The following is a 57671-nucleotide window of genomic DNA, read 5'->3' on the forward strand; positions in this document are numbered from 1 at the left end:
GAGTGAAGGGGAAGCGGTAGTGACAGAGCTGGGCAGGGACAGGGCGATATTGCATGTCGGCGACATCAGCGACCCGGAGACACCAAAAAAACTGGTGGATGAGGCGTTGACGGCTTTTGGCCGGCTGGATGCCGTTGTGAACAATGCAGCGATGGTTGTTTCATCAAACATACATACTACCGATAGTCAGCTGCTGCACAAGGTATTCGGGGTTAATGCCGCCGGGCCTCTGGCTCTCGTCAAGACGGCCTTGCCCCACCTTGGCAAAACCCGGGGGTGTGTGCTTAATATTGGGTCGGTCAACGCCTATAGCGGGGAGCCGGAGCTGTTGGCTTACAGTATGTCAAAGGGGGCGCTGATGACGATGACCCGTAACCTCGGGGATGTGCTTTTCCGGGAAGAGGGGGTGCGGGTAAATCAAGTCAACCCGGGCTGGGTGCTTACCGAGAATGAAACAATCCGAAAACACAACCACGGGCTGGACGAGGACTGGTACAAGGAACTACCGAAGAGATATGCGCCCGCAGGACGTATTTTATGGCCGAAAGAGATCGCAGCTGCGGCCATCTATTGGCTGAGTGATGAAAGTGGTCCCGTATCCGGGCAGGTTGTTGATCTGGAGCAGTATCCTTATATAGGAAGAAATGCCCCCAAGGATGAGACCACCATCCCGAAAGATGGAGATTAGCCAGGATATCGCCCTATTTTTGCTTCAATGTGTCTCCACCCAGCAAATGATTTGATAAGGAATGAATATTTTACAGCTATTACTCAATTACTGATTACAAGCGTATGCCCAGGTTAGCCGTATTTCCCAAAGCATTTATGCAACAGCTATGTAAAGATGGAACGATGAGCGTATCCGAGTGGATTACGCTTGCCGCAGAACTGGAGGTCGATGGCCTGGAATGGTATTCCGGTTTCCTGGAGATGGCCGATGAATCCAACTGGGCAAAATTTCGCCGTCAGGTGCACAGCCATGATAAAGAGATTCCCATGATGTGCTGCTCACCCGATTTCACGCATCCTGATGCCGGCTTCCGGGAAAAAGAAATTGAAAAACAGAAGTACTGGATCGACATGACAGATGAGCTGGGCGGTTCCTACTGCCGGGTTTTGTCGGGCCAGCGACGCCCTGAATTGTCTATGGGGGAGGGACTGGATTTCGCGGCAGAAAGCATCAAGGCGTGCCTGCCCTATGCTGCTGAACGGGGTATCACCCTTATATTGGAAAATCATTACAAGGACGACTTCTGGGAGTATCCCGAATTTGCACAGAAGATGGAGGTGTTTTGTAAACTTGTAGATCGGATACATCATCCGAATTTTGGCGTCAATTATGATCCCAGTAACACGTATCTTGCCGGAGAGGATCCGCTCGAACTCCTTCGCAGGGTTTCGGATCGTGTTGTAACAATGCACGCCAGTGACCGGTACCTGACGGAAGGAACGCTGGAAGACCTCCGTAAAGAGGAATCAGGGGTGGAGGGATATGCCCGCAGATTGAGCCACGGGGAGATTGGCCAGGGGCTGAACGACTATGATGCGATCTTCAGGGAATTGAAAAAGGCTGGATTTAACGGGTGGGTAAGTATTGAGGATGGAGTGGAAGGTATGGACCAGCTGGAACGGAGCGTAGCCTACCTCAGAAAGAAAATATCCCATTACTGGCCGGAAGAGTAGCTGTTTTCCGGGCTGGGGCTGTTGAATGCGTTACAGGCTTCCGAAAAAAGACCAGGGGGGGTACCAGTCACTGGATTTAAACCGCACTATTGACTATGATGGATGCACAAATACCCATCGGATGGTTCAACAGGGTGTCCGGGTTATCACATGAGATCTATTAACGTAAAAAAGTATTTTTGATGAGGGATTTTGGTTCTGGATCACATCTGAAAGCAATCGGAATTATGGTGCTCTTTCTGGCCGGAGGTATACTGGGGGGACGCCAGGCAGTGGCCCATCCGCCAGAGGATCGGCCTAATATTTTGTTGATCCTGGCCGATGATCTGGGCTATCATGATGTCTCCTACTACGGGACACCGGATATCCGCACCCCTCATCTTGACCGGCTGGTTTCCTCGGGTATGCGCCTGGATCGATTTTATGCCAATTCACCGGTCTGTTCACCCACCCGGGCTGCGTTGATGTCCGGACAGTATCAGGATTACGTAGGAGTACCCGGGCTGATTCGGACGAACCCCGATAACAGCTGGGGATACCTGGACCCGGAAGCCACGCTGCTTCCCGAAGTACTCAGTCAACATGGCTATCACACCGGACTGGTGGGGAAATGGAACCTGGGGCTAAGATCACCCAACAAGCCCAACGAACGCGGTTTCGATCATTTCCACGGCTGGCTTGATGATATGGTCGAGGATTTCTGGGAACACCGCCGCGAGGGGATAAATTATATGCGGCTTAATGAGGGGGAGATTGATCCCGAAGGCCACGCCACGGATCTGCTGACGGGGTGGGCCGTGGAGTATATCGAAGAACAGGCCGGCAGCGAGGCACCGTTTTTCTTGTTCCTGTCGCATCTGGCACCCCATTTCCCCGTGCAACCCCCGCAGGAGTGGCTGCAAAAAGTCAAGGCTCGGGAACCGGATATATCAGAAAAAAGGGCGAAACTTGTAGCTTTTATTGAGCACCTTGACGAAGGGATTGGCAAAGTTGTCGCCGCACTCAAAGAGCACGGGCTGTATGAAAATACAATGATCATTTTTACCAGTGATAACGGTGGACATCTGCCCAGCGAAGCCAACAATGGTCCGCTCCGTGATGGTAAACAAAGTATGTACGAGGGGGGCTTGCGGGTTCCGGCGGGGGTCTCCTGGCCCGGGCATATCAGTCCGGACACACATTCGAAGAAAGTGATGCTTACCATGGATGTCTTTCCAACAGTTCTGGAGGCTGCCGGTATATCCTACGACGGGCCACTCAGCGGCACGAGCTTTTTGCCCACGCTGCTGGGCGAAGAACAGCCCCTGCATGAAGGGGAGCCTCTGTTTTTTACCCGCCGCGAGGGAAATATGCGCTATGGGGGCCTTACCATCCAGGCCGTTCGGCTGGATAACTGGAAGCTCATACACAACAGTCCTTTCGGACCCCGGGAGTTATATAATCTTGCAACCGATCCGCGTGAACAACATAATGTCATTGAGCAGCATCCCCAAAAAGCACGGGAGCTGAATGCATTACTTATGAAACACATCCAGAAGGGTGGGGCGGTTCCGTGGCAGCGCCCGGCTGACTAACTGTTTCCAAAAAATCACCGCAATATTAAAGATATCTTATATTCAGAATCATGATTAGCAATATACGCTTTAACTGTACATTTATTCTGTTATTGGTATTCTCTGCCGGTCTTGCAACAGCTAGCGGACAGGATCCTGGGGAGGGGGAGCAGCCGAATTTTATAATTATTTTTAACGATGATCTTGGCTACGGGGATGTAGGCCTTGAGGGCTCTCCGCTGATCGAGACACCCAATATCGACCAGATGGAAGCCGAGGGCGTAAAGCTGACCAACCATTATTCCAGCGCCAATGTATGCACCCCGGCACGGGCGGGGCTGCTGACCGGTCGGTACCCCATCCGTACGGGGCTCGCCCACAGCGTGCTATTTCCCGAGGATGAGCACGGGCTGCCTGAAGAAGAGGTGACGATTGCCGAGGCACTGAAGGACGAAGGTTACCGAACGGGCATGGTAGGTAAGTGGCACCTGGGCACCCCGGAGGTATCCTGGCCCACCGGCAACGGCTTTGATTCATTTTATGGACTCCCCTACAGCAACGATATGCGTCCGCTGGCCCTCTATCGCAATGAAGAACCCGTCGAAGAGCCGGTCAACCAGACTACACTGACCCGTCGGTATACCGAGCAGGCGGTTGATTTTATTGAAGAACAGCCGCAGGAGCCGTTTTTTTTGTATCTGGCTCACTCCATGCCGCATGTACCGCTGCATGCTTCTGATTCATTCCAGGGCCGATCAAAAGCGGGACTTTACGGGGATGTGATCGAGGAGATTGACTGGAGCGTTGGTCAAATTTTGGCGGCCCTGAAGCGTGCAGGCATTGATGAAAATACGCTGGTGATTGTGACCAGCGACAACGGTCCGTGGTTTGAAGGCAGTTCCGGGGAGTTGCGAGAACGCAAGGGAGCAGCGAGCTGGGAAGGTGGGCAGGGGGTGCCCTTTATCGCCCGATGGCCTGGTCATATTCCCCCCGGGGTAACCTCTGATGCCATAACGATGAATTTTGACCTGTTCCCGACGCTGCTGACCCTGGCCGGTTCGCAGCTGCCGGAAAACCGTCCCATTGACGGGAAAAACATCTGGTCCGTCCTTCAGGGGGGCGAGACTTCTCCTCACGAGTACCTGTATTTCTTTAACAACGAACAGATTACGGCGGTACGCTCCCAGCGCTGGAAATTTGTGGTTCGTTCCTACTACCGGGGCGGTCTCTCGCGATTCGAGGGGAGCATCCAGGGGAGGCCTCATTATTATGATCCGGGCCTGCTGTTTGATCTTGAGCGTAATCCCGCCGAGCAGTTCAGCTATACTCGTGAGCGACCCGAAGTTGTTGAACAGATGGTCAGGTGGCTGGAGAAAGGGCGCAGGGAACTGGAGCCGCTGGGAAAAGAAGAGGAGCGGAATGCACAGTAAACGACAGGAAGTGGAATATTGCCATGAGGGTACCGCAGAAGACGGCTCCTCGTCATTTTTCCCTACATGGCAGGCAAGAAATATGCTGAATTTATTTTAATGATGATGTAATGCGTTCGTACATATTTATCATGAGATACCTATTCATACTGGGAATATTCATCGGTTGGGCGACCCCAGCTGCTGCGCAGGAGCAGCCGCCCAATATCCTGTTTGTCATCAGCGATGACCAGTCGTTCCCGCATGCGTCGGCTTACGGGGCGGATTTTGTCGAAACCCCCGCTTTTGACCGGGTGGCGAGGGAAGGTGTTTTGTTTACCAATGCGTTTGTAGCTTCCCCGGGATGCAGCCCCTCACGGGCCGCCATCCTTACCGGGCGATATCCCTGGCAGAATGAAGAGGCAGGTACGCACGGAAGTTCCTTTCCGAAAAAGTTTCGGGTATTGCCCGACCTCCTTGAGGAAGCAGGCTACGAGGTGGGGTATACGGGCAAGGGGTGGGGCCCCGGCGACTGGGAGGTCAGCGGGAGAGACCGAAATCCAGCCGGCCCCGCCTTCCAGGAAGTGAAGCTTGATCCGCCGCATGCCTATATCCGTAACACAAACTATGCCGGCAATTTTGGCGCATTCCTGGAGCAGCGTTCAAAGCAGGCCCCGTTTTATTTTTGGATGGGTACTTCCGAGCCTCACCGTCCTTTCGAGGAAGGCATTGGAGAAGCCGCTGGAAAAAATCCGGAGGCGGTGAATGTGCCTTCCTATCTTCCGGATACTCCCGAGGTGCGAAGCGATCTGCTTGATTATGCGGTGGAAGTCGAATGGTTTGATCGGCAGCTCGCACAGGCCCTGAATCTGCTGGAGGAGAAGGGGGAGCTTGAGAATACCCTGATTATTGTCACTTCCGACAATGGGATGGCCTTTCCGCGGGCTAAGGCAAACCTCTACGAGGATGGTATCCACGTACCGTTGGCCGTGCGATGGGGCAATCATATTCCGGCCGGGCGTTCTATCTCAGACCTCGTCAGCCTTGTAGATCTTATGCCGACCATGCTGGATGCCGCGAGAGTCGCATACCCGGGGGAGATGGCGATAAGCGGCCGGAGCCTTATGGACATACTTGTCTCCGGCAAAGAAGGGGTGGTAGACTCCTCACGGAAGATGATCTTTGCGGGAAGGGAGCGTCATTCCAGTTCACGCTGGAACAATCTGGGGTACCCTCAGCGTGCCCTCCGTACACATCGGTACCTCTACATCCGCAATTTTGCTCCCCAGCGGTGGCCGGCGGGCAGTCCGAGGCGTATTGAGAAGGGCAGCACGCCCCCCATGCACAGTGGCTATCACGATATCGATTCGGCACCGACGCTGGAGGAAATGACCGAAAATGCCGAGCACCCCTACTTCAACCGTTATCTTCATTTGGCGGTTGGCAGGCGTCCGGCCGAAGAGCTGTATGACATAAAAGATGATCCTGGCTGTATCAACAACCTGGCATTGCATCCTGAGTATGGTCAGCTTACGCGCCATTTTAGAAATAAAATGACTGAACTGCTGGATGAGACCGGAGACCCCCGGATGAGTGGGAAAGGGGATATCTGGGAAAGTTATCCCCGCCTGCGGGGCCCCATGCGGGAATTTCCTGCCCCGGAGTGGGTGCTTCCCATGGATGAATAAGAGTTGTCATTTTACAGCTGTATTTATTTATTTGTTTACTGGCAAAGGGATTAGGGATGTGTCTTTTTTAGGGAATCACCCTCTCAGATAAGGTAACTGGATGTTGAAATTAGAAAAATGAGCAATATGAAATGGACAGGGAATGGGATGTTGGATCGGACCATCTGGATTGGATGCATGGCTTTGATGGGGCTGCTGTTTTATGGCTGTGGAGATTCAGCTGAAGACAGGCCGCCCAATATTCTTTGGATCACCAGCGAGGACAACAGTCCTTTGCTCGGGGCCTACGGTGACGAGTATGCTGATACCCCGCATCTGGACCGTCTGGCTGAGCAGGGAACCATCTATACAAACGCCTATGCCACGTCGCCGGTCTGTGCACCCTCTCGCTTTACGCTGATCACAGGTACCTATGCAAACCGAATGGGGACCGAAAATATGCGCAGTACCTTCCCCATTCCGAAAGAGATTCGCTTTTTTCCCAAGTACCTCCGGGAGGCGGGCTACCATACGACCAATAACCGAAAGAAAGACTATAATACCATTGACCAGCCGGACGCCTGGGACGAGTCCAGCGGAGAGGCCCACTATCGTGATCGTGCCGAGAATCAGCCCTTTTTTCATGTTCGGAATATTACGATCAGCCACGAAAGCAGCCTCCACGATCCTATTGATACGCTCATCCATGACCCGGAAAAGGCCCCCGTGCCTCCCTACCATCCAAAGACACCAACAGTAAAAAGGGATTGGGCACATTATTACGACGAGGTCAGCAGGATGGACGCCCGGGTGGGAAAAATTCTGAACGAGCTTGAAGCATCAGGGGAGGCTGATAACACTATTGTATTTTATTATGGAGATCACGGCGGAGCCATGCCAGGCTCCAAGCGGTTTATGAATCAACGGGGACTGAGCATCCCGCTGATTGTTTATATGCCCCCCCGTTATGAACATCTGGCACCCGATGAAAAACAAAACGATCGGTTGGTATCCTTTGTGGATTTTTCTGCCACGGTACTGAGCCTGGCAGGTATTGACCCACCTGATTTTATGGATGGTAAGCCTTTCCTGGGGGAGCATGCAGTCCCACCGCGGGAATATGTGCACACCTACCGGGCCCGCATGGACGAGCGGTATGACCTGGTTCGCGCCGTGCATGACAAAGAGATGATGTATGTCCGTAATTATATGCCTCAGCGCATCTATGGCCAACATCTTTGGTACCTTTGGAAAGCCCCATCGATGCGAAGCTGGGAGCAAGAGTACAAAGAGGGGACCCTGAATGAGATCCAGCGCCAGTTTTTTGAATCCAAGCCGGTGGAAGAACTCTATGATCTCTCGGAAGATCCCTATACGGTTCATAATCTGGCTTCTGACCCGGAGTATGAAGACGATCTCAAGCGATTGCGCAAGAAAAATGCCCGCTGGGTACGCGAGCAGGGTGACCTGGGCTTTATCCCGGAAGGCATCATTGACAGCCTGCGCGGTGATCAAACACTCTATGAAGCGGTCAGGGAAAAAGGGGTTCCGATCGAGACCATCATTGAAACGGCGGAGATGGCATCCCGGGGCGAAAAGAAGTATATGGATGAACTTGCTGAAAGGCTGAGTCATGAGGATCCCTCGGTACGGTTCTGGGCAGCGATGGGGATGGCCATTGGACATGAACATGCGGGCGGTTATATTGGGCTGCTGAAGGAGCGCAGTGAAGATCCGGTGGGCACGGTCCGGGTAGCGGCAGCCGAGGCCTTGTATGCCTCAGACCGTAAGGAAACGGCTTTTACCATCATGGACGATGCCCTGGATCATCCGGAGGATCATGTCAAGTTGCAGGTACTAAACCTGCTGGAATCCATCCGTCCCGACCCCATACCAGAGGAGCTTATGAATCATCTGCAGCGGCTTGCTGACACTTATGAGGGCCGTGACGGTTCGGGCAATTATGTCTTCAGGGCTTCAAACTGGCTGGTGGAGGGGAATAAGTGACAGCGAAAGGCAGAGGGCTATGCTTGCAGCCGGCACAGGCCTTGAAAGAAGTTCATAACTCAATGGTTGCTCAATACAATATTTAAGCGTGTTACCAACAGGATTGCATGACAACTACTTTCATTAAGGCATACTGCATAAAGGCCCTGGTCATTCTCGTTCTGGCAGCGGCCTGCCGGCATGAAAAGGATGCCTATCAGACATGGCAGGTATATAAGGGGGATGCATCCAGCAGCAGTTACTCATCCCTGGATCAGATAAACCGGGACAATGTGGATCAGCTGGAAGTTGCCTGGACCTATCATTCTGGTGACCAACGGCGTGCCGGTAGTCAATCCAATCCCATTATGGTTGAAGGGGTGGTCTACCTGACGACACCGGGCATCAAGGTTGCAGCGCTGGATGCAGCCTCCGGTCAGGTGCTTTGGACCTTTGATCCCTTTGAAGGGGAAGAGCCGGTATCCGTGAACCGGGGCGTCACGTACTGGGAAGATGGAGGGGATCACCGCATTTTCTTTTCAGCAGGTTCCTTCTTGTATGCGCTGGATGCAGAGACCGGTTCATTGATTGAGGAATTTGGTGACGATGGAGCCGTAGATTTAAGAGAAGGGCTGGGGCGTGATCCCGTTCTACTTTCGGTAGGAAGTACCTCACCGGGTATCATTCATGACGATTTCCTGATTATGGGCTCGATCGTGGGTGAAGGAACGGGATCGGCCCCCGGGCATATTCGGGCATATAATGCTAAAACGGGGGAGATGGAGTGGATCTTTCATACAATCCCGCATCCCGGGGAGTACGGGCACGAAACCTGGGGCGATAATGCCTGGCAGCAGGCGGGAGGAACCAATAACTGGGCGGGGATGAGTTTGGATAAAGAACGAGAAATGGTCTTCGTTCCCACGGGAGCCCCTGCCCCCGATTTTTACAAGCCCGGTACGAGTGGCAAGGGGCGGCACCTGTTCGGAAACTCTGTGCTCGCCCTGGATGCGAATACGGGAGAGCGTATATGGCATTACCAGATCATTCATCATGATTTGTGGGATTATGATTTACCGGCTCCCCCCAATCTTGTTACAGTCGAAAAAGGTGGAAAGAGGGTGGATGCGGTGGCACAGGTCACCAAGCATGGCTTTATTTTTGTGCTGGATCGTGAAACAGGCGTCCCACTCTTTCCTGTGGAGGAACGTCCGGTTCCTCAGTCGGAGATTGAGGGGGAGGAGTCATGGCCCACTCAGCCGTTTCCCCAGAAGCCAAAGCCGTTTGTCCGCCAGCAACTGGGCAGGGAGGATCTGACGAATATTTCTCCGGAAGCCAGGGAATATGCTCTGAAGAGATTTGAAGAATTGAACTACGAAGGTATGTTTACACCGGTAGGCGAAGAAGAGACTCTCTTTTATCCGGGAACACGGGGTGGGGCGGAATGGGGTGGCGCCTCTTACGATCCGGAAACGGGCGTGCTTTATATTAATGCCAACGAATACGGCAATACCTTTGCTCTCAAAAGAGTAAAGGTTCCCTCCAGAAATACCGCGAGTCCGGCAGTGCGGGGACGAGAAATATATCAGATCCATTGTGCAAGCTGTCATAGTAGTCCCGGCGGACCGCTTCCCACACAGTTTCCCTCTCTGCTCAATGTGAAAGATAAGTATACCAGGCATGAGGTCGAGGAGATCATGGAAAAGGGACGCGGTGGAAAGATGCCGGCTTTCCCCCAGCTTTCCGATACGGAGAAAAAAGCAATTATTGAGTATCTTTTCAGTGTGGATGAAAAGGGAAACATGAAGACCGCCGGAGCAGCGGACCCAGGTGCGGAGGAAGCTGATTCCAGTTATACTTATACGACCGATTTTGCCTATCGCTCTTTTTTGGACCAGGAGGGTTATCCTGCGACAAAACCCCCCTGGGGAACTATGAATGCGATTAATCTGAACACGGGAGAACTCGAATGGAGGGTACCTCTCGGAGAGTATGAAGAGCTGACCAAGCGCGGCGTACCGGTCACGGGCACTCCCAATATGGGGGGCTCCATTGTCACAGCCGGCGGCCTCGTTTTTATCGGGGCCGCGGCAGATGAGAAGTTCCGTGCATTTGACAAGGAAACAGGCGACATTCTATGGGAATATCAGCTGCCGGCTGTAGGCTATGCCACCCCTTCAACCTATGAGATTGATGGCAGGCAGTACGTGGTAATTGCCGCTACGGGGGGAGCGAGGGCAGGAGTAAATAAAAGTGATGCTTTTATAGCCTTTTCCTTACCTGTTAACTGAAGGATATGACAACGAACAGTACAAAACTACATTATTTTAAATCATAAAGACAGGCTAGATACCTATACCTATGCTGATCAACACCTATTTGATGAAACAATGGAACATCGCCCCGACCGGGATTATAATGCTCATACTGCTCACTGCCTTTACGCTGAGCAGCTGCAGTGAAAAACCTACCGGTGACCAGCCGCCCAATATTGTTATTTTATTTGCCGATGATATGGGCTACGGGGATTTGAGCAGTTATGGTAACCCGACCATTCGTACGCCTCACATTGATGGGCTGGGTGAACAGGGAATCCGTTTTACCTCTTTTGTTACAGCCTCCTGGTGTGTGCCTTCGCGGACGGAGCTGCTTACCGGTCGCCACATGTCGCGTGTGGAGTTTGGCGGGGGCACTGGATCGGATGGGGAAGGCGGATTGCCTGAGAGTGAAGTGACACTGGCCGAGGGACTCCAGCAGGCTGGCTATGCAACAGGTATGGCCGGCAAATGGCACCTGGGTTATAAAAAGGCTAAATTTCTTCCGACGAACCAGGGATTTGATTCCTGGCTGGGACTACCGTATTCAAACGACTACCGCAAACCCTGGGTACAGACCGAGGAGCCGCTTGGAATGTACAGGGGAACAGAGATGGTAGACCACCCGCTGAACCAGGATTCCCTGACGGTGCGATACACGCAAGAGGCCACAAGCTTCATCGAAAAGAATGCAGATGGCGATGCTCCCTTTTTCTTCTACCTGGCTTATAATATGCCCCATCTTCCCATTCATACCATCAAAGAATTCCAGGAACAGTCGAAAGGGGGATTCTATGGAGATGTCATCGAAACCATCGACTGGAGTGTAGGCCGGGTATTGGAAACGCTTGAAGAGCAGGGGCTTTCAGAAAATACCATTGTATTTTTTGCTTCCGACAACGGTCCCTGGAACAGTCTGCCCGAACGTATGCTTCAGGATGGAAATGAATACTGGCATACGGGCTCGCCGGGGCCGCTTCGGGGATCCAAGGCAACCACCTATGAAGGCGGCACCCGGGTCCCTGCAATGATCAGATGGCCGGGACAGATTTCTTCCGGACAGGTAACCGATGCCCTGGCGGCCATGCCGGACATCTATCGCACGCTGATGGAAACCGGCGGAGCGGAACTGCCTGACCATCCGCTGGATGGGTATAATTTGATGCCCTTCCTGAAGGGGGAGTCCGACGAATCTCCACGGGAACACTATGCCTATATTCGGGGGGGACAGCTGCAGGCCTATCGCGAAGGGCCATGGAAGCTGAGACTGGTGGATCAGAAGCCCCAGCTGTTTAACCTGCAGAACGATCCCGGCGAACGATGGAACCGTGCAGATGAGAAAACAGGACTCGTAGGTGAGTTGCGACAAAAAATGGAGGAGATGGCCCGTGAGGTCGGTGTCAAAATGCCGGGCGAGGAGGAAGAAAAGGGCCAGGATCAGAGTTAGATACGGAACATCTTATGAGTGAAAACAGCAGTATGCCATGTCTTTAAAAAAGCAGTGGTTATTCAATTGGTTCCTTGTTTTGACAATGGTAGTCGGCAGCTTGGCAGCTGCCCTTCCGGTCTTTGGGCAGTCCCAGACTGCCGGCGATGTACCCAACATCCTGATTTTTGTGGCGGATGATGCCGGCTGGCGCGATTTTGGAATCTACGGCAATGAGGTTATCCAGACGCCCAATGTCGACCGGCTCGCAGCGGATGGCCTGCAGTTTGAACAGGCATTCCTGACGACCGCTCAGTGCAGCCCGTCCCGCATTTCAATATTGACGGGATTATATCCTCATGCTACGGGTGCTGAGGATCTGCATATGCCCCTTCCCGAGGGAACTCGTATTCTCCCGGATTATCTCGCTGAACGGGGCTATTTCACCGGGCATATGAAGAAAACACACTACGGACCGCATGCAGATGCGCAGTTTGACTGGTATAGCGAAAAGCTGTCTGATGAATTTCCTTCCTTCCTGGAACAGGCTGGTGAGAAACAGTTTTTCCTGTGGGTGGGATTTTCCGATCCTCACCGTCCGTATGGCAAAGCCCCCGTCCGCCATCGTCCGGGGGAAGTAAAGGTGCCGCCTTATCTGGTGGACAGTCCGGAGACACGAGCGGATATCGCTCAGTATTATGATGAAATAAGTCGTATGGATGATCAAATCGGCTTGTTTATTGAAGAGTTGGAAAGGCGGGATCAGCTCGGAAATACCCTCATCATTTTTCTAAGTGACAACGGCTCCCCTTTCCCGCGTGCCAAGGGGACGGTATACGATGAGGGGGTGCGAACACCGTTGATTTTTCACTGGCCCGAGCAGATTGAGGCGGGCAGCAGGTATGAGGGGTTGACCAGCGTTATTGACCTCACACCCACGCTGCTCGACCTGGTCAACTATCCGGCTCCCGATACCATGCAGGGGCAAAGTATCCTGGATGTTTTATCGGATCAGACTTTGCCCGGACGGGAATATGTGTATAGCGAACGCAACTGGCATGACACGGATGAACACATTCGCAGCCTGCGTACTGAGCGCTTTAAGCTGATTCAGAATGCCTATGTAGAGCTTCCACATGGTACCCCTGCCGATATCGGGGGAAGTCCTTCATTCCGAAGTCTAATAGCGCACAAGAAAGAGGGGACCCTTAACAAGGCACAGTCGCAGCTGTTTGAGGCCCCCCGTCCGCGTATCGAACTATATGACCTGAAGCAAGACCCCTGGGAACTTAATAATGTAGCCGCAGGTTCTGCACACTGGCAGCGGGCCAGGGAGCTTGCCCAGCAGCTTAACGACTGGAGGGAGCGAACAGGAGATTTCCCGCCTTACCTGAGGGTACGGGATGATCATACCGATCGTGCCACAGGAGTCTGGTTCTCGCGGGAGATCCCGCCGATGAGAAACCTCAGGAAGAGCCATCAATATTAAATGCAAAAGCGATAGTACCATGAATTACGTTATAAGATATTATTATTTACCGGTATTGCTTCTCCTTTTGGGTGGAGGAAATACGCAGCTTGCCGGGCAACCGTACACGGATGAAGGGCCTCGGATGAATGAGCAGCGTGTTGATGTGGAAAACCAGCAGCCTCCCAACATTATTGTCATGTACTCCGATGATCACACGGCCCAGTCGATCGGGGCCTACCGCGAAGCCCTCGACTATGGTTTAAAGCTCAACCACAGTCCTACTCCCCATATCGATCGACTTGCCGAGGGCGGGCTGCGTTTTGATAACGCTTTTGTGACAAATTCTATCTGCAAACCGTCTCGTGCGGTGCTGCTCACCGGTCAGCACAGTCATAAAAACGGGGTCCTTACAAACGGGGAATCCATTGATGTGGATTTGGAAACCTTTCCCCAGCTGTTGCAGCAGGCCGACTACCAGACAGCCATGATCGGGAAGTGGCACTTGGGCACCGAACCCCAGGGCTTCGACTACTACGAGGTGTTGCACGGACAGGGTCCGTATTACAACCCCACGATGCGTACCCCGAGTGGAGATATTGACCGGGAGGGGCATACCAGTGAAGTTGTTACCAATAGCGCTCTGCGCTGGCTGAGGGATCAGCGCAGCCGGGAGAAGCCGTTCATGCTTGTCTATAATCACAAGGCGCCCCACCGAAACTGGCTGCCGGGGCCGAAGCATCTGCATGATTACAGCGATCGGGATTTGCCGGAACCCACCACGCTCTTCTATGATTATTCCGGGCTTACAAAGGCGGCCCACGAGCAGGATATGGAGATTGCCACAACCATGAGCTGGGGATGGGACCTGAAGGTGCCGCGCAATCCCGAAACGGGGGAGCCTGCGCCGGGCTGGGAGCGACTTGTCAAACGTAACCGGCTGACGGATGAACAGCGTAAACAGATCAAAAAGGCTTATGCCGAAGAAAACAACTACCTGTACGAGCATTATGAGGAGATGACGGAAAAGGAGAGACTCCAGTGGCGCTACCAGCGGTATGTGAAAGATTACCTGCGGGTTATCCGTGGTCTTGACGACGGGGTGGGGCGCGTCATGACCTATCTGGAGCGCGAAAACCTTCTGGATAATACCGTTGTTATCTATGCCGGCGACCAGGGATTCTTTATGGGAGAAAACGGCTGGTTTGACAAGCGATGGATCTATGAGGAGTCTATGCGCATGCCGCTGATCGTGCACTGGCCCGAGGGCATAGCACCGGGAATGGTTAACAAAGAGCTCGTTCAAAACCTTGATTTGGCTCCAACAATACTGGATTTGGCAGGACTGGCAACGCCGGACCAGATGCAGGGACGATCTCTTATGCCTTTTCTGAAAGGGGAAAGTCTTTCTGATTGGCGGGATGCGGTATACTACCATTACTACGAAGGGCCTCCACGTGTCCATAAGGTAGCACGTCATTACGGTATACGTACAAACCGCTATACCCTGGCTCATTTCTATGAAAATGATGAATGGGAATTATTCGACCTGGAAGAAGATCCCGAACAGTTGAGAAGCGTCTATGATGACGCTGACTATGCGGAAGTACAGGAGGAGCTCAAGCAGAAGCTCAGGGAGCTCCAGGAGAAGTACGAGGTAGAAAATCCTGAGCGATAGACAGTCGACCCGCACTGTAATTTTTAACAATGGTTTGTTATGATTTCTGATAATTTTTGGTGTATCTCCTTTATTATGATCATGATGTCCTTTTTAGGGTCATGCAACACCGAGAATCAGTCGAATGAAGGGGATTCATCCAATCCGAATATTGTCATCCTGTTTGCAGACGATATGGGGTATGGTGATGTGGGGGCATACAACAAGGAATCACGGATATCTACGCCCCATATTGATCGCCTGGCCCGGGGCGGGATGCGGTTTATGGATGCTCATGCGCCGGGAGCAGTCTGTCATCCATCGCGGTACGGACTCCTGACCGGTCGGTATCCCTTCCGCACGGATGTGAGCGTTTGGCCCCATAAACCCGTGATTGATGAAAACCGCATGACGGTGGCTTCTCTTCTGCAGTCGGAAGGCTACCGTACTGCCATGGTCGGTAAATGGCACCTGGGATTTGATGAATCGGGCGGCTACAGCGAACCCCTTCCCGGGGGACCCGTAGACCGTGGATTTGATCGATTTTTCGGGATCCGGGCCTCCACGGATATTCCTCCCTATTTTTATATAGACGGAAACCAGGCGGTTACGCCGCCTACCGATTCCATTGGGTCCAATAGCAGCGAGGGATGGTCGCCGATACAGGGGGCCTTCTGGCGTGCCGGCGGTATTGCACCGGAGCTGCAGCTCAAGGAGGTTCTGCCGCGCTTCACAGAAGAAGCTGTCAACATCATTCACAGTCACGGGGCTCAGCAATCCGGCAGCCCCCTGTTTCTGTATGTAGCGCTGCCCGCTCCCCATACACCCTGGCTTCCGGCCGAAGTGTACGAGGGACAGAGTGAGGCGGGGATGTATGGTGATTTCATGACCATGGTGGATGCCAAACTTGGTGAGATACTGGGAGCCTTGAGGCAATCGGGCATGGACAAGGAGACACTGGTAATTTTTACGAGTGACAATGGACCGGTCTGGTATGACAAGAATGTGGATCAGTTGGGCCATGACTCAAGCGGCGGACTCCGGGGAATGAAAGGGGATGCCTATGAAGCGGGCCATCGCATGCCCTTTATAGTTCGCTGGCCCGGTGTTGTGTCCGGTGGAAGCGTGACGGAACAGACAGTCTCATTTACAGACCTGTTGGCAACTTTTGCCGATATCATAGATGCTGAGTTGCCGGATGATGCCGGGGAAGACAGTTTCAGCCTGCTGCCGGTGCTTCGGGGCGAACAGGACGAGCAAGATGCTGTTCGTCCGCCGGTGGTTTCCGTTTCCAGCCGGGGAGTGAAGTCAATACAGGATGGACGATGGAAGCTGATCGAGGGATTGGGATCCGGTGGATTCAGCAAGCCAAGTCATGTTGAACCCGGTCCGGGCGATCCACAGGGGCAGCTCTATAACCTCGCTGAAGATCCGGCCGAACAGAATAACCTTTGGCAGGATCATCCCGACGTAGTGCAGCGGCTGCGTAAGAAACTACGGGCCTTTGAGCAGCGCGGTCGGAGTCGACCGTGAGTAAGGATTATTGGATGCAGTCACTAGACCAGCGATAATAGGTCGTCCGGAGTTACCGCTTCGAAGTCATTGATGACCAGGGGACAGTCGGGAAATTCTTCTTTAGCATGGGTGGTGGTCACCCCCACAACGGTTGCACCGGCAGAGATCCCCGCCTGAACTCCAGCAATGGAATCTTCGAAGATAATGCATTGTCCGGGCTCTCTGTCCAGGGCTTTTGCTGCTTTAAAATATACCTCCGGGTTCGGTTTACCGGTGGTAACATGGGAGGAGTCCAGAAGAGCATCAAAATGGCCCTTAATGGAAAGACGGGACAAGATGTAATCCGCATTTTCAACCGGTGCGGAGGTGGCTATGGCCATGGGAAAACGGCGCTCTCGTAGCGTCTCCAGGAAGGATAGGATGCCGGGAACAATATGATCTTCCGGAACAAAGAGGTCGCGAAACAGCTGCTCTTTCTCATCGGCGAGGGTCTTCAGCTTTTCAGAGCTGATCTCCCCGAAGACTTCCGGAATCCACTCTTTATTGGTACGTCCATATACCTTCTCTTCCAACAGGGTGTCGGAGACGTTCAGATGGTACTTGTCACAGAAAATCTGGATGGCTTTTTTGTGGGCTGGATTGCTGTGTACAATAACCCCGTCCATGTCAAAAATAAAACCGCTGCTGTCTGGCATGATACTTCTGTATTATTTGATCGCTTTTTTGTTAAGCCCGTAAGAAACGAACAATTGTGATGATCAAAAAATTTTATTTGTCGCAGCCGGCAGCGGAATGACGGTTGGTGGTTTCCTGTTGAGGAGGTCGAAAATAGAAGTGAAAGAATAGCCCTTATGCAAAATATCAACAGCCACCGTGTCTTTAGACGAAATGAAGTGCAAGCAGATCCGGAGGGAGATTATGTGTTGTACTGGATGCAGACGAATCACCGTCTCCAGTATAACTATGCGCTTGATTATGTGGTTGGATGGGCCAATAAGCTGAACAAGCCGCTGCTTATTTATGAGGAACTTACCTGCGATTATCACTGGGCCTCCGATCGCATTCACACTTTCTACATGGAGGGCATGGCGGAACATCTTGCAATGGCGGAGCGTAAGGGGATCGACTATCTACCGGTCGTTGAGGGAACACCCGGTGAAAGCCGGGCATTGCTTGGCCATCTTCTGGAGCGGGCCTGTTGCCTGATCAGTGATGAGTATCCCGTTTTTTTTATTCGCGAACGCAATGAAAGGCTCGGAGAGGAACTGGCCGTTTCTTTTACCACAGTGGATTCCAATGGTCTGATTCCCCTGGGAATTACCGACAAGGCACCTTATAACGCTTATTTTTTCCGAAAAATCATGCAGCGGCATTTCCTGGAATGTTACAGCTCGCCTCCAGACCGGCATCCGCTGGAAGGGCTCGAGCAACCGGGAGCGGTTGAGCTGGATGATAAAGCAAAACAGGCCAGGCAAAAAAGTGCAGAGCGGCTGCAGAATATCGCTGCGTTTACCGCTTCTCTGGATATCAGCCATGAGGTGAAGGCCATTGAGCTCAAGGGTACACGCCAGGCCGCCCTTGGAAAGCTGGGGCAGTTTATTCAGCATGGATTGTCAAAATACGACGAACAGCGGAATGATCCCGATGCGCGAGTAACCAGCGGGCTGAGCCCATGGCTTCATTTTGGCAAAATATCGGAGTTCGAAATTGTGCAGGCGGTGCTGAACCACCAGCCGAAGCCCTGGAATCTGGATGATATTACCTACAACAACGGTTCTACGGGAGGATTCTTTAACGGGGATCCCAATGTGGACAGCTTCCTGGACGAGGTCATAACCTGGCGCGAGGTGGGCTTCCATTTTGCTCATCATGAGCCTGCGTACGATCAATACGAGTCGCTTCCCGAATGGGCCCTTGAGACGCTAGAGCAACACAGGCATGATGATCGCGAACACATTTACGAACTGGAAGAATTGGCTCAGTCTCAAACCCATGATGAGCTGTGGAATGCAGCACAGACCCAGCTCCGGGAGCAGGGGGTGATGCACAATTACCTGCGGATGCTTTGGGGGAAGAAGGTCATCCAGTGGACGCCCAGTCCGGAGATAGCCCTGGCGTACCTGATTGAACTTAATAATCGCTTTGCCATCGACGGGCGGGATCCGAACAGCTATTCAGGGATTTTCTGGTGTTTCGGACGTTTTGACCGGGCCTGGCAGGAGCGCCCCATTTTTGGAAAGGTGCGCTATATGACCAGCAAAAGTGCCCGTCGCAAACTGAAATTGGATCAATATCTCAAAGAATACGGCCGTCAACAGAACCTTGAAGGGTAACAGGGCATAGCTTGTGAATCGCTGCCTCCGGTGAAAGGAGTCTGTGAATCCGGCCATCTGCTACAGCCTTTCGATGAGTGCTTTGACCAGCCGGGCAAAGTCACTTCTGCGTGCATCGGCAGCAGCTTTGACTTCTTCATGGTCAAGTTTCCCATCTGTCACACCGGAAGCCATATTGCTGATGAGAGAAATGGCAACCGATTTGAGTTCCAGCCGGGCCGCCTCGAAAAGCTCGGGTGCCGTTGACATCCCCACCGCATCTGCACCCAGTCTTCTAAAGTAGCGTATTTCGGCTTTTGTTTCATAATTGGGCCCCTTGACATACATATAGGTGCCCCGCTGAGTGGGCAGCTTCAAATCAGCTGCGATGGAACGAACGCTGTCAACCCACTGATGATGCCGGTAGGCATGCCGCTGCTGTCCGGACGGGGAGATCATTGCGTTACCCCGGATGACGTCTTCGATGACCATAAGATCTCCGACCGAAAAGGAGGTATTGATGGCTCCGGCGGCATTGGAGATGATCAGCTTTTCTATTCCCAGCAGCTTAGCCAGATAGACGGGCAGAGCCGTCTGTTCAAAGGAAAACCCTTCGTAATAATGAAATCGGCCGGCAAAGGCTATGATTTGGTGATCGTTGACAGTCCCGGTAAGCAGTGTTCCGTCATGGCCCGTGACAGAGGTTTGTGGCATCCCCGGGATATCAGAGTAGGAGAAGGCCCGGGGGTCTTCAATATGGGTAGCAAAGTCCCCGAGGCCTGAACCCAGAATTATGGCTGTCTCCATATCGTCCGAGATTCCATTTGCCCTGAGATATTTGGAAATGCGGTGGGCATAAGAGGGAATGGAGGTCATGACAGGGAGACAATTTTATAGCCGCGCTGCTCGTCGTATCCCGTCAAATTGAATAGTGGATGATGGCTGTCGTGATAGCCCATAATCGTAAAATCTTCCTCGTACGCCTTGCGTGTCAGCTGTTCCCGGATCTTCATGCTTTTTTTGGCATTAAAATCATATTTGGCTTCAAATTTTCTATTTACTTCGCCACGTGTAGCCAATACATCGCCGGCCATCATGTATTTTTGCTGTCCATCATCAAACAGGAGGAGCTGCGAATATTTGGTATGCCCCCCAATTGTTTCAACCTGTAACTCAGGGTAGGGCTGATCCTCCTTGTCCAGGAACTTCAGATCGGCTTTTGCATCAATGAAGTGGATAAATTCGGTCTTTTCCTCATCATAATACTGTTCTCTGCTGATAATCTGCTGCCATTCTTTTTCAGAAACCCATAGCGTTGCGTCCGGGAAGGTCAGCTCCCAGTAGCCGGAGCTGCGCCCGGCCAGACCTCCGATATGGTCGTAATGCAGGTGACTCGCAAAAATATCTGTGATATCATACTCACTCAGGTTTTGGGCCGAAAGATTGGTTTTAATGGTTTCAGTACTGGTGCCTTCGCCAAAGTCTCCGATACCAACATCAAAAAGAATGTTTTTATCCCCGGATTGAATCAAAAAGGGATTGAGTGAGATTTTCAATGCCCCTTTGGAAGGAGGATCCTCGCGGTCTATGCGATTGAATTTTTTGTCGAGTCCCACGGAAAAAGTACCTTCATATAACGGTACAGCGCGTGTTTTATTCAACGTTTTGTCTGTTTTATTCATTTGAAATAGGCAAGAGCTGAAAGTACGGGAATCTTACAAGGCTATTTGTTTTTATTCTCATGCCGATCGTAGGCCTCAATGATCTCGCGTACCAGGCGGTGGCGGACCACATCGTTCTCATCGAGGTAAACAAAGGAGATGCCTTCAATATCTTTGAGGATATGCTGAATGGAAATCAGCCCTGACTGCTGTTTCCTTGGCAGATCGGTCTGGGTGATATCACCGGTGATGATGGCACGGCTGTTAAAGCCAATGCGGGTCAGAAACATCTTCATCTGCATATTGGTGGCATTCTGGGCCTCATCCAGAATGACGAAGGCATTATTCAGTGTTCGTCCGCGCATGTAGGCGAGGGGAGCAATTTCGATGATGTTTTTAGCCAGGTGAAGTTCCAGGCGATCATACTCAATCATATCCTCCAGAGCGTCATAGAGGGGACGTAAATAGGGATCGATTTTTTCGCGGAGGTCGCCGGGAAGAAATCCCAGTGTCTCGCCCGCTTCCACTGCCGGCCGGGCCAGAATGATTTTTTTAACTTTCCGCTCCTTGAGAGCCCGCACAGCCAGCGCTACGGAGGTATAGGTCTTGCCTGTACCCGCCGGGCCGATGGTGAAAACAATATCGTTGGTGGCAGAGGCTCTTACAATCTGTTTCTGGCCGGGCGTTTTGGCTGTGATGGCTTCCCCGTCATAGGTATTGAGGATAAAATCACCCTTGACGCTTTTATTGCGCAGGGGGTTGGGGCGTTGAGCCTGCTGATTGTCCTTTTTAAGTGCCAGTACGGTTTTTACATCCCGGTCCGTCAGGTCCCCGTTTTGCTTTGCCATGGCTTCCAGTTCGGCGAAAATTTCCAAAAGTTCCTGCCGGTTCTGGGTTGGACCCGCAATTTTGATATTATTGCCTCGTGCGGTGAGCGTTGTTTCGGGGTAAGCTTCTTCCAGTTTTTTCAAATGTTCGTCTCTGAACCCCAGAACAAGGACCGGTTCTACCTGAGTTATCTGGTATGTCTGGTCGCTAACGGTTGGTTGATCTGCGATAGTAGAAACCTCTTTTTTGGCCAAGTTCAAATAGTGTGATTAATGTTGATACCAAAAATAAGGAAATTGTTTGAAAATATTGTAAAGGAGAATAATTACAAAGTTATTGCCGGCTATACAATCATCTCTTTTCCAATCTGCGCCTTCTCCCGGAGGTCAGCGATGCGTTGGGGAATATCAGGGGCTTTGAATACCGCACTGCCCGCTACGAAGACTTCAGCACCTGAACGGCTGACTTTTTCAATATTATCGAGATTAACTCCGCCATCGACCTCAATAAGAAAGTCTGCCTGCTGTTCCTCTCGCATTGTGCACAGGCGCTGCAGGCGTTGATAGGTGGCCGGGATAAAGGATTGTCCGCCAAAGCCGGGATTTACACTCATGAGCAGCACAAGGTTTACATCGTTCAGGATGGGTTCGATGGACTGTAGCGAGGTTGCGGGGTTAATGGCTACGCCTGCGGCGAGTCCGTGCTGGCGAATGGACTGAATGGTACGGTGCAGGTGCGTGCATGTTTCCTGGTGTACGGTTATCTGGTTTGCGCCGGCATCCACAAAAGCACGGATGTACGCATCCGGATTTTCAATCATCAGGTGGACATCTATAAAAGCGTCCGTACTATCAGCGGCAGCCTGTACAATCGCGGGTCCGTAACTTATGTTAGGTACAAAATGACCATCCATAATATCGCAGTGCAGCCACTCAATGCCGGCCTTGTTACATGCTTGAATTTGTGCTCCAAGCTGAGTGTAATCCGCCGCTAAAATGGAAGGTGCTAAAATAGGTTGCTGGTTGTCCATAGATGAATGGTAAAAGTTATTTGGGTATTGCCAATGGGGTTAATTTCGTGCACCGGTTGTATCCACTACAGCACCGGATTCAGTCTCTTCCTGGTTCCCGTAACGCTCTGATACAATGAGTTTCAGTCGTTCGCCTTCAATGAGCTGGTCATCGCGCGGAGAATAATCAAGAATGATATTCGGAGACACTTCCTTTGAAGGCTGGTATTCAATCTCACCGACCCGAAGCCCTTTCTCGCGAAGCTTCTGTTGAGCTTCTGCAAGCCGGAGCCCTTTTATCTCGGGGATAGCAACCAGCTTTTCCCCGAGTCCGTCACTTACGGCGAGGTCAATACTTGTGCCCTTGGGTACCACGGTCTGGGGAGGCACAGATTGCCTGAGCACGCTGTTTTTAAACCGTGAGGACTCGTAGCTGATGGTCCCGAGGCTCAATCCTGCGTTTTGTAGCTGGATCCGGGCATTCCGGAGCGACATATCCACAACTTCAGGTACCTTGACGGTGGGATTTGCCTCCGAGTTGACGGTCAGGTATACTTTGCGATCCGGTTTGACAATTTTTGATGCGGCCGGGGTTTGATCAATAACATAATCAGCCGGGTATGCTTCGTTGGATCGCCGTTCGGCCAATTCATACCGTAGTCCACGATCCGTAAGTTCCTGTTTGGCATCCTCGAGCGAAATCTGTGAGACATTGGGTACAGTAACGCCTTCATTGTAATTGGTATAAGCGGGCATAATCACATTATCCATCAACAGCAGGAACAGGATGCCCGCGATGACAACCCCCCCGATACTGAAATAGATTTTCTTGGTTTTCTGCATAGGTTACATACACTTTTTGGTCAGAGGAAGAACGATAGTTCGTGAAATAAAATAAAACGACAGTACCAGTATAAAATTGTGGAATGCCATGTATGTTCCGGCTTTTCCCAAGAGCTGTTGCACCTTTTTTAAGCTGAACCGCACGGATGAAGGCGAACGGGGACCATGTGCTTGTCCGGGCGGGTGCTTGTCAGCTGAAGGCCGTCTTCGGTTAAAAATTGAGCAGCAGCCCGAACCGGGTGGTATTAGCCAGGGGATGGTTTTCATCTCCGAGCGTATAGATATAGCTGAAGTCAACCCCAAAGAACTGATACCGGAGCCCGGCACCAAGTGTCAGGAACTGTCGGTCCCCATTATTGGGATCTTCGTAGTAATAACCACTGCGCACGGCAAACAGTTCATTGTACCAGTATTCCAGGCCCGTGGCCACCATCAACTGTTGAAAGGTATTCAGGGAAGCCGTTCTTCCATTACCGATGTCCCGCTTAAAAGCCCCCCAAGAGGTAAAGAGCGAGCTTACTGCTCCCTCATCTTCCCGGGCCATGACTTTGGAAACATCATTGGCAATGGTAAGGGTATTGATCCCCTGCTTGTCAAGGTTGGTCTTGAATGACCACCCAATGCGGAACATGGTGGGCAGTGGATCCTTTTCGGCATTGTTTGTATAACTCACACCCGGACCAATATTGGAGATATTGAGTCCGGCACTCCAGGAGGCCTCCCGATCCAGGAATGTAAAAGGATCAGCCTGGTACATCCCGGCCAGATCAAAACCCACGCTTGATCCGGGTTCAATCTTGTCGCCTTCGATATCCCCGTCGGCCAGGCTGCTGTGAATAAACCGAACTCCAGAGCCCACCGACCAGTTGTCATTAATCTGGTATCCATAAGAGATGCCGCCGGCAAATTCATAACTGTTGAAGCGTCCGAGTCCTTCGCCCGTGGGGTTATCCAGGGAGGTGCGCTGCTGTTCCCCCAAATTCAGATACGTTATGTGTGCGCCGAAAGTGCCTATATCCTCAACATGATATTTCCCCACAAGGTAGTCGTAAAAGAGGTCGGCATTGAACTGGGGCAGCCATTCACTGTGGGTGATGCTGACCTGGTTGCCCGTCTGAAAAGCCAGTCCGGCGGGATTCCAGAAAACGGCAGAAGCATTGTCCGCAAGGGCGACCCCGGTGTTGCCCATACCGGCAGCGCGTGAATCAGGTTCGATTTGCAGAAAAGGTACGGAGGTTATACCTACCTGGGCCTCTGCGGTGCCAATACACAGCAACAGGAGTATAAAAAGAGGAAGTGTTGTTCTTCTCATATCAATAAAGGGTACCAGTGAGAATAAGAGCAGCAAAACACGCGAATAAAGATGCTTGCCTGCAGGTTCAATGCAATGTCCTTATGCTAATATCTGTAAAATCCGACAATAATAAAAGATGGGTACCGTGATAGTTGATACTTCAGATCAAAAAATGCTTTTAATGGAGATGTTCTATCACCATGGCAGAAGCTCCTCCACCGCCATTGCAGATCCCGGCACAGCCAAAGGTTCCGCCGGTTTTCTTCAGGGCATGGATCAGGGTGACTATAATACGTGCTCCTGAACAGCCGATGGGATGCCCGAGACTGACGGCGCCTCCATGGATGTTAACTTTCTCAGGATCAAGTTCCATGAGCTGGTTATTGGCCAGGGAAACCACTGAAAATGCCTCGTTGATTTCAAAGAGATCAATCTCTTCTTTCTTTATCCCCGCCCGTTTCATTGCTTTGGGCATGGCATCAGACGGGGCTGTGGTAAACCATTCGGGCTGTTTGGCCGCGCTGGCCTGGCTGAGTATCCGTGCCAGGGGCTCAAGACCCAGTTCATTTGCTTTCTCTTCGCTCATGAGTAAAACAGCTGCAGCGCCGTCATTGATACTGCTGGCATTGGCCGCAGTGACCGTTCCGTCCTCGCTGAAGACCGGGCGCAATTTCGGGATCTTTTCGAAATTGACGCGTTCCAGTTCTTCGTCCATACGGTTTTTGGTGACGTTGCCTTTGCGGTCTGTTACTTTCATTTCAATGATTTCATCCTTAAAACCACCGTCTTTGTGAGCCTGCATAGCCCGTTTGTAGGAGGTGATGGCAAAATCATCCTGATCTTCTCGGCTGAAATGACATTCGGAGGCACAAATTTCGGCGGCATTTCCCATGTGGAAATCATTATATACATCCCACAGACCATCCTTGATGATGCCATCCTCTGCTTGTGCGTGTCCGAGCTTCGATCCAAACCGGTGTTTGGAGAGGTAGTAGGGGACATTGCTCATGCTTTCCATACCTCCGGCAGCAATAATGTCAGCTTCACCCAGCTGAATCTGGTTGGCGGCAATCATAACAGCCTTCATCCCCGATGCACAGACTTTATTGACGGTCGTTGCAGGTGTGCGCTCCGATAATCCGGCCTTCAGGGCTGCCTGACGAGCCGGAGCCTGCCCGATGCCGGCCGTCAGCACATTGCCAAATACGACCTCCTGTACGTGGTCGGGTTTGATACCGGAGCTTTTAATTACTTCCGTGATGGTTACCGCTCCGAGTTCGGGAGCCGAGAAGGAGGAAAGGAGGCCTCCGAAAGATCCGATTGGTGTTCGTTTAGCTTCGACGATAACAACATTTCTCATGGTATTGATCCCCTTTGCCGTTAAAAATAGGATGAAGGTGCACCGTACAGCGTATAAGGTAAAAAGAGGCAGCCACAAAAGGAAGCAGGAAGGGCTGTTCCTCCGGGTGTTTGGTTCTACCCAAAAGCCTGTGCGAGGTCCTCAATAAGATCTTCGGCGTCTTCGATGCCCACCGACAGGCGAATGAGAGAATCCTTGAGCCCCGCTTTTTCACGAACTTCCCTTGGAATGGAAGCATGGGTCATGGAGGCGGGATGGCTGATTAGTGATTCTACTCCGCCCAGGCTCTCTGCAAGGGTAAAAATGGAGGTTTGGCTCATAAAATTGTGGGCTTTTTCCTGGGAATCATCCTTCAGGGAGAACGAAATCATGGCCCCGAAATCGTCCATCTGTTTTTTTGCAATATCATGCTGTTTATGGGAGCGAAGGCCCGGATAGATGGTTTGGTCGACCTGCGGATGGTCCTGCAGGAAGGAAGCAATTTCTTTGGCATTCTCAACCGACTGGCGCATGCGAACCGATAGCGTCTTGATGCCCCGCAGGGTAAGATAGCAATCCATGGGACCGGGTACGGCACCGGTGGTTTTGACCTGGAACCGTAGTTTTTCCATTACTTCTTCATCAGAAGTGGCTACGGCGCCACCGATGACATCCGAGTGCCCCCCGAGGTATTTGGTGGTAGAATGCAGCACCATGTCGGATCCGAGCGTCAGCGGCCGCTGAAGGTAAGGCGATGCAAAAGTGTTATCTACCACAGAAAGGATCTCATGCTCGCGGGCAAAGTTTGTAAGTGCTTCAATATCAACAATGCGGAGCAGGGGATTGGTGGGCGTCTCTATCCACAGAAGCTTGGTGTTATCAGTTTGGGCCTGTTCAACCTCGGAGAGGCTGGTCATGTCAACAAAGGAGAAATCAATGCCCATGGGTTCAAATACCTGGGTGAACAGGCGGTATGTTCCTCCATACAGGTCATTGGAGGCTATAATATGGTCGTCGGGACGAAACATTTTCAGGACCGCATCAATAGCTGCACATCCACTGGCAAAACAGGCGCACTGATCGGCATCCTCCAGCCCGGCAATCAATTTTTCCAGGGCCGTGCGGGTAGGGTTGCCTACACGTGCATAATCATAACCCTTATTCACATTGGGCGCTTGCTGTGCATACGTAGATGTTTGGAAAATCGGGGGCATGACAGCGCCGGAAGTTTCTTCCGGTTGCTGCCCGGCATGGATCGTTTTGGTATTGAATTTCATGTTAAAGCGATTTAGAAATTAGCTTTTGCTTCTTCTGCTTTTGTCTTCATTCCCAGGTAACTGTAGGTCCGATAAAGATATTCCCACAGGCGTTTTGAAGGCTTCTGCCGGCTAAGCTGTTCCAGCAGCGGCACCGATGACGATATGCTCTGTTGGATCATGCGACGGATATCCGCTTCATTCTCATCCCGGAGATGGGGCAGTAGTCGTTGATACTGGGCTGCCCTGTTCTGATAAAATTGTGCCGTCTTGTATAACACCTGGGCATTATTGGGCTGCCTGTTCAGAATTTGCCTGTAATGATGCTCGGCACGGCCAAAAAGGGAGTCGGCCGTAGAAAAGACGGCAGTGTTAAAATTATCCTTTTCTTCCAGTTCCGTTACCATGGCTATGACCTGTTCCCGCCCGGCCTTATAAAATTCGGAGGCCAGAGAATACTGGTATTTGGTATTTCCCGGTTTTCTGTTATGTAGCTGAAGCAGCAGTTGAATCGCATTATGATGATTCCCGGCTTCAATATAGGCATTGGATAACCCATGCATTAGATTAAAACTGTGCCTGTGCCGGGCTCTTGCTTCTTCATAGGTCTGAATGGCCTTTGCCAGTTGTTCCGTTTCTACATACAGGTAAGCCAACGACTCCAGGAGGTCTACCGGCAGCGGGGTTACATTTTGCCGGGCATATTCCAGAACTGTAATAGCTCGCCGGGGCTCGTTCCCCTTGTAATACATCCGGCTTCCTAGCTTATAGGAAATGAGGCTGTCGGGCATAATCGCTATTGCATTATTGAAATAGAGGGCGGCCTGACGGTAGTCTTCGCTGGAAGAGGCATTTTTCGAAGCCTGTATACCCTGGTTGTGTTCTTCGCTCCAGGCGATCTTTTGAAGCTTGTAATAGTGCTGGGTGTCCAGTCGTGCCACTGGACGGGACTCAAATAAGCTGTCTGCTTTTTGGAGGATGATTTCCGCCTTGCTGTACAGAGGTGTCCGGCGGGAGGGCTGCTCCTTTGCCTGAGCCCATCTTATCAACAGGGATCCTTTTTCGTAATAGAGCGCGGAGTTGGCAGGAGCAGACTCCAGCTGCTTGTCGATCGCTGAAATACGTTGTTCAAGTTGTGCTTCAGAAAGTTTATCTGAAGCCGCTGTGGGTGCCTTGTCGAAGGTGTTTTTAGAGACAGAGCATCCAAAAAAGAACCCGAATGCAAGCACAAGGCTTGCCATTCGGGTATAAATAGTAATCATATAGAGCCAACTGATTTATTGCATTCCGGCTTTTTCCATCGCTTCCTGTGCTTTCTCATCCATGCCCAGTGCCGTGTAGATGCTGAACAGGCTTTTCCAGTATCCCTGATTGTTGGGTTTGATTTCTGCAGCTCGCTCGTAGTTTTTCATGGCTTCCTGCAGCAGGCTGCGTCCCTGTTTATCGAGCTCTGCAGCCTTGGCATTGTCCGTCGTTCGATTTCGCTTGTCGAAGATGGCTTTTGCCTTGTTCTGGTAGATAATACCCAGGGTGTTGTAGGCTGCATCGTCATTGGGACGGTATTCGAGCACGGTATTCAGCTCTTCTTCCGCTTTATTGGTCAGCTCATCAATTCTGGACTGCAGCTGTGCATTTTCCTGTTCCAGGCTGGTGATCTGTTGCTGAATATTCTGCTTTTCAGCCCCGCCGCTGCTGTTGAGTTTCTGCTGCAGCTGCAGGATCTGGTTGGAGTTTTGTGAGAGACTGTCGTTCAGGGTGAGTGCCTGCTGGTAAATCTGCGTTCCGAGTACAAGGTGAAATTGCGGATTGTCCGGTTCCTGTTCAACGAGTTTTTCAACGGTTGAAATGGCTTTTTCCGGCTCGCCGATCCGCTGATAAGCATCAGCAAGGTTGGATACAATCTCCTGGTTTTCGGGAAATTGCTCGTAAGCATCTTCGAGGGCCGTCACGACGGCCTGTTGGTTGTCAAGCTGGTAGTTATAACTGGCCAGCTGCAGGTAATCATTGGCTTCCAGGGTCGTATCCTGAACCATGGAAATGTATTTCTCTTTGGCACTGGCCGCTTCCTCAAAGTTTTGATTCATGGCCGCTACCTGGGAGAGGACGTTCCAGGAAAGGAGGCTGTCGGGCTGAATGATCGTAGCATTTTTCAAATGCTGCATTGATTTCTCAAGCGGCTGATTGACGGCCTGCTTCAGGCTGTCGTCGGTGGCCAGTTCAACCGCACGGTTGTGTTCTGTTTGCCAGAGCACGTTTTTGACAGCGTTAATGCGTTCAACTTCGCCGGGCACATCCTCAGACTCGGCCGCCAGTTCCTGAGCTTTTGTAAAGGCGGCATTCATTTCCTTGTAGGTTTCAGCACGGGCCTCAGGATCTTCTTCGGCACCGGCTATTTCTCCCAGTGCAACTCCCTTGTAATAGTACCCCAGTGGATCTTGTGGGTTTGTTTGTATAGATTCTTCGGCGGCAGCAAGTGCTTCCTCAAAATTCTGACTTTCAATGTTAGACTGCGCTTTATCAGCCAGTGGGTTGGAGCTTCCGCAACCAACCAGAACGCCGATAAGTAGTGTTAACAGTACGTGAGGTAATTTTTTTATTAACATGATGATATATTTCTATAATATTCTATATTAAGATCCATTAAGTCGAAAGGGAAAGTAACCATATATCGCCCTTTCTGCAATATTATCAATTAGAAATTGTTATATTGTGGCGCTGTTTTCATAATTTTTTTAATTGATCTGAGATAATGCATGTTTGGAACGAGTGATTTTAAAGTACATACGAAAAACGGCTTTGAATATTTAAATATCCAAGCCGAAAACCCTGATGCACAGCACTTGGTTCTGCTGCACGGGATGTTTGGCGGGTTGAGTAATTATGATCCCCTCCTTAAAAAGATACAGGGCTATACTATTTTTGTTCCTAAAATTCCTATTTATGAATTGGGAGTAAGAGAAATTTCGATCAGCAGGCTCACCCAATGGCTGCGTTCTTTTTGTAAGGAATTGAACATAGAGCAGCCGGTTCTTCTCGGTAATTCCATGGGGGGGCATCTGGCGCTCGACTATACCCGCAAGTACCCGGATGAGGTTGCTGCTTTAGTGTTGACGGGCAGTTCCGGGCTCCTTGAGAAGGATTTTGGTTCTACCTTCCCGCGGCGCAAGGATCGCAACTTTATCCGCAAGCAGGCCAATCTTACGTTCTACGAAGATCTTATTGACGACACGGTGATGGACGAAATTATGAAGGTCGTAAAATCGCCCTCCAAACTGACCAAGCTGCTGGCCCTTACCCGTGATACTCATTCTTACAACATGGAAAAGTATCTTCCGGAGATTAACCAGGAGGTACTTCTTATCTGGGGAAAACAGGACGAAATTACACCGCCCGAGGTTGCCCATATGTTTTTGGAAAAAATACCCAATGCCGAACTGCACTGGATTGACAAGTGCGGGCATGCACCCATGATGGAGCATCCCACCCAGTTTGCCACCCTGCTAAAGGATTTTTTGGACCGATTGGAAGACAATCCCAATTCTAAAACAAGAAACTATGAAGAAGATCATCCACAGCTCTGATGCCCCCGATGCTATTGGACCCTACAGCCAGGCGGTTGTTCATGGCGACCTGGTGTATTGTTCCGGTCAGATCGGACTGGATCCCGAGACGATGGAGTTTGCGGGCCCGGATGTGGCCTCGCAGGCCAGGCAGGTGATGGAAAACCTGAAGGCCGTTTTAGGGGAAGCCGGATCAGATTTTAGCAAAGTTATAAAGTGTGGAATCTATCTTGCTGACATGGACGATTTTGCGACTGTCAATGAAATATACGGTCGCTATTTTGAAAGCGAACCTCCCGCGCGCGAGACGGTAGCGGTTAAAACTCTTCCCAAAAATTGCAAGGTTGAAGTTGGCTGCACGGCCTATATTTAAGCGGGACTTGCTCCACCGGTGGCTTTTCTTGTTTCCGGTCCCTGCAGGCTGGTATCCGTCCGTAACAAATGGAAAAGGGGATATGGGTAATCAGGGGAATTAACCGCAACACAAGGGAGTAGCGGGATATGTGTATTCGGGCAAGAAAGCCGGTCTCATTGGCCCAAGTGAAACATTTGTTCTGTTTTATTCCCCATCCGGTCATAAATTTCAACCTGGATATCCATCGATGAAGAGGGCTGAAACCGGGGGTGGTAGTACACAATCCGCCCATCTTCGGGTTCGTACTCGCCGAGGCCGCGCTGGCCGTTGACGGAAATCCTGGTGCGTTTTTCATCAATGCCGGAGAGCTGGTCCGAAGCATTTATGTAGATCAGCCATTGGCCGTCGGGACGCTGGTGCAGGCGCGGACGGCTTAGCCTGGGAGGTTCCCGGTCTCTTCTGCTGATGAAGGTTCCCAGGGTGTTCGTCTCTGCAATCATATGGGAATCCGTGAAACGCGTGGGGATCCAGTACCAGCGGTTATATCGTTTGTTGTGCTTGTAGAACGCTAACTTTGAGGTATCCGTTAACATGGAATCCCGTTCGACCATAAGCGTATATTCTTTATTGAGGGGGTAGGCCTCCGGTCCCACGATGACACGAATGGAGTCGGTGCTGAATCTTTCTGCAGACAAGGTAACGGAAACGGTATCATAAAAGGAATGCTTTGGAAAGAGAGCCATGGCCTGCCGGTTTACCGAAGTGATTAAGCCCCTGTGTTCCGGCTGCATCCTGTGAAAAATGGTGGGACTCATCCCGGGAATATTCATAAAAAAGTTATCCAGGAGGTCTAAATCGACGATGATGTTTTCCCCGTGAGAAGTCAGCCTCCATGGGTCGGGTGTGGCTACGGTAAGTTCACTGTAATCCTCTTCGGGGATGAGAACCCAATTGTCGAACCAGCGCCAGTTGTTAATATCAATTTCGCGTATTTTTTTGGGGAAAAAGCGTGGCTGACCGCCGGTAAAACGGGGGGTGGACCGTTCATGCACCCGCAGAGTGAGGAAGGCCCTGCTTTTATTGCCGAAATAATCGGTAGCCGTGATTTCCACTGCGTGCTCGCCGGCAGACAGTGCCAGCTGTCCCTTCCGGCCGTCGGTCTGATAGAAGGAGAGGGTGTTGCCGTCAGCCACAAAAAGCCGCTGGTATGCCTGTCCCGACGATCGCAGGAGAGGATAGACGCGGTCAATAAACATCTGGTTGGTCTCGGCATAAGAGAAACTGTCGACTTTGGAACGAAACAGCTCGCGACCGTCAACCGACATGGACAGTTCATAAACAGCATAGGCATTGGATACCCCGTTTGATTGATCATAAGCATTGAGGCCAAGTCCAACACGTCCCGAAACATCAAAAGTACCAAAGTGGTAGCTCCCGTTTTGCCGGCGTGGTCGCCGGGTATGTATTTGTTTCCGTCCTTCAACAAAGGATCCGGGAGCGAGCGGTTCGACAGAAAGTCCTGTAATTTTGGGAGCGATGTTGTCGCGTACCGTAAGATTGGTCTTAAGGGGATTAAAGGGGCGCTGATCGGGTGTGCGGAGCTCGAAGTGCAAATGGGGCGGTCCGATGCCGGAGGCACCGCTGTAGGCGATGAGATCTCCCTGCTTTACCCGAATATTTTCGGCTTCGACCACGCGATCAAAAGAAGGGACATAATTTTCAGCGAAGCGAAGGGAGTCTGAAAATTGCTGCAGTCTGTCATTAAAGCTCATCAGGTGGGCATACACCGAGAACGACCCGTCGTCATGTTTCAAATAGATCACCTTGCCGTAACCGCGGGGACCGACGGCCAGGCGGTGTACTACTCCGTCGCGCGTGGCGTAGATCTCATAGCCTTTTCGTCCCCATGTTTTGATATCCAGGGCGGCATGAAAATGTCCCGTTCGTGTTTCTGCAAAAGTAGAGGTTAAATGATGGCTGGCATTGGTGGGCCAGAGGTAGGTGGCTTCCGAAGGGTCGAAACGCTGGTTAGGCTGAGCTGTAATACTGAGGGGAAACAGTATTACAATCAAAGAGAGCAGAATGATTTTTTTCATAATCTATTGTACCTCCATGGTCAAATGAACTGATAGAGAATCCAGGGACGCTTCAATGGAGTCGCCGCTTTCAACAGGGGAAACTCCCTCAGGGGTTCCAGTGAAAATAAGGTCGCCGGCCCGGAGGGTGAATATGTCTGAGAGGTAGCTGATGAGCCTGGCCACGGGGAAAATCATCAGCCGGGTATTGGACCGCTGTCGAATTTCTTTGTTGACGCTCAGGGATAATTCCAGCTGCTGGGGATCCTTCACGCGGCTGCTGTCGATAAAGGAACTGAGGGGGGCAAAGGTATCAAACCCCTTGGCAACCGACCAGGGATGGCCTTTTTCTTTTGCCCGCCTTTGGATGTCGCGGGCGGTAAGATCAATTCCTACGGCGTAGCCGGCTACATGAGAAAGGGCCTCTTCCTCTTCAATATGTTTCCCGCCTTTCCCAATAGCTACGACCAGCTCAACTTCATGGTGAACCTCACTGCTTTGCCGGGGCAGCACCACGGGGCCCTCAAAGGTAACACTGCTGACGGGCTTGAGAAAAACGAGGGGCTGTTCCGGTACCTCATGCTCAAGTTCCCGGGCATGAGCGACGTAGTTACGTCCGATACAGAAGATCGAGCCAACGCTGAGATGTGGTAAGCCAGGTAGTTTTTTAGGTTCCATAGAGGGTAATATAAAAAAGCCTCGGTCTCTATGGAAACCAAGGCTTTAAAAAAAATACCAAAAATTAACGTTATGCGATGGGCTCTACGCTTACGTACTTGCGTCCACCGGATCGCACCCGGAACATTACCTGCCCGTCTTCTTTCGCAAAGAGGGTATCGTCCTTGCCACGGCCTACATTCTCACCGGGATGGAATTTGGTTCCCCGCTGACGAACGATGATGTGACCGGCGCGAACTTTCTCTCCGCCATATTTCTTTACGCCCAGCCGCTTGGATATCGAATCGCGACCGTTCTTTGTCGAACCTTGTCCTTTCTTATGTGCCATAACTATCAGAAATTTTTATTCTTCTTCGGATGATGATTGCTCTTGAGAACCTGATGCAACAGAAATAGTATTGATTTCAATCTGTGACATCGGTTGACGGTGCCCTCGCTTTACGCGGTAGCCCTTGCGACGTTTCTTTTTAAAGACAATGACTTTGTCTGATTTCACATTGTCCAGCAGGGTAGCTTCAACAGTAGCACCTTCAACCGCAGGCTTGCCGACCGTTACCTCTCCGTTGTCATTGATTAACAGAACCCGATCGAATGTTAATGCCTGATCGACCTCATCACTTTGTTTATCCACAAACAGGACATCGCCTTCGGAGACGCGATACTGATGCCCACCTATTTCTACAACTGCGTACATCTAATTGATTATTTTGTGTTATAAATATTCTTTTACAAGAGACTCCAAATATAAGCGTTTCAAAGCTGAAAGCAAAGCAAAAAATTAGATGAACAAAAGAGTCAAAAGTGGTATGTTAAACGGAAAGTGATTTTTAACGGTAACAGATAAGCGTGATGGATAAAAAACTACCGAATTTACACGAACAGGCTTTTATGTTCAAAAATACAAAACGTCTGCAGCATGACGGCGGACGGGCATGGATCAAGGATTCTCAGCTCCACGAGGCCCGCAAGGACGCCAACGGCCGGTTGAATACCATTCATCAGAAAAAGGATGCCGACCTGATAGAAGAGGCCGGCGAGCAAGAAAAGCCCTCGATATAATTCAGGGGAAGTTTATTTGGGTACAGAAAGAAATGTTGGCCTCCAAGATTGTAGAGAGTGGCGGCTGAAGTGTTTTCATTATAACTCTACTTATATCAGGCAGTATGCGATACATTAGGCTTCGGGCATGGATTCTCTTCACCGCGATGGTTGTACTGCTTATCCTGATGTTTAAATGGTCGTCGGATGACCGTGCTATCTTCAAGAGCGCTTCAACCGTTAGTGATCCTGTCATAACGGAAACCTATCCCGATCTGTATGAGACCATATTTCAGCGCGAAGCCACCGGGCTGCTCCCTTTTCTTTCTCATCGCAGTGATAGCATTCGCAGCCAGGCCTGGCGGGCACTGGCCGCTACGCCTGTAGATTCGCTGGCCCCGTTTGTGGAGCTGGCCGGGCAGCAAAATTCGGAAGCCGGGTGGTTTGCGATCAGCAAGCAAGGCATGGGAGAACAGCAGCTCAGAAATTTGGAACGGCAGTGGGAGCAGCATCCGAACCAGCGTGCCGGTATCGCGCGGGTATTGGGGCAGCAGGGCGATCGCCGGAGCCTGGACTTCCTGCTCTCGGCTCTGGATACCGACATTGCCGGGAATTCCCACTACGCCCTCGCTCTAAGCAGGCTGCTGCTCCGGTATGAAGTGCGTGAAGAGGTACAAATCAGGATTTTGCAGAAAGCTTTTGACCTGACTGAGCAAGCTGTACGGCGGGCCTACCTCTATGGATGGTACCGGGGAGCAAAGAGCCCGCTTGAGGGAGCCGCCCGCGATACGCTGATGAGCCGCTGGAGAGAACAGGGGATGGGGATTAGTGAGACGCTCGATCAGTATGTGAACCGGATATTTCCGGGGCAGACCACCTATACGATCACCAATTTTTACAATGGTGAGCAGGATTTGGAGCACGAAGTACAGCTCGCTGTCGAGCTGGCCATGTCGGTCAAAAAGGTGAATATGAACAGCCGGAACTCGCTGGCTGCGAAAATATTGCTTATGCATCCTAACGTACAGGTCCAGAAACAGACCCTGCAGAGTATCAGCAGTAAAATAAGCAGGGGCGATGACCTCTACAGCTATATAACCAAGACCATAATCCCCGATACGCTGGGTTCGCAGGGCGTCTGGCTTGAAGCCCTGAATACTGTCAGTAACATCGACACCTCAGTGGTGGAAAAGCACATCGCCCGTGTTAACCGGCTGGCAGAGAATGAGCCCTACCTCTTACCGGCTGCAATGGAACTTTACCGCTCGGTCTATTCAACGGAGGAATACCTTCAGCACATTGGTGAATTTATTGATCAGGGTGAGCCGCTGCCTGCAATGTATGCGGTGCAGAGCCTGGCCGACTTCTGGCAAGGGACGGATGATGAAGAGCGGACCAGCGAGATTGTTCAGCAGGTTCGGACCCTCATTTTTGAGGCATTATCCCTGAATGACCGTGGAACAACCGTCCAGGCTGCGGCTCTGCTGGAAGAGGAGGAGTTGTTTAATACGGACGATTTTGACCGGATAAACCGGTCGTTGGTTGCTTTTTCCCTGCCGGAGGATAGGGAAGTTTATCAGCGGTTTGGATCGCTTTACAAGGAACGGTTTGAAGAGCAGGGACGGCCGGTCGTTGATTCGCTGTCGGTCCTGGGATACCGTTCGCTGAACCGCTCGCTTGCTGCAGACGGCTGGACCATACGCAGCCATGGCGAGATTCAGAGCCGTTTCAGGGTCCCCGACTGGGAGCGGCTCTGGGAGCTGGGAAGCAAGCCTTCGTGGACACTCCGTACCGAAAAGGGAGATATTGTCATTCAGCTGAACACGCTTAAGGCACCGGCTACCGTTTCAGCTATTGACAGTTTGAGCCGGGCCGGGGCCTATGATGGAATCCCTTTCCATCGGGTCGTACCAAACTTTGTGATACAGGGAGGAGATATGGAGCGCCGTGATGGATTCGGGGGGACGGGCTTTCGACTTCCCACCGAACCTTCGGGAACTGGATTTTTGCGGGGGACGGCCGGCATTGCCAGTGCAGGCATCGACACGGAAGGAGGGCAGTATTTTATTATGCACCAGTGGAGTCCGCACCTCAATGGAAACTATACCTCCATCGGCAGCGTTATCGACGGAATGGAGGTGGTTGAGCGTATTGAAGTAGGAGACAAGGTTCTGTCCACCACCTGGTACTGACAGGCTTTACACAAGCTGTTCACTGAGATCCGCAAAAGAAACTTTTGTATGAAATTCTCCATGTTCGCCCATGAGATCAATCTGCTCGGGCAGGTGCTGCAGCTGGGTCACAAAAGCCTGGTCGTAGGTTTCTCCTATACGGATGAGTGACTGGTATTTCTCCTCTACGGCACTGATGGTAATGCGTATCGGCTGAAGCTGAAGCACTGGAAGCAGCTCGTGAATGTTTTTTTCCCAGATAGGAAACAGGGTGCGATACCCTCGCTTTTTCCAGGAAGCTTCGCGCCACTGGCGGATATCAGAAAGATGCCGGTCTCCGAAGATAAGATGCTCGACCGGCTCAGTCTGCTCATCCAGCTTTCCGTTCACCTCCCGCAGGTAGAACTCATTGGAACATTTCCGGGGCAGTGGTACCAGGTGCAGGTCCAGGTCCAGGGCAGCGGCCTGCGTCCGAATATGCGAGATGGGTAGTTGCTGATGAGGGACAAGGCCGGTCTTCTCCTCGTAGGTGGTGAGGAGGGCAAGTTTGTGCCGGGGATGCTGCTGTTTGTAAAAATGCAGGGCAAGAAAAGCATCCTTGCCGCCGCTCCAAAAAAGAATATTCATAAGAAATTAGCAGCTTGAATACCGAAGACGGGGCAACAGAATTAATTCTGCTAATCGTCTGTATTCTGGTTTCTGAATTCCTATATTTAAACGCAATTTGAGCTCAGCTAAAATATAACATTTTCCTTTGTCAGGAGTAAATGTTAGCTCAAAAGCGGGCATCGTCACCGATTGCTCAACGAAGCGCTTCGGCAAAGATCTATTTCACGGCGGATACGCTTAGTAAACAGGCACATAAATTTATTAAAACAGATGAGCAGCGACACCCAGGAAGTATATTTGCGGACCAAAGGAATTTTACCCGTTCAGAAATTACGCGTGCTGGCCAAAGCCGGTATTATCAAGTCGGAAGAGGGATATCCACTGCAGGAAGATCAGTTTCAGCCCAACTCCATTGATTTACGGCTGGGAGAAAAAGCCTACCGTGTACGATGCAGTTTTCTGCCGGAAGATGAGACGGTTGATGAGAAGCTGGACAAGCTCAGTCAATACGAAATATCCATCAGGGACGGGGCCATTCTGGAGCCGAACTGTGTGTATATTATTCCGCTGCTTGAAGAGCTTCAACTGCCCTCGCACATTTCACCACAGAAGACTTTATTCAATGACTCGGACGAGGGAACCAGTTACCGTGTTATATCAGGGGAACACCTGTCGGCCAAGGCCAACCCCAAAAGCACCACTGGCCGACTGGATGTCTTTACGCGCGTTATAACGGATCATTCTCATCGATTTGAAGAAATACGGTCTGGCTACAAAGGAAAACTGTACCTGGAAGTGGTGCCCAAGTCATTTCCCATTCGGGTTAAAACCGGACACAGGCTCAACCAGCTGCGGCTTCGTCACGGCTATACGGTGCTTTCCGACCAGGATATATTGAGGACCCACAGTTCCAATCCGCTTCTTTTCAAAGAAGATGGCCGCGCAGTGCCGGTAGATGACCTCAAAGTCAGTGACGGGCTGTTTTTGAGTGTCAATCTCCACGACCAGAAGGGCAAGGTAGTAGGCTATAAAGCCAAGAAGCACCGAAACTATATTGACCTGGACAAGATTAATTACTACGATGTATCTGAGTTCTGGGAGCCTATTTATGCTCAGCATGATGACCACCTGATCCTGGAGCCTGAGGCTTTCTATATTTTCGCCTCCAAAGAACGATGCCGGATTCCCGAACACCTGGCGGCCGAGATGATTGCATATGACACCGGCTCCGGCGAACTCCGCACTCACTACGCCGGTTTTTTTGACAGCGGTTTTGGGGGACGGATAAAAGATCAGGGAGCCCGGGCCGTACTTGAGGTGCGTTCCCATGACGTACCCTTTTTAATCGAAGATGGGCAGACCTTCTGCAGCATGAAGTTTGAACCCAATACCGAGGTGCCTGAAACTATCTACGGCGATGATATCAAAAGCAACTATCAGGGACAAGAGCTAAAATTGGGCAAGCATTTTAAAGAAAAGTAAGAACATTATGGCATCAGCCCGGAAAGTGAAAAAATGTGTCTGTCACAACCGGATGTTTGATGAAATAAAGAGCTATGCCGATGAAAAGGAACTCTCTTCTGTCGAGGAGTTGAGAGAGCAGAATTATTGCAGCAACCGCTGCGGTCTGTGCATTCCTTATGTTAAGACGGTCCTTAAGACCGGCCAAACTACGTTTGAACCCGGCAAACCATATTGATTATAGAACCCAGGAAGCTTTATCGATGAATATCTTCTATGCCCCTCCCTCACATATTAATGGCAATATAGCTGAACTTGAGGGCCAGGAGGCCAGGCACGCTTCCCGCGTGCTACGGGCCCGGGAAGGAGACTATCTGACCATAGTGGATGGCAGGGGAGGACGATACAAGGGGCCCATTCAGCGGATAAGCAGGAAATCGGTTCAGATCAGGCTGGAGAAGCGTGAACAGGTCTCGGATCCCGGGCCAGAGCTCATCCTGGGAATGGGGATTATAAAAAAGCGGGACCGCCTTGAATTTGCGGTGGAAAAAGCCGTGGAACTGGGGGCCCGTCATCTTGCTTTATTCAGGAGTGAACACACCGTCAAGAAAAATGTTCGTTCGGATCGTCTGGAAGCAATCATGCTTTCAGCAATGAAGCAGAGTCTTCGCAGCTGGTTGCCCTCGCTCATGGTTTTCAATTCTGTGGAAGAAGTGATGCGCCATTATCAAGATGCCCGGTGCCTGATGGCGCACGAAAAAGCGGATCGGGAAGCAGGGGTAGATAATCTGGCTGCTGCCGGAGAGAAACGCCTGCTGCTGTTAACGGGACCGGAGGGCGGCTTTTCGCCGGAAGAAGTAGAACGGGCGGTTGAAAGCGGGGCCGAGCTGGTCTCGCTGGGAGAGTACCGGCTGCGGGCGGAAACAGCGGCTGTGACGTTGATGAGCCAATTTATAGACCGATGATTGTATAATTACAGAGAAAAGCCCGACTGCCTGAGAGCCGGGCTTTGAAATGGAATGGGAAGAACAACAAGCGCTATTTTCTTACTGTCCCTTCTTCACTTTCGTATGATTGGCGGCATATTCTTTGAGCTGCTGCACCTCATCCCACATGTTCATGGATTTGTCGATGGCATTATCAAAGACATCATTGATGACAGGAAAGTATTTTTTCTGTCCCCAGACCTGAAGAGCCAGACGGGCTTTCATTACGCCCTCGGTCATCCAGGAAACCTCTTCCCAGTGACCTTCCGGAATGTAGAGGGTGTCTGACTGGAAATCGGGCTCCGTAAGCGTGTCACTCTGACTAACAACCATCTTGTTTTTCCTGAGCCGCTCAAAAACCCGGTTCATATCTCCTTCTGACCAATGGAACTCTTCCCGGAAACGCTCAAAGTTGTCTTTCCATGCTTCCCGGAATGCATCGCCGTTGTCATCAAGATAATCGCGTACGTAATCAAAACCGATTCCTTTACGCTGCACATAATTTAGTACAGCAGCCGACTGGGAGGTATCCTCCTGGACAATATGGTCGGGTACAATGCCGCCCCCGCCGTAGACCGTTCGACCGGCATCGGTCGTATATTTGAGTGAATCCGATACATGGGAAACAAATTCACTGACATCACTTCTGGCGTCGGATTCACGTTTGTAGATCTCGTAAGCGTATTCTTCACCGCCCTTGTGGGAATAAGGTTTTTGAATCAGGCGGCCGGAAGGCGTGTAGTATTTAGAAATGGTGACACGAATTTTACTGGAGTCGATCAGTTCATACTGCTGCTGTACCAATCCTTTTCCAAAGGTGCGCTGTCCCACAATCAATCCGCGGTCGTGATCCTGGATGGCACCGCTTACAATTTCACTTGCAGAGGCCGATCCCTTGTTAACAAGGACGATGACGGGGAGTTCCTTGTATTCCCCGTCGCGGCGCGAAAAGTAAGCACTTGTGAATCGCGTATGACGACTCTTTGTTGAGACAATTTTGGTACCACGGGAGAAAAATTCTTCAGAGATGGCGATAGCCTGGCCGAGATAGCCTCCCGGGTTGCCGCGGAGATCAAGGATGATGCGATTCATTCCCATTTTCTCCAGCCCCTGCATCGCCTTCATAAATTCTTCGTGGGTTGTGGCAGCAAACCGGTTAATTTTAACATAGCCGGTGTGATCATCCAGCATATAGGAAGTATCAACCGTGTAGAGAGGAATGTCGTCGCGGGTAATGGTGTATTCCAGCAACTCGTTTACATGGGGGCGCTTGATGGTTACATCCACCTTGGAGTCCTTGGGACCCCGCAGCGTGTTTACCACCTGCTCTCTGGTGAAATTGATAGCCGTACTGTCGTTGATGCCGATGATACGGTCTCCCGAGCGAATGCCCAGCTGGTCACTCGGGCCTCCGGCGATGGCGGTAATTACGGTAATGGTGTCATCGATGACATCAAACTGGATGCCCACGCCCTGAAACTTGCCTGCAAATTCGTCTTCAATGGCATCGCTGGTCTTGGGCTCAATATAGATGGAATGGGGATCGAGCGAGCGAAACATGCTTTCTAGGGCATCTTCGGTCCGGTTGGTCATATTTTGATCAGGGTAATTTTCTGCCAAATACCGGTACGCCCGTTCAAACAGCTTGATGGATTCGCTCAGATCCTCCACTTCCAGGTTCGTAAAGGTGGTATCGAGGGGCGTACTTTCCAGGTTGACCGTACTATCCGGCAAATTAGCGACAAGACCCCGAATGCTGTTCTTATACAGCTTTGTCACATCTACCGGGTCCACATAATTATCAATAATCCGCTGCTGTGCCTGTACGTATTTTTTTAGATTCTTTTGATCCTCATCCCCGTTTTTGACTACTGTTTCAACTCCGGCAAACCAAAAAATGGAGAGCGCGATAACAATCGCAAGATTCGGAGCTAAGAATTTTTTTACGCTCATAATGATTCTGTATTTGATCGTTTTTAGCTGTATATATTCTATAACGGATATCAGTTGAATTAATTACCCGTTCACTTCAGGGCACCAGCTACAGTTTGTATTATACGATTTATTCGCAAATAATTCGAAACTGTACCCATTTTATAAAATATATTGACTCAGGTCTTTGTCTTTAACAAGATTATCCAGCTGTTTGTTCACATATTCCCTGTCTATCGTAATTTCCCCTGAACTGATATCGTCCGGAATGGCAAAGAGCAGCTCATCAAGCAGTGATGAAAGAATGGTGTGCAGGCGCCGGGCTCCAATATTTTCCACGCGCTCGTTTACCTGGGCCGCTATAGAGGCCACTTCTTTGATGGCATTCTCGGTAAATTCGACCTCTACGCCCTCAGAAGCCATCATGGCCTGGTATTGTTTTGTGAGTGCATTTTTCGGCTTCGTGAGAATATCGAAGAAATCCTCTTCTGTCAGCGAATTGAGTTCCACGCGTATGGGAAACCGGCCCTGCAGCTCAGGAATAAGGTCAGAGGGCTTGGATACGTGAAAGGCTCCGGAGCCGATAAACAGGATATGATCCGTTTTCACCATTCCGTGTTTGGTCGACACACTGCTTCCCTCTACAATAGGGAGCAGATCGCGCTGCACTCCCTGGCGGCTTACATCTGGTCCGCCGCCGCCCTTGCCGTTATTGGAGGATTCGGCTACTTTGTCAATCTCGTCAATAAAGACGATGCCGTGTTTTTGGACTCGTTCCAGGGCCTCCTGCGCTGCGGCATCATGATCAATCAGCTTCTCTGCTTCCTCTTCGAGCAGGAGTTCACGGGCTTCTTCGATCGTTACATTGCGCTTGGTTTTCTTCTGTCCGCCCAAATTACCCAGCATATCCTGCAGGTTTATGCCCATCTCTTCCATACCGCCCTGGGGGCCAAAAACCTGCATCATGGGTGATTTGCTCGATTTACGGACCTCCACCTCGATCTTGCGGTCTTCCAGTTCACCGTTGCGCAGCTTTTCCCGAAACTTTTCGCGGGTTCGCTTGTTCAGCTCCTGGTCGGATGCCTGGTCGGGATTGAAATCATTATCATCGGCCTGGAAACCGGGCGATTCAGCCGGGGGCTGCTTGACGGGCGGGATCAGGATATCGAGAATGCGGTCTTCAACAATCTCTTTGGCTTGCTCCTTGACTCGTTCCTGCATTTCCGTCTTAACCATGTTTACCGAAATGTCGGTCAGGTCCCGAATCATGGACTCCACATCGCGTCCCACATAGCCAACCTCTGTAAACTTACTGGCCTCAACCTTGATGAAGGGAGCGTCCGCCAGCTTGGCCAGGCGCCGGGCAATCTCGGTTTTGCCAACCCCCGTGGGACCGATGAGCAGGATGTTATTGGGGAGAATTTCATCACGAATCTCTTCATCGGCATTCATCCGGCGCCAGCGATTCCGCAGTGCAATGGATACGGAGCGCTTGGCCTCATCCTGGCCAATGATGTATTTATCCAGTTCTGCTACAATCTGCCGGGGCGTTAAATTTTTATGTCGAACCGTCTTTTGAATGGTGCTCATGTCTACTCTAATTCTAAAATACTCAGGTTGTGATTCGTATAAATACAGATATCAGCGGCGATATGGAGTGACTTTTCGACAATCTCACGTGCGGAGAGCTCGGGTGCGTTTTCCTTCAATGCCCGTGCCGCAGCCAGGGCATAGGAACCGCCGCTGCCGATCGTGAGAATCTTGTCGTCGGGCTCGATCACATCACCCTGGCCCGATATAAGCAGGGCCTTCTCCTTGCTCATAACGATCAGCAGGGCCTCAAGCTTGCGGAGAAATTTATCGTTCCGCCATTCCTTGGCCATTTCCACGGCCGCGCGCTGAAGATTGCCGTTATACTGCTTCAGTTTTTCCTCGTATTTTTCAAACAGGGTAAAGGCATCAGCCGTTGATCCGGCAAAGCCGGCGGCTATTTTCCCGTCGTAGAGGTGGCGCACTTTATTGACGGTGGCCTTCATGACGGTTTTGTCCATGGTGGCCTGTCCATCGCCGGCAATAGCGGCCTCTCCGTTATGGATGATCCCCACGACGGTTGTTGCTTTTAAATCAGCTATACTCATAATGTCATTCGGTGTTCAATTACTGTAAAAAGGGAGATGTATCAATCAGTTTGAATTCTTGTAATACTTCGACCGTGTGGGGCGAGGTTTCCGGGTGTCTTTCTTTTTGTTCCCGTTTGAATCCTTTTTGTAGTAATCCAGGTTTTTTCGCGATGGTCGGGCGGCGGCCAGCTCCTCTTCGGCCTGGGCCTTCCCGATAATCTCATCGATATCTTTTTCCTGCATCACTACATCGGTGATGTCAATGTCTGAACCCGCAACCGTGGCCTTGTACTCATTCAGGGAGATGGTTTCATCTGCTACAAGCGAGATCTTAAGCCAGTAACGTAGCATCCACTTCCACTTGATGCTCAGGAACCCCTTTTCAAGATAGGATTTGAGGTAAGGGTTGATATAAATATCCACTGCACGGTAGTCGGTGGTCGTGCGGAATTTGCTGAGCCATGCATCAAGGTCGGCGATGATGGTGTTTTGGGTCACGACACTGCCGGAGCCGCCACAGGTGGGGCATACCCTGGAGACGGAGTTGACCACGCTGGGCCGGATTCGCTGGCGCGTAATTTGTACCAGCCCGAAGTCGCTCATGCCGATGACGTTCGTTTTGGCCGGGTCTTTTTTGAATTCCTTTTTGAGCTCATCGTAGATCTTCTTGCGGTTCTTGCCCTTTCGCAGGTCAATAAAGTCAACCACAATGATCCCGCCAATGTCGCGCAGCCGCAGCTGTTTGGCTACTTCCCGGGCCGCTTCGAGGTTGGTCTTCAGCGAATTATCTTCCTGTTTTTCCTTGGCGGCGTAGGGGCCGGAGTTTACATCAACAACATACATCGCCTCCGTCTGCTCAAAGATAAGATAACCGCCGGAAGGCATGCGTACGCGGGGACTGAAGATCGAATCGACGTCTTTGGCCACTTTCATAAAATCGAAAATGTGTTCGCGCCCCTTGTACAGTTCCACATTGGGAATCATCTGGGGAGCTACCTGACTGACATACGATTTGATCTGTTTGTGCATCTCGGGATCGTCCACCAGTACCCGGTCATACTGTTTGGCAAAAAGATCGCGGACCAGACTTTCGGTCATATCAAGATCCTTGTAGAGCAGGGCGGGGGGCTTGGCCGTCTCCAGCTGTTCCAGGATGCGCTCCCATTTTTTAAGCACATTGCGCATGTCGTCCTCGATCGCCTGCTTGTCTTTGCCTTTGGCAACCGTACGGATAATGACCCCAAATCCTTCGGGAACCATGGAGCCCACGACACTCTTGAGTCGTCGCCGCTCCTTATAATTGTTGATCTTGCGGGATACGGCAATATATTCGCCCATGGGGATCAGGACCAGGAATCGCCCGGCTACAGTGATGTCGGTAGATACACGGGGGCCCTTCGAGCCGATGGGTTCCTTGACAATTTGCACCAGCAGCTGCTGGCCGGGCCGCAGGATTTTACCGGCCCACTTCTGTTTCTCATAGTTCGATATTTTGTCGAAGTTGGTCTTCTGGAGCTCATTGCGGACGTTCTTGTGAATCGCATCTTTACCGTTGAGCATCTGAACGTATTCCTTCAGGTGATCACCGGCATCAGAGAAGTGCAGGAAGGCATCCTTCGGGGTACCCATGTCGATAAAAGCCGCACGAATGCCGCTCATGACCTTGTGTACCCTCGCCAGGTAAATATTCCCAACCGTACGTTGGTTTTCCTCAGATTCTATAAAAAGTTGGGCAAGTTCGCCGTTTTCCAGCAGTGCGATCCGGGTCTGTTTTCCCGAAGCGTGAATAATGATTTGATTTTTCATTGAAATACTCATCTTTCACACAGTTGCTGCACTCCGGACTTATAATCCTGATCAAATATTCAATCGGCATCATCATAGATAAAGCAATCTTAAATTTCATACGTCGTAGCGGGAGTTCAGCAACCGCTATATTATAATTCCTGTTAGGAGAAAAAAATGTTTGGTTAATTCGGTGATATTCAGAAAAGGAATGATCTTGCAGCGAGTCTTCACAAGTATGCAGGGAACTCAAATATTCCACTGCCCGGTATAAGGTTACAAGAAAAAGCCTTGTTGACGCATCAAAAAAAGATTTAAATACCTGTGAAACTGACAAATGCCGCAAAACGGTAAACCTAAAATTTTTAAGAAAATCTGAATAACAGTATGTATCAATATACAAGTTCGTAACCACTAATGTAAGCGCTAATATTCAGCAGTGAACAGGAATATTGGAGGATGGTTTCCCGATTCGGCAGCGCCGGTGCGTTCATCCGGGGGCTATTCTTCTTGTTTTGTTCGCTCAATACGTGCTCCCACCGCATTCAGTTTGTGTTCCAGGTCTTCATAGCCCCTGTCGAGGTGATAGATACGCAGCACGTCGGTTCTGCCCCGCGCAATCATGCCTGCCAGCACCAGGCTGACGCTGGCACGAAGATCGGTACTCATCACCGAGGCACCCTTGAGCGGGGTTTTCCCTTCAATTGCGACCCTGTTTTCCGTGACATCCATATCGGCTCCCAGCCGGGTTACTTCCGGCACATAGCTGAATCGGTCGTAATAAATGGTATCGGTTACCGTGGAGGTGCCCTCGGCCTGGGTCATCATGGTTGACCACTGGGCCTGGAGGTCCGTCGGGAAACCGGGATAGGTTTCGGTTGTGACATCGGTCGGCCGCAGGGTTTCCGGAGCGATAACCTGTATGGTATTATCACCGGTGATCAGTTCGGCACCCGTTTTTTCAAAAGTAGCCGGGAACTGTCCCAGGTCTTTCACATTAACGCCCTCAAGGGTGACATCCGATTCTGGATGCATGGCGGCGGCAATCATGAACGTACCGGTTTCAATACGGTCGGCAGCATTTCGAATTTGTATGCCTTCAAGACGGTCCACCGCACGTATTGTCAGGGTCCGGGTGCCGACCCCTTCGATGTCGGCGCCCATCTCCACCAGTTTTTTGCACAGAAGTACCACGTCGGGCTCTTTGGCGGCATTTTCAATGGTAAACTCCCGGGCGCGAAGCACCGAGGCGAGTACCAGGTTGATGGTGGCTCCCACGCTGCTGGGTTCAAGGGCAAAGGTGCCGCCCTCCATCTTTTTGGGGGCGTCAGCAATCACATAGCCCTCTTCCAGCCTGATGTTGGCCCCCATCTCGCGCATGCCGTTCAGGTGCAGATCTACGGGACGAGGTCCCCAGGCACAGCCGCCCGGAAGAGATACTTTGGCCTTGCCGAACCTTCCCAGCAGGGCGCCCAGCATATAAAACGAAGCCCGCATTTTACGTACGAGTTCATAGGGAGCTTCCAGGTGGGCCAGGTTGGCGGGATCAATGGTGAGAACACCCTCATCTTCATCAAAAGTAACATGGGTGCCGGTGACGCGGATTACGTTGTTAAAGGTGTATATGTCGCGCAATTTAGGGACATTCGTGATGGTAGTCGGTGAATCACCCAGGATGGCAGCGGCCATAAGGGGCAATGCTGCGTTTTTGGATCCGCTGATGGGAATGGTTCCATTAAGAGGGGTGGGGCCTTCTATAATAAATTTATCCACTTGCTTCGATTTCTAAGATTAGAGCATTTTTTTCAAGAGAGGCGCCTTCGGTTACAGCAACCGTAGTTACCATACCATCTATCGGTGCCTTGAGTTCATTTTCCATTTTCATCGCCTCCAGGACAGCGACGGAATCGCCCATGGCCACTTCATCGCCCTCAGCAACCATGATTTCAAGGATTTTACCCGGCATGGGAGCCGTCAACGCCCCTTCACCCACTTCGGCAGCCGTCTTAAAGCCGAGGCGGTCGAGCAGCAGTTCCTGTTCGCTGCGGACTTCCACTGAACACCACTGCCCGTTGAGCGTAAACGTAATTCGCTGCTGGTCGTATTCTACATTATCAATCCTGTAAAGTTTTGTTCCCGTTCGGAGCAGGTATCGCCCATTCGGCTGGCGATGGAATTCATAGGGAAGCGTTTTATCTCTGAAATGGGCTTCGCCGGTTTCCTCCCGCAGCTCAAGTTCAACAGGAGTCTCGGAATTGTTGATACGGGCTTCAAATTTCATCTATTAATGCGACTTGATTTCTGAAAGTCCCTTGCTGGTGGCCCTGAAGGTAAAATCCTGGAGGTTATCGGAGTCGTAAAAACTGGTCAGCGTTATTTTAGACCCGCTGCGTTCATAGGCTTCCACAAAACCAAAGCTGAGCAGGTTGATAAGGTCGTCGCGCAGTTCGCCGTAAAGATGGCCGGTTTCTTCCAGTACGTCCTGGAACCGCTCGGGAAAAATGAGCTTTTCCAGCACTTTTCGTTCTGATTTGGTTATTTTCCGTTTGCCCATAGTGGTCACTTATTCTTAATAAGGTGAAGATAGGAGGCCTGTTCCTTTTTAACAACTACCGCACGCGAATGTCTCCATAGGTAATGAGGTTGTTCCGGCCGTCGTACAAAAGGATGCGGTAGAGCCCGCTGGCGCTGCTTCCCTGGCCGCCGGCAATGAGATCGCCAGAGATACTCAGGTCGTTGAAGGTGCTGTTGATGGTGTTGGAATCGAAGTAATGTACCGAGCCTGTGTTGCCGAGACTGTCAATTTTTTGAATATGGAGCGCATTAAACCGGTCCGGGCTTCGTTGATAAATCTGGATATTCAAACTGGAATTTAAATCCACGGGGTTTGGAAAAGGGGGCTGAAATTCTCCAAGGCTGCCCAAACTGATATGCCCCTGGTACATGGGACTAATCCGCCAGTCGTCGGGATCCGTTACTTCGTTCTCAATGTGGCCGGCGGCATCGGTACGCGTGATATTTTCTGGCAGCCTGTGCGCTTCCTGTTCGAACTGTTGCTGGTCGTCGCTTTTTGAGCAGCCGGTCATTGCCAGGGTACCCCAGGAGAGAAGAACAGCCATGCAGGCAATCCGACAAGATCGGTTGAACGATTTTAGCATTTGATACCTTCAATAATATTTCAGATTCCGAAGAATAATATCGAACTTTGCTCACTTATCTAAAACTAATTTACCGAACCGTGCTGAGTTTACAGAGAAACGTTGCGCTATTAATCCTGTTGCTGGTTGTGACCGGATTTTTGTTTTCACCTTCGGCCCGGGGACAGTCGTCTCCGCCGCCGCATGAGCATTCCGGACCTCCGCCGAGCATGCAGGAGCTTCTGAAGTGGAAAGAGGTATTCACCTACGAAGTAAAATACAGTTTCTTCAAGCTGGGCAAGGTGCAGACGACCATCGTGCAGGATACTACCTATGACGGACAGCAGCTGTGGTGGCTGCGCACAAAAATTATTTCAGATCCCTCTATTCCTTTCATGGGCGAAGAAGAGAATCATTATAATACGTTTTTCGTGGCAACCGACAGTTTGCCGCATACCCGCCTGTACTGGCGCGACAACGTGGATGAGGATGAGTTTAATGCCGAACGGTACGACTTTGACTACAGCCGAAAGAAGGTCTACCTCTCGAAAGAGGGGGAGCCTGAGGATACCCTGGATCTTACCGAGCCCTCTACATCCGGGCAGCTCATTTTTTATTACAGCCGGCTCTTCGCAGGCACGGATAAAACCTACAGCCTGCCGGTATACCTGGAGGCGGAGAAGGGCTATATTGAGGTAAGAAACACCCAGAAAACGGAGATGAGGGAGTACGATGCCTTTGCCTCTCCGGTGCGGACCTATTATACCGACGGCGATGCCGATATCGACGGCCCCTTCGGCTTCAGCGGGCGATTCAAGGCCTGGTACTTGGCCGACGACCTGCGCATCCCGCTGGAAGCACACGCCAAAGTGTGGCTGGGAAATGTAAAAGTTCGACTTATTGACTACAAAAAGGAACCGAGAAGATAATGAAAGTATTTTTTAGAAAACTGCCTCATGCCGAGGACCTGGAACTCCCATCTTACGAATCGGACTATGCTGCGGGCATGGATATCCGGGCCGCGCTTGACGAGCCGCTGGAGCTGGAACCAGGCTGCCGGGCGCTCGTTCCCACGGGCCTGCAGATGGCGCTTCCGAGGGGATATGAAGCCCAGATTCGTCCGAGAAGCGGGCTTGCCTATCGCAACGGAATCACCATGCTGAATACTCCCGGTACGATTGATGCCGACTACCGGGGCGAAGTAAAGGTGCTGGCGGTGAACCTGGGGGAAAACAGCTTTGTTATTGAGCATGGCGACCGTATTGCCCAGATGGTTATCGCACCGGTGACCCAGGCTGATGTTGAGCAGGCACAGACGCTGCCCGACACGGAGCGGGGGAGCGGCGGATTTGGCAGCACGGGCGTCAAATGAAATTAGTTAACAGTTACTTGTTGTCTGTTAATATTATTCCAAATAACCGATAACAAATAACCGAACACCAGAGAACGTGCTCGAAAAGATACGTCCCTATATCAATCTGGTATCCTACAACACCGACTACCGCCGGCTTTGGCTGAGCCAGGTAGTATCAAACTTTGGCGACTGGTTTGGTGTACTGGCGGTCTATGCTCTCATCACCCGCTATTCGGATTCCGAGTTTTTGCTTGGGCTTATTATTGTCGTCAAGATGATGAGCCTGGCCAGCTTTTCGCCCTTTGCCGGTTATATCACCGATCGGTTTGACCGCCGGAGGATTATGATCATCTGTGACCTCCTGCGGGGGCTGCTGGTCCTGGGGCTGCTGATGGTCGTCTCCTATGACACCCTGTGGCTGGCCTATGTATTGACGGCGTTTCAGATGATGCTTTCGGCCATTTTTGAGCCGGCCAAAACTTCTTCTATTCCCAATGTCACCACAGAACAGGAGCTGGTGGATGCCAACGTGCTGTCCGCCGCAAGCTGGAGTATTATTTTCACCATCGGGATGGGCATTGGCGGGTTGGCTACAGCCTGGATTGGCACCGACCTGGTGTTTGTGATAGATGCATGCACCTACGTCGTTTCTGCATGGTTTATCTACCGGACCACCATACCCCAGGAAAGGATGGATGAGGAGGAGCGCAAGCGGACCCGAAATCCCCTGGTGGGTATCAAGGAGGGATTCCAGTACCTGCTGCAGAACCCACAGGTACTTCGGCCGACCCTGGCCAAAGGCTGTTTCACCATGTTTCTGGGAGCGCTGACCTACATGCTGGTGCTGGTCTCCGAGGAGGTACTCCTGATGGGCAGCATTGGGATCGGGTTGCTCTATTCGGCCCGGGGCGTGGGGACGGGCATCGGGCCGGTAATCGGGCGGCGCGTCTTCAGCGAGGAGCAGGACTGGATACGTGCCATGGGCTTTTGCATGATATTCGGAGGGGCCATGTACGTGATTGTGGGAGCAACCGGCAGCCTGCTGGTAATGCTCCTGTTTGTCTTTATCGCTCATGCCGCCTCCGGGGCCAACTGGGTGATGAGCACCGTGCTGCTGCAGCGCCGGACCCCCGACACCTTTCGAGGGCGGGTGTTCAGCACCGAATGGCTCCTGTTTACCCTCGCACAATCGTTGTCGGTCGTTGTCGCTTCATGGATACTGGAAAACGACTGGCTGAGCATCCAGCAAACCATCATGTTCTTTGCGCTGATGCTCTCAGTGACAGGGGGTATCTGGCATTTCACCGTCACGCAGGAGGAGAAAAGCTACCAGAAAGATCGGCAGCACCGGGAACTGTCGGCGACCCAGCCGGCAGAACGCATGCCGTGAGCGGGGGGGAGAGACGGCAGCCAGGTCTTTTCTGAAGGCCTATCGTTATTTTTGTGGTTGAAGCTGTTGGCTGCAGTCCTTCATAACGTTTGATACAGGACCGGATCCTGCTGTTTCCTCCGGTATCAAAGCGCTTCTCTCTCTTGGTTTTTTTGGGTTTTTTTACCAGTGATAACTTAAAGTCCTATGTGCTCTAATACTCCGAAATAGTGCTGTGACAAAGTTTACAATCTGGGGTGACAGGGGGTTGTCAGTGATGGTGATATATTGGGGTTGAAGTTATTTCTGTATAATGGTTGAATATTTCTGAAAGTTAAAATCTCCCAAGGGTTTGTTTCATATTTGAGTTATAGAAATAGATTGGCTTAATTGAAAAGAGTTATACTACAGTGGCTTTTTAAGTGAGGGATACAACACAACCGAGGATCATCAAGTTATTATGAGATTACATTTAAGGCTTACCCCTAACACCAAACCTATACCGTTTAATTACCAGCATAAGCTTACCGGCACGCTCCACAAATGGCTGGGCCAAAATGATTTACATGATAAGATAAGCCTATATTCTTTTTCGTGGCTGCGGGGCGATGTAGATATGGTTAACAACGGATTGAACTTTCCAAATGGTGCCAATTGGTTTATAAAAAGTTGGAATAACGAGGTAGTTCAAAAACTAAAAGAAGGTTTAAAAAATAATCCTTCAATGGCTTTTGGGATGAAGGTATATAAACAATCCACAAAACCTACTCCCAATTTTGGTTCAGTTTTCCGTTTTGAGGTTGATAGTCCAGTTCTTACCAGAATGAATAGAGATGATAATAGCAGAAAGCATCTAACCTTTGAAGATGAAAAGGCAGATTCCAGTTTAACAAGAACACTGAGGAGTAAATTGAGAGAGGCTGGTTTTTCTAATGGAGACAGGGAGGTAATTGTTGGATTTGACCGCAGCTATCAAAATGCCCATACTAAATTAATCGAGATAAAAGATGGCATCAAGCTTAAGACAAGTATCTGCCCGGTAATTGTAGCGGGTACTCCGAAAGCAGTTCAGTTTGCTTGGAATGTAGGAGTAGGAGAGATGACAGGTAGTGGGTTCGGTTGCTTAAAATAAAGATTAGTTATGCATCAATCTTTTCAAGAGGCACTTATGAAAGCAGGTTTTGCTTCAGGAAGATCGAAGCAATCTGAGGTTTTTGACGCTTTTAGAGCAGGAAAGCATGTGATTTTAAAAGCGCCGACTGGCTGGGGTAAAACGTTTGCTGTGAATGCGGCACTTGGAGGAGGTCATCACATTTATTCATTGCCACTTCGCGTTTTGGTAGACTCGTTAGCCGAAGCGACTAATGAATTTAAATTATATGAATGTGTTGCACACCATGGACAAGAGAGAAATCACCCTTTTTTAGATCCCGGAAATAATCCCGAAAGTCCATATCGATTAGTCTATACCACGCTTGATCAAACACTAAGTGCCTTTCTTGGTATTCCGATTGGTGTTTCATTGCGTCAAGGAAATATTCTTCCTGCAGTTGTGGATAACAGCCATCTAATTTTTGATGAATTCCATCTCTTTGAGCCAGAAAAAAGCTGGACGACCGCTCTGTTTTCACTTCAAAGATCGAAGCAGAATTGTGTGGTTCTGACGGCGACCTTGAGCGATTATATGCTCAAATTTTTGGGTGATTTTCTAGCTAATCAGACGGAAGTTGGTAAGGTGGAAGTTATTGAGGCAGACCGGCCATTTATAAACAGCAAGAAACTGCTTAAAGGAGATGCTTTCGTTGATATTGATCAACCCAAGCTGGGTAAGCGAACCATTATTATCAGGAATGATATCGCCTCGGCAAAGGCAACGGCGAAGGAGCTACGGAATAGTGAAAACGTAGATCTGCCAGTATATCTGTTACATTCTGAATTTCTTGCATCTGACCGAAAAGATATTGAAACAAAAGTTAAGTCAATTTTCAAAGAAGGAAGTTCTGAAAAAGCTATTCTTGTAGCAACACAAGTAGTAGAAGCGGGAATTGATATAACGTGTGATGTGATGCACACAGATTTATGTCCGCCTTCTTCGTTTATTCAGCGTGTTGGGCGAAATGCACGATATGAAGGTGAAGAAGGAACAATCATTTGGCATCCCGTTGAAAATCCAGGTCCGTACCGCAGCCAGAAAGAATTAATAGTAACATTAGAGGATTACCTGGAAGGAAAGATACTTTTAGATGAGAAAACCGAGCAAGAGATTATAAATCTTTCGGAGCCTTTTGACAAAAAGCAGATTGAGAAATTTAAGAGTCGAGTGGTAAGGGAAGTTGATAAACTTAGAGCAGAACGTGACTACTCAGCGTATAAAGAGATGATTCGCTCTATCGACAATAAAAATGTAGCCATTGGGACAGATCTCAATCAGTCCTATCATTTTGTCAGCGTATCGCGTTCTAAGTTTTATAATGAAGATGGTTTCTTTTACAAGGCTGCTCGAGAAAAACCGTCAAAATATGGGGTCTTTGATTCTGAGCGCCGTGATGTAGTGGTGACCGACAATCTGGAGCATGCCGACTTTATACTTTTGGATCCTGACTTTGTTGGATACCAGCCAAAAATGGGATTTACGTTTGATGATTTAGGAGGAAGAGAAAAGTTTATCGACTATAGCAAGGATACCTACACCAAATATGACTATGAAAATGAAACTTATGAACAGCATATAAACCGACTTTATGAAAGCTTGTCAACGGTCTCTTGGATGATTGATCGACTTACCGAGCATAAACTGATCGGTACCAAGAGTAATGCAGATTTTATTTCTTATTTTTTGATTTGGGCTCACGACTTGGGAAAGCTAAGTCTGAAATGGCAGGAGGCTCATCAAGTTGGAGTAGATGGGGTTCCTATTGCTCATTCAGAAAAGGAGGGAAGGTTTGGCAGGGTTAAGCGACCGCCCAAACATGCATGGATTAGTGCATGGGTAGTGTTGGAATATTTAAAAGAAACATTCGGCGATAAGGGGAAAGGATTACTGTTAACAAAGTCGGTTTTTTGGGCCATTGCAGATCATCACGGTTACAGTGACAAATTAGAACAGGCAGATATCAAGCCTTTTAAAATCGGATTTTTAGACTATTTGGATCATATGACAGCTCAAAATAATTGGGTCGAAGATGAATGGAATAGCTCAATAATCGATCCAAAGGTTTTACCAAATTCGAGTATACAGGAAGTATATTTAAACCTGAAAAATGCACTTCCACTGGGATCTTCTAATGATTTAAGTCTGTATTTAATGTTTAGTTACATCTTAAGAAAGGCTGACCAAAATGCAACAAGAATGGTTAGCGTAAAGAGAGAAGAACAGAAAGAATCAAAAAAATCAATGGGAAATTTCATAGATGATTAGAGCAAGATATAGATCGACTACGTGTTTCAGTTTTAGGCGTGAACAAGCCACTACAAAAATGGCACAAACCTATTTTTGTCCAACACCATACGCGGCAAAAGTAGCTCTGATTATCAGTGGGGTCAGGAAAGGGAAAGACCCGCACGAGCTCACAAAAAAGCTAAGCAAAACCAATATAATTCCACATCCTTGGGGCGAAGGCGTCGTGAATACACATTTAGTCAAACATTGGGAACCTCCACGGGGAAACGACTTGCCCCCTGATTATTTGAGTCCAACTGTTGTGTATAGGGAGTTTTTATATTTCGATGGTGGAGTGGATTTATATTTCGAACCAGAGATTAAAGAAGTTATTCAGCCGTTGCTGACTGGTGTATATTCTTATGGCAAACAAGGGAGCTTTTTCGTGTTTGAAAGCCTTGACGAAGAGAAGGATCCACCTGAGCCCACCGTAACATTTTCGGGAAGTGATTTTAAAGATAATGCGATTTGGGAAAAAGTATCCAATTTTGAGGGGAGCAATCGGAAACCACGGGAAGATGTGGAAATAGGCATTGCGATGACCATGCTCGGTGCCAGTGGAGATCATGTTCATTATAAGTTTGGAGAGTAATTATGAGTCCTTTTGAGAAACCATATGAAACGCAGGAAAAGGAAGATTTGGAATGGGAAATAATAAAGTTGCCCGTAGTTGACGACGGGTACTATGATACCTTAGCTGCAATTGGCTTTGGAGCATTGGCAGACTCATATTACGATACTCCAAATACTCCCATAATCAAGTGGACTCAGCAAGGATATCGAGTGCATTATGTTAAGGAATTGCGTCCTACTCCCGATCTACAGTGGTTGAAATACAGTTTGGCCGCATCATGGAAAAGTAGTCTGGATGATGGAGTGACTAAAATAGCGAAAGGCTGGGATAAAGAGACCAGAATTGAGCATAAAGGCGTAGTGGTTGATACCTCTGAAAAACCTACTATTCAAGTTGAAATAGGTGGAAAAAAGAGGGAGATGACTGATCCTGACCGAACGTTATATGGAGTAATTAATAAACTTGGTAAACCGGATTGGGTTAATCTTTGTATTAGTGCTTGCCGAGAGAGAGGGCTGGAACTACTTGATGGTGATTTTGAGGAAAAGTCTGTCACCCTGAATAGTATTGTATTTCCACAATCGTCTAAGGGCGCAAATTCAAAAAGCAGTTATAGCATAGGTAATAGTTCCATGCCCAAATCATTTAGCAGGCCGCTAAGTCGTTTAACCTGCTTGGCAGTTGCTGGTTTATGTTTTTCTGCAATAGGTGAATCACCAACAGGTTTTGCCGTTCCTATGCCTCTTGATATGCGAGTAGAGATTGTAAGAGAATTGGCAATTGCAAATAGGAAAAGATACTACTACGGTGGTTTTTTCTTTCCCTACAATAATTATCTCCGTTTAGTAAAGTTGCTCAAGGAAAATCCTGCAGACTTCAAGGTGAAAATAGAGGGTTTGCAAAAGTTGAAGGGGGTTACGGGAATAAATTTTGTTGAACTTGGCAATAGTGCGTCTCCTGCAGGTACTTGGAAACTATTGGTTCCTTCCCATAAATATAGCCTTGAGTCAGTTGATAAATTGCAAAAATTATTAGTCCGTTGGAGGCGAGCAAAAATACCACGACCGGGAAGCGATCCATCTATTGACAGAAAAGCAGTTCGTACACTCATGAACGGTTTTGAGGCATCCAATCCACAATCGGCGGCAGAAGGCTATTTGCAGTATTTAGACGCCGTTGGCTTAGGGGGTAACTACATTAATCTACTAAATCAAACATTCTTTGAGGAAATCATGGCACATTCATCCAAATACCAAGAATTGTTAGAGGAATTTAAAACGGAAGAAATTCAGCGTTTTATCCAGCTTCTTCGGCAAGATACCATTCAAAAAGTGTATAGCAGTAATGGCAAAAAGGATCCACCTAATTATCAGGTGATTCGCAGGCTCCGTGAGATACAGAGTCCGGACGATTTTATGGAAGCAATAACTGAAATTGCAGTAGAACGGGGATCCAATAAGTTAGCGTCAAGCCAAAGCTCGGGCGATTCGATGCAATATATGTCACTACCGTACGAAGGTTCTCTTGAAAAGCTTATAACCCTTGCTGAGGATGATCGTTTTACGCCACGGTTGATCGCTCAATTACTTCTTTCATTCGCCTTGAGCACGCAAAAGAGTAAGGAAGAAGCCATACAAGAAAATTAACCAATCTTAAACTATAAACTTACACAAGGGACTATTATGGATATTCAAAAAATTCAGAATTTAACGTTGGTTGGTCGGCTCAGCATTAATTTAGCAAGTCTTAATAATGAGGGTACAGAGGGGAATGCGACACAACCAAGAACAGCTACTATTGTTGATGA

General features: G+C 50.1%; 51 protein-coding genes (2 of these 51 cut by a window edge). 27 read left to right on the plus strand and 24 right to left on the minus strand.

Annotated elements, in window-relative coordinates; translation table 11 throughout:
- From FN808_RS12800 to FN808_RS12850, 11 genes are all read left to right on the plus strand, one after another.
- Nucleotides 1-688: the 3' portion of an SDR family NAD(P)-dependent oxidoreductase gene (locus FN808_RS12800; RefSeq protein ID WP_142714998.1), read on the plus strand. It extends 116 nt beyond the left edge of the window; the window shows 688 of its 804 coding nt (coding positions 117-804); its start codon lies beyond the left edge, outside the window; it ends in the stop codon at nucleotides 686-688.
- Nucleotides 689-792: 104 nt separating this feature from the next.
- Nucleotides 793-1683 (plus strand): sugar phosphate isomerase/epimerase family protein, encoded by an 891-nt coding sequence (locus FN808_RS12805; RefSeq protein WP_142714999.1) that lies wholly within the window; start codon nucleotides 793-795, stop codon nucleotides 1681-1683.
- Between the two features lie 182 nt (nucleotides 1684-1865).
- The gene (locus FN808_RS12810; protein ID WP_142715000.1) at nucleotides 1866-3257 is read left to right on the plus strand and encodes a sulfatase family protein; all 1392 of its coding nucleotides are present in this window, start codon (nucleotides 1866-1868) and stop codon (nucleotides 3255-3257) included.
- A gap of 50 nt (nucleotides 3258-3307) precedes the next feature.
- On the plus strand, nucleotides 3308-4666 hold the full coding sequence (locus tag FN808_RS12815; protein WP_142715001.1) for a sulfatase family protein: 1359 nt from the start codon (nucleotides 3308-3310) through the stop codon (nucleotides 4664-4666).
- A gap of 131 nt (nucleotides 4667-4797) precedes the next feature.
- A complete protein-coding gene (locus FN808_RS12820; protein ID WP_142715002.1) occupies nucleotides 4798-6333 on the plus strand; it encodes a sulfatase family protein in 1536 nt (511 codons plus the stop codon).
- 126 nt (nucleotides 6334-6459) lie between these two features.
- Entirely contained in the window at nucleotides 6460-8319 is a 1860-nt protein-coding gene (locus FN808_RS12825; protein ID WP_185958397.1) for a sulfatase-like hydrolase/transferase, read from the plus strand.
- A gap of 107 nt (nucleotides 8320-8426) precedes the next feature.
- Nucleotides 8427-10589: an outer membrane protein assembly factor BamB family protein gene (locus FN808_RS12830; RefSeq protein WP_142715004.1), complete on the plus strand. Its 2163-nt coding sequence runs from the start codon at nucleotides 8427-8429 to the stop codon at nucleotides 10587-10589.
- Between the two features lie 70 nt (nucleotides 10590-10659).
- Nucleotides 10660-12060: a sulfatase family protein gene (locus tag FN808_RS12835; protein WP_142715005.1), complete on the plus strand. Its 1401-nt coding sequence runs from the start codon at nucleotides 10660-10662 to the stop codon at nucleotides 12058-12060.
- Nucleotides 12061-12097: 37 nt separating this feature from the next.
- On the plus strand, nucleotides 12098-13528 hold the full coding sequence (locus tag FN808_RS12840) for a sulfatase family protein (RefSeq protein ID WP_142715006.1): 1431 nt from the start codon (nucleotides 12098-12100) through the stop codon (nucleotides 13526-13528).
- Nucleotides 13529-13547: 19 nt separating this feature from the next.
- Nucleotides 13548-15185 (plus strand): sulfatase family protein, encoded by a 1638-nt coding sequence (locus tag FN808_RS12845; protein ID WP_142715007.1) that lies wholly within the window; start codon nucleotides 13548-13550, stop codon nucleotides 15183-15185.
- Between the two features lie 39 nt (nucleotides 15186-15224).
- Entirely contained in the window at nucleotides 15225-16697 is a 1473-nt protein-coding gene (locus tag FN808_RS12850) for a sulfatase family protein (protein ID WP_221930044.1), read from the plus strand.
- A gap of 23 nt (nucleotides 16698-16720) precedes the next feature.
- Here the strand turns inward: FN808_RS12850 and FN808_RS12855 are convergent, their stop codons facing one another.
- Nucleotides 16721-17374 carry an HAD family hydrolase gene (locus FN808_RS12855; RefSeq protein ID WP_142715008.1) on the minus strand — a complete coding sequence of 218 codons (654 nt, stop codon included), beginning with the start codon at nucleotides 17372-17374 and terminating at the stop codon, nucleotides 16721-16723.
- A 156-nt stretch (nucleotides 17375-17530) separates the two neighbouring features.
- On the opposite strand from FN808_RS12855, the gene FN808_RS12860 reads away from it, so the two are divergent.
- Complete coding sequence (locus FN808_RS12860) at nucleotides 17531-19012, plus strand: cryptochrome/DNA photolyase family protein (RefSeq protein ID WP_142715009.1); 1482 nt, start codon at nucleotides 17531-17533, stop codon at nucleotides 19010-19012.
- Nucleotides 19013-19072: 60 nt separating this feature from the next.
- Here the strand turns inward: FN808_RS12860 and FN808_RS12865 are convergent, their stop codons facing one another.
- From FN808_RS12865 to FN808_RS12910, 10 genes are all read right to left on the minus strand, one after another.
- Nucleotides 19073-19867: a purine-nucleoside phosphorylase gene (locus tag FN808_RS12865; RefSeq protein WP_142715010.1), complete on the minus strand. Its 795-nt coding sequence runs from the start codon at nucleotides 19865-19867 to the stop codon at nucleotides 19073-19075.
- Complete coding sequence (locus FN808_RS12870) at nucleotides 19864-20652, minus strand: MBL fold metallo-hydrolase (protein ID WP_246068352.1); 789 nt, start codon at nucleotides 20650-20652, stop codon at nucleotides 19864-19866. The genes FN808_RS12865 and FN808_RS12870 overlap by 4 nt, the downstream gene beginning before the upstream one ends.
- Before the next feature lie 62 nt (nucleotides 20653-20714).
- A complete protein-coding gene (locus FN808_RS12875; RefSeq protein ID WP_434084136.1) occupies nucleotides 20715-21734 on the minus strand; it encodes a PhoH family protein in 1020 nt (339 codons plus the stop codon).
- Between the two features lie 89 nt (nucleotides 21735-21823).
- The gene (gene rpe, locus FN808_RS12880) at nucleotides 21824-22510 is read right to left on the minus strand and encodes a ribulose-phosphate 3-epimerase (protein ID WP_142715012.1); all 687 of its coding nucleotides are present in this window, start codon (nucleotides 22508-22510) and stop codon (nucleotides 21824-21826) included.
- A 39-nt stretch (nucleotides 22511-22549) separates the two neighbouring features.
- The gene (locus FN808_RS12885) at nucleotides 22550-23332 is read right to left on the minus strand and encodes a PASTA domain-containing protein (protein ID WP_142715013.1); all 783 of its coding nucleotides are present in this window, start codon (nucleotides 23330-23332) and stop codon (nucleotides 22550-22552) included.
- A gap of 211 nt (nucleotides 23333-23543) precedes the next feature.
- Complete coding sequence (gene porV / locus FN808_RS12890) at nucleotides 23544-24644, minus strand: type IX secretion system outer membrane channel protein PorV (protein WP_142715014.1); 1101 nt, start codon at nucleotides 24642-24644, stop codon at nucleotides 23544-23546.
- Nucleotides 24645-24804: 160 nt separating this feature from the next.
- Complete coding sequence (locus FN808_RS12895; RefSeq protein ID WP_142715015.1) at nucleotides 24805-25986, minus strand: acetyl-CoA C-acyltransferase; 1182 nt, start codon at nucleotides 25984-25986, stop codon at nucleotides 24805-24807.
- Between the two features lie 116 nt (nucleotides 25987-26102).
- Entirely contained in the window at nucleotides 26103-27242 is a 1140-nt protein-coding gene (locus tag FN808_RS12900; RefSeq protein ID WP_142715016.1) for a cystathionine gamma-synthase, read from the minus strand.
- Between the two features lie 11 nt (nucleotides 27243-27253).
- Nucleotides 27254-28483, minus strand: coding sequence for a tetratricopeptide repeat protein (locus FN808_RS12905; RefSeq protein ID WP_185958398.1), 1230 nt, complete (start codon nucleotides 28481-28483; stop codon nucleotides 27254-27256).
- A 15-nt stretch (nucleotides 28484-28498) separates the two neighbouring features.
- Nucleotides 28499-29824: a tetratricopeptide repeat protein gene (locus FN808_RS12910; protein WP_142715018.1), complete on the minus strand. Its 1326-nt coding sequence runs from the start codon at nucleotides 29822-29824 to the stop codon at nucleotides 28499-28501.
- Between the two features lie 150 nt (nucleotides 29825-29974).
- Here FN808_RS12910 and FN808_RS12915 point away from each other — a divergent pair, with 150 nt between their 5' ends.
- Entirely contained in the window at nucleotides 29975-30802 is an 828-nt protein-coding gene (locus FN808_RS12915; protein WP_142715019.1) for an alpha/beta fold hydrolase, read from the plus strand.
- Entirely contained in the window at nucleotides 30777-31154 is a 378-nt protein-coding gene (locus FN808_RS12920) for a RidA family protein (protein ID WP_142715020.1), read from the plus strand. Before FN808_RS12915 ends, FN808_RS12920 begins: the two co-directional genes overlap by 26 nt.
- A 155-nt stretch (nucleotides 31155-31309) precedes the next feature.
- Here FN808_RS12920 and FN808_RS12925 read toward each other — a convergent pair whose 3' ends face one another.
- The 4 genes from FN808_RS12925 to rplU all read right to left on the minus strand — a co-directional run bounded on the left by FN808_RS12925 (nucleotide 31310) and on the right by rplU (nucleotide 34583).
- Nucleotides 31310-33232 (minus strand): M23 family metallopeptidase, encoded by a 1923-nt coding sequence (locus FN808_RS12925; protein WP_142715021.1) that lies wholly within the window; start codon nucleotides 33230-33232, stop codon nucleotides 31310-31312.
- 3 nt (nucleotides 33233-33235) lie between these two features.
- The gene (locus FN808_RS12930; RefSeq protein WP_142715022.1) at nucleotides 33236-33889 is read right to left on the minus strand and encodes a fumarylacetoacetate hydrolase family protein; all 654 of its coding nucleotides are present in this window, start codon (nucleotides 33887-33889) and stop codon (nucleotides 33236-33238) included.
- Between the two features lie 70 nt (nucleotides 33890-33959).
- Nucleotides 33960-34217: a 50S ribosomal protein L27 gene (gene rpmA, locus FN808_RS12935; protein WP_142715023.1), complete on the minus strand. Its 258-nt coding sequence runs from the start codon at nucleotides 34215-34217 to the stop codon at nucleotides 33960-33962.
- Between the two features lie 15 nt (nucleotides 34218-34232).
- Complete coding sequence (gene rplU, locus FN808_RS12940; protein ID WP_142715024.1) at nucleotides 34233-34583, minus strand: 50S ribosomal protein L21; 351 nt, start codon at nucleotides 34581-34583, stop codon at nucleotides 34233-34235.
- 155 nt (nucleotides 34584-34738) lie between these two features.
- Here rplU and FN808_RS12945 point away from each other — a divergent pair, with 155 nt between their 5' ends.
- Complete coding sequence (locus FN808_RS12945) at nucleotides 34739-34948, plus strand: hypothetical protein (RefSeq protein ID WP_142715025.1); 210 nt, start codon at nucleotides 34739-34741, stop codon at nucleotides 34946-34948.
- A gap of 104 nt (nucleotides 34949-35052) precedes the next feature.
- The gene (locus tag FN808_RS19120) at nucleotides 35053-37119 is read left to right on the plus strand and encodes a peptidylprolyl isomerase (protein WP_221930045.1); all 2067 of its coding nucleotides are present in this window, start codon (nucleotides 35053-35055) and stop codon (nucleotides 37117-37119) included.
- 6 nt (nucleotides 37120-37125) lie between these two features.
- On the opposite strand, the gene FN808_RS12955 is transcribed toward FN808_RS19120, so the two are convergent.
- Entirely contained in the window at nucleotides 37126-37725 is a 600-nt protein-coding gene (locus FN808_RS12955; RefSeq protein WP_142715026.1) for a Dph6-related ATP pyrophosphatase, read from the minus strand.
- Between the two features lie 252 nt (nucleotides 37726-37977).
- Here FN808_RS12955 and FN808_RS12960 point away from each other — a divergent pair, with 252 nt between their 5' ends.
- Genes FN808_RS12960 through FN808_RS12970 form a run of 3 tightly spaced genes read left to right on the plus strand, consistent with a single transcriptional unit; the run spans nucleotide 37978 to nucleotide 40133 of the window.
- Complete coding sequence (locus FN808_RS12960; protein WP_142715027.1) at nucleotides 37978-39189, plus strand: 2'-deoxycytidine 5'-triphosphate deaminase; 1212 nt, start codon at nucleotides 37978-37980, stop codon at nucleotides 39187-39189.
- A gap of 7 nt (nucleotides 39190-39196) precedes the next feature.
- The gene (locus tag FN808_RS12965) at nucleotides 39197-39406 is read left to right on the plus strand and encodes a hypothetical protein (protein WP_142715028.1); all 210 of its coding nucleotides are present in this window, start codon (nucleotides 39197-39199) and stop codon (nucleotides 39404-39406) included.
- Between the two features lie 25 nt (nucleotides 39407-39431).
- Entirely contained in the window at nucleotides 39432-40133 is a 702-nt protein-coding gene (locus FN808_RS12970; protein ID WP_185958399.1) for an RsmE family RNA methyltransferase, read from the plus strand.
- A gap of 81 nt (nucleotides 40134-40214) precedes the next feature.
- Here the strand turns inward: FN808_RS12970 and FN808_RS12975 are convergent, their stop codons facing one another.
- From FN808_RS12975 to FN808_RS13010, 8 genes are all read right to left on the minus strand, one after another.
- Complete coding sequence (locus FN808_RS12975) at nucleotides 40215-42107, minus strand: S41 family peptidase (RefSeq protein WP_142715030.1); 1893 nt, start codon at nucleotides 42105-42107, stop codon at nucleotides 40215-40217.
- 141 nt (nucleotides 42108-42248) lie between these two features.
- Entirely contained in the window at nucleotides 42249-43676 is a 1428-nt protein-coding gene (gene hslU / locus FN808_RS12980) for an ATP-dependent protease ATPase subunit HslU (RefSeq protein ID WP_142715031.1), read from the minus strand.
- Nucleotides 43677-43678: 2 nt separating this feature from the next.
- On the minus strand, nucleotides 43679-44224 hold the full coding sequence (gene hslV / locus FN808_RS12985; protein ID WP_246068354.1) for an ATP-dependent protease subunit HslV: 546 nt from the start codon (nucleotides 44222-44224) through the stop codon (nucleotides 43679-43681).
- Between the two features lie 45 nt (nucleotides 44225-44269).
- Nucleotides 44270-46012: an Rne/Rng family ribonuclease gene (locus FN808_RS12990; protein WP_142715032.1), complete on the minus strand. Its 1743-nt coding sequence runs from the start codon at nucleotides 46010-46012 to the stop codon at nucleotides 44270-44272.
- Nucleotides 46013-46492: 480 nt separating this feature from the next.
- Nucleotides 46493-47764: a UDP-N-acetylglucosamine 1-carboxyvinyltransferase gene (gene murA / locus FN808_RS12995; protein ID WP_142715033.1), complete on the minus strand. Its 1272-nt coding sequence runs from the start codon at nucleotides 47762-47764 to the stop codon at nucleotides 46493-46495.
- Complete coding sequence (locus tag FN808_RS13000; RefSeq protein ID WP_142715034.1) at nucleotides 47757-48272, minus strand: acyl-CoA carboxylase biotin carboxyl carrier protein subunit; 516 nt, start codon at nucleotides 48270-48272, stop codon at nucleotides 47757-47759. Before FN808_RS13000 ends, murA begins: the two co-directional genes overlap by 8 nt.
- Nucleotides 48273-48275: 3 nt before the next feature.
- Nucleotides 48276-48545, minus strand: coding sequence for a hypothetical protein (locus FN808_RS13005; protein ID WP_142715035.1), 270 nt, complete (start codon nucleotides 48543-48545; stop codon nucleotides 48276-48278).
- Between the two features lie 55 nt (nucleotides 48546-48600).
- A complete protein-coding gene (locus FN808_RS13010) occupies nucleotides 48601-49110 on the minus strand; it encodes a hypothetical protein (protein ID WP_142715036.1) in 510 nt (169 codons plus the stop codon).
- 119 nt (nucleotides 49111-49229) lie between these two features.
- Between FN808_RS13010 and FN808_RS13015 the strand changes: the two genes are divergently transcribed.
- From FN808_RS13015 to FN808_RS13050, 8 genes are all read left to right on the plus strand, one after another.
- Complete coding sequence (locus tag FN808_RS13015; RefSeq protein WP_185958400.1) at nucleotides 49230-50057, plus strand: DUF3108 domain-containing protein; 828 nt, start codon at nucleotides 49230-49232, stop codon at nucleotides 50055-50057.
- Complete coding sequence (gene dut / locus FN808_RS13020) at nucleotides 50057-50500, plus strand: dUTP diphosphatase (protein WP_142715038.1); 444 nt, start codon at nucleotides 50057-50059, stop codon at nucleotides 50498-50500. Before FN808_RS13015 ends, dut begins: the two co-directional genes overlap by 1 nt.
- Before the next feature lie 76 nt (nucleotides 50501-50576).
- A complete protein-coding gene (locus tag FN808_RS13025; RefSeq protein ID WP_142715039.1) occupies nucleotides 50577-51872 on the plus strand; it encodes an MFS transporter in 1296 nt (431 codons plus the stop codon).
- Between the two features lie 439 nt (nucleotides 51873-52311).
- Nucleotides 52312-52983: a CRISPR-associated endoribonuclease Cas6 gene (gene cas6, locus FN808_RS13030; RefSeq protein ID WP_142715040.1), complete on the plus strand. Its 672-nt coding sequence runs from the start codon at nucleotides 52312-52314 to the stop codon at nucleotides 52981-52983.
- Nucleotides 52984-52992: 9 nt separating this feature from the next.
- Complete coding sequence (gene cas3 / locus FN808_RS13035) at nucleotides 52993-55269, plus strand: CRISPR-associated helicase Cas3' (RefSeq protein WP_142715041.1); 2277 nt, start codon at nucleotides 52993-52995, stop codon at nucleotides 55267-55269.
- Nucleotides 55270-55327: 58 nt separating this feature from the next.
- Entirely contained in the window at nucleotides 55328-55882 is a 555-nt protein-coding gene (locus FN808_RS13040) for a hypothetical protein (RefSeq protein ID WP_142715042.1), read from the plus strand.
- A gap of 2 nt (nucleotides 55883-55884) precedes the next feature.
- Entirely contained in the window at nucleotides 55885-57510 is a 1626-nt protein-coding gene (locus FN808_RS13045) for a hypothetical protein (protein WP_142715043.1), read from the plus strand.
- A 36-nt stretch (nucleotides 57511-57546) separates the two neighbouring features.
- Nucleotides 57547-57671 carry the 5' portion of a DevR family CRISPR-associated autoregulator gene (locus tag FN808_RS13050; protein WP_142715044.1) on the plus strand. 901 nt of this gene lie beyond the right edge of the window, so 125 of the gene's 1026 nt are visible here — the first part of the coding sequence; the start codon lies at nucleotides 57547-57549; the stop codon falls past the right edge of the window.

It is taken from the genome of Fodinibius sediminis, assembly GCF_900182555.1.
GTDB classification, from domain to species: Bacteria; Bacteroidota; Rhodothermia; order Balneolales; family Balneolaceae; genus Fodinibius; species Fodinibius sediminis.

Excerpts from the sequence above, each read along its gene's own strand:
- FN808_RS12855 (WP_142715008.1), bottom strand. The coding sequence starts at position 17,374 with ATGCCAGACAGCAGCGGTTTTATTTTTGACATGGACGGGGTTATTGTA.
- FN808_RS13040 (WP_142715042.1), top strand. The coding sequence starts at position 55,328 with ATGGCACAAACCTATTTTTGTCCAACACCATACGCGGCAAAAGTAGCT.
- FN808_RS12895 (WP_142715015.1), bottom strand. The coding sequence starts at position 25,986 with ATGAGAAATGTTGTTATCGTCGAAGCTAAACGAACACCAATCGGATCT.
- FN808_RS12825 (WP_185958397.1), top strand. The coding sequence starts at position 6,460 with ATGAAATGGACAGGGAATGGGATGTTGGATCGGACCATCTGGATTGGA.
- FN808_RS12930 (WP_142715022.1), bottom strand. The coding sequence starts at position 33,889 with ATGGAACCTAAAAAACTACCTGGCTTACCACATCTCAGCGTTGGCTCG.
- FN808_RS12815 (WP_142715001.1), top strand. The coding sequence starts at position 3,308 with ATGATTAGCAATATACGCTTTAACTGTACATTTATTCTGTTATTGGTA.
- FN808_RS13000 (WP_142715034.1), bottom strand. The coding sequence starts at position 48,272 with ATGAAATTTGAAGCCCGTATCAACAATTCCGAGACTCCTGTTGAACTT.
- FN808_RS19120 (WP_221930045.1), top strand. The coding sequence starts at position 35,053 with ATGCGATACATTAGGCTTCGGGCATGGATTCTCTTCACCGCGATGGTT.
- FN808_RS13010 (WP_142715036.1), bottom strand. The coding sequence starts at position 49,110 with ATGGCTGTTCTTCTCTCCTGGGGTACCCTGGCAATGACCGGCTGCTCA.
- FN808_RS12975 (WP_142715030.1), bottom strand. The coding sequence starts at position 42,107 with ATGAGCGTAAAAAAATTCTTAGCTCCGAATCTTGCGATTGTTATCGCG.
- rpmA (WP_142715023.1), bottom strand. The coding sequence starts at position 34,217 with ATGGCACATAAGAAAGGACAAGGTTCGACAAAGAACGGTCGCGATTCG.
- FN808_RS12945 (WP_142715025.1), top strand. The coding sequence starts at position 34,739 with ATGGATAAAAAACTACCGAATTTACACGAACAGGCTTTTATGTTCAAA.
- FN808_RS12965 (WP_142715028.1), top strand. The coding sequence starts at position 39,197 with ATGGCATCAGCCCGGAAAGTGAAAAAATGTGTCTGTCACAACCGGATG.
- hslU (WP_142715031.1), bottom strand. The coding sequence starts at position 43,676 with ATGAGCACCATTCAAAAGACGGTTCGACATAAAAATTTAACGCCCCGG.
- FN808_RS12960 (WP_142715027.1), top strand. The coding sequence starts at position 37,978 with ATGAGCAGCGACACCCAGGAAGTATATTTGCGGACCAAAGGAATTTTA.
- rpe (WP_142715012.1), bottom strand. The coding sequence starts at position 22,510 with ATGGACAACCAGCAACCTATTTTAGCACCTTCCATTTTAGCGGCGGAT.
- FN808_RS12905 (WP_185958398.1), bottom strand. The coding sequence starts at position 28,483 with ATGATTACTATTTATACCCGAATGGCAAGCCTTGTGCTTGCATTCGGG.
- FN808_RS13005 (WP_142715035.1), bottom strand. The coding sequence starts at position 48,545 with ATGGGCAAACGGAAAATAACCAAATCAGAACGAAAAGTGCTGGAAAAG.
- FN808_RS12990 (WP_142715032.1), bottom strand. The coding sequence starts at position 46,012 with ATGAAAAATCAAATCATTATTCACGCTTCGGGAAAACAGACCCGGATC.
- FN808_RS12900 (WP_142715016.1), bottom strand. The coding sequence starts at position 27,242 with ATGAAATTCAATACCAAAACGATCCATGCCGGGCAGCAACCGGAAGAA.
- FN808_RS12840 (WP_142715006.1), top strand. The coding sequence starts at position 12,098 with ATGTCTTTAAAAAAGCAGTGGTTATTCAATTGGTTCCTTGTTTTGACA.
- FN808_RS12810 (WP_142715000.1), top strand. The coding sequence starts at position 1,866 with ATGAGGGATTTTGGTTCTGGATCACATCTGAAAGCAATCGGAATTATG.
- cas3 (WP_142715041.1), top strand. The coding sequence starts at position 52,993 with ATGCATCAATCTTTTCAAGAGGCACTTATGAAAGCAGGTTTTGCTTCA.
- cas6 (WP_142715040.1), top strand. The coding sequence starts at position 52,312 with ATGAGATTACATTTAAGGCTTACCCCTAACACCAAACCTATACCGTTT.
- FN808_RS12860 (WP_142715009.1), top strand. The coding sequence starts at position 17,531 with ATGCAAAATATCAACAGCCACCGTGTCTTTAGACGAAATGAAGTGCAA.
- FN808_RS12885 (WP_142715013.1), bottom strand. The coding sequence starts at position 23,332 with ATGCAGAAAACCAAGAAAATCTATTTCAGTATCGGGGGGGTTGTCATC.
- FN808_RS12830 (WP_142715004.1), top strand. The coding sequence starts at position 8,427 with ATGACAACTACTTTCATTAAGGCATACTGCATAAAGGCCCTGGTCATT.
- FN808_RS12925 (WP_142715021.1), bottom strand. The coding sequence starts at position 33,232 with ATGAAAAAAATCATTCTGCTCTCTTTGATTGTAATACTGTTTCCCCTC.
- FN808_RS12915 (WP_142715019.1), top strand. The coding sequence starts at position 29,975 with ATGTTTGGAACGAGTGATTTTAAAGTACATACGAAAAACGGCTTTGAA.
- FN808_RS12845 (WP_142715007.1), top strand. The coding sequence starts at position 13,548 with ATGAATTACGTTATAAGATATTATTATTTACCGGTATTGCTTCTCCTT.
- FN808_RS12820 (WP_142715002.1), top strand. The coding sequence starts at position 4,798 with ATGAGATACCTATTCATACTGGGAATATTCATCGGTTGGGCGACCCCA.
- FN808_RS12920 (WP_142715020.1), top strand. The coding sequence starts at position 30,777 with ATGAAGAAGATCATCCACAGCTCTGATGCCCCCGATGCTATTGGACCC.
- FN808_RS12970 (WP_185958399.1), top strand. The coding sequence starts at position 39,432 with ATGAATATCTTCTATGCCCCTCCCTCACATATTAATGGCAATATAGCT.
- hslV (WP_246068354.1), bottom strand. The coding sequence starts at position 44,224 with ATGAGTATAGCTGATTTAAAAGCAACAACCGTCGTGGGGATCATCCAT.
- FN808_RS12850 (WP_221930044.1), top strand. The coding sequence starts at position 15,225 with ATGATTTCTGATAATTTTTGGTGTATCTCCTTTATTATGATCATGATG.
- dut (WP_142715038.1), top strand. The coding sequence starts at position 50,057 with ATGAAAGTATTTTTTAGAAAACTGCCTCATGCCGAGGACCTGGAACTC.
- FN808_RS13045 (WP_142715043.1), top strand. The coding sequence starts at position 55,885 with ATGAGTCCTTTTGAGAAACCATATGAAACGCAGGAAAAGGAAGATTTG.
- FN808_RS12865 (WP_142715010.1), bottom strand. The coding sequence starts at position 19,867 with ATGACCTCCATTCCCTCTTATGCCCACCGCATTTCCAAATATCTCAGG.
- rplU (WP_142715024.1), bottom strand. The coding sequence starts at position 34,583 with ATGTACGCAGTTGTAGAAATAGGTGGGCATCAGTATCGCGTCTCCGAA.
- FN808_RS12835 (WP_142715005.1), top strand. The coding sequence starts at position 10,660 with ATGCTGATCAACACCTATTTGATGAAACAATGGAACATCGCCCCGACC.
- FN808_RS12910 (WP_142715018.1), bottom strand. The coding sequence starts at position 29,824 with ATGTTAATAAAAAAATTACCTCACGTACTGTTAACACTACTTATCGGC.
- FN808_RS12955 (WP_142715026.1), bottom strand. The coding sequence starts at position 37,725 with ATGAATATTCTTTTTTGGAGCGGCGGCAAGGATGCTTTTCTTGCCCTG.
- FN808_RS12805 (WP_142714999.1), top strand. The coding sequence starts at position 793 with ATGCCCAGGTTAGCCGTATTTCCCAAAGCATTTATGCAACAGCTATGT.
- porV (WP_142715014.1), bottom strand. The coding sequence starts at position 24,644 with ATGAGAAGAACAACACTTCCTCTTTTTATACTCCTGTTGCTGTGTATT.